The 53,888-nt window shown below is 68.6% G+C and carries 59 protein-coding genes and 1 riboswitch (2 of these 60 cut by a window edge); of the genes, 30 read left to right on the top strand and 29 right to left on the bottom strand.

The window, feature by feature from the left end:
• On the bottom strand, window positions 1-239 hold the beginning of the coding sequence (locus tag AB0F43_RS13540; protein ID WP_360474852.1) for a sugar phosphate isomerase/epimerase. Its footprint begins 607 nt before the window's first position; only the first 239 of its 846 coding nucleotides appear in the window; the start codon lies at window positions 237-239; its stop codon lies off the left edge, out of view.
• Between the two features lie 135 nt (window positions 240-374).
• Between AB0F43_RS13540 and AB0F43_RS13535 the strand changes: the two genes are divergently transcribed.
• The 4 genes from AB0F43_RS13535 to AB0F43_RS13520 are packed head-to-tail and all read left to right on the top strand — an operon-like array spanning window position 375 to window position 4,063.
• The gene (locus AB0F43_RS13535) at window positions 375-788 is read left to right on the top strand and encodes a DUF296 domain-containing protein (RefSeq protein ID WP_360474849.1); all 414 of its coding nucleotides are present in this window, start codon (window positions 375-377) and stop codon (window positions 786-788) included.
• Window positions 789-810: 22 nt separating this feature from the next.
• Complete coding sequence (locus tag AB0F43_RS13530; RefSeq protein WP_360474846.1) at window positions 811-1,323, top strand: quercetin 2,3-dioxygenase; 513 nt, start codon at window positions 811-813, stop codon at window positions 1,321-1,323.
• On the top strand, window positions 1,320-2,237 hold the full coding sequence (locus AB0F43_RS13525) for an aquaporin (protein WP_360474843.1): 918 nt from the start codon (window positions 1,320-1,322) through the stop codon (window positions 2,235-2,237). Before AB0F43_RS13530 ends, AB0F43_RS13525 begins: the two co-directional genes overlap by 4 nt.
• Before the next feature lie 17 nt (window positions 2,238-2,254).
• Window positions 2,255-4,063, top strand: coding sequence for a glycoside hydrolase family 15 protein (locus AB0F43_RS13520; protein WP_360474841.1), 1,809 nt, complete (start codon window positions 2,255-2,257; stop codon window positions 4,061-4,063).
• Between the two features lie 242 nt (window positions 4,064-4,305).
• Here AB0F43_RS13520 and AB0F43_RS13515 read toward each other — a convergent pair whose 3' ends face one another.
• On the bottom strand, window positions 4,306-5,892 hold the full coding sequence (locus AB0F43_RS13515) for an FAD-dependent monooxygenase (protein WP_360474838.1): 1,587 nt from the start codon (window positions 5,890-5,892) through the stop codon (window positions 4,306-4,308).
• A gap of 55 nt (window positions 5,893-5,947) precedes the next feature.
• Between AB0F43_RS13515 and AB0F43_RS13510 the strand changes: the two genes are divergently transcribed.
• The 6 genes from AB0F43_RS13510 to AB0F43_RS13485 all read left to right on the top strand — a co-directional run bounded on the left by AB0F43_RS13510 (window position 5,948) and on the right by AB0F43_RS13485 (window position 11,280).
• Window positions 5,948-6,652: a TetR/AcrR family transcriptional regulator C-terminal domain-containing protein gene (locus tag AB0F43_RS13510; RefSeq protein ID WP_360474835.1), complete on the top strand. Its 705-nt coding sequence runs from the start codon at window positions 5,948-5,950 to the stop codon at window positions 6,650-6,652.
• Window positions 6,653-7,251: 599 nt separating this feature from the next.
• Window positions 7,252-7,812 (top strand): GNAT family N-acetyltransferase, encoded by a 561-nt coding sequence (locus AB0F43_RS13505; protein ID WP_360474833.1) that lies wholly within the window; start codon window positions 7,252-7,254, stop codon window positions 7,810-7,812.
• A 57-nt stretch (window positions 7,813-7,869) separates the two neighbouring features.
• Window positions 7,870-8,967: a sensor histidine kinase gene (locus AB0F43_RS13500; protein WP_360474830.1), complete on the top strand. Its 1,098-nt coding sequence runs from the start codon at window positions 7,870-7,872 to the stop codon at window positions 8,965-8,967.
• 34 nt (window positions 8,968-9,001) lie between these two features.
• Complete coding sequence (locus AB0F43_RS13495) at window positions 9,002-9,670, top strand: response regulator transcription factor (RefSeq protein WP_360474827.1); 669 nt, start codon at window positions 9,002-9,004, stop codon at window positions 9,668-9,670.
• A 141-nt stretch (window positions 9,671-9,811) separates the two neighbouring features.
• Complete coding sequence (locus AB0F43_RS13490; protein WP_360474824.1) at window positions 9,812-10,531, top strand: ATP-binding cassette domain-containing protein; 720 nt, start codon at window positions 9,812-9,814, stop codon at window positions 10,529-10,531.
• Window positions 10,528-11,280 (top strand): hypothetical protein, encoded by a 753-nt coding sequence (locus AB0F43_RS13485; RefSeq protein WP_360474821.1) that lies wholly within the window; start codon window positions 10,528-10,530, stop codon window positions 11,278-11,280. The genes AB0F43_RS13490 and AB0F43_RS13485 overlap by 4 nt, the downstream gene beginning before the upstream one ends.
• A 272-nt stretch (window positions 11,281-11,552) precedes the next feature.
• On the opposite strand, the gene AB0F43_RS13480 is transcribed toward AB0F43_RS13485, so the two are convergent.
• The 5 genes from AB0F43_RS13480 to AB0F43_RS13460 form a co-directional block, all read right to left on the bottom strand.
• Window positions 11,553-11,834, bottom strand: a complete 282-nt coding sequence (locus tag AB0F43_RS13480) for an isoamylase early set domain-containing protein (RefSeq protein ID WP_360474819.1) — start codon at window positions 11,832-11,834, stop codon at window positions 11,553-11,555.
• Between the two features lie 268 nt (window positions 11,835-12,102).
• Entirely contained in the window at window positions 12,103-12,900 is a 798-nt protein-coding gene (locus AB0F43_RS13475) for an ABC transporter permease (RefSeq protein WP_360474816.1), read from the bottom strand.
• Window positions 12,897-13,793: an ATP-binding cassette domain-containing protein gene (locus tag AB0F43_RS13470; RefSeq protein WP_360474813.1), complete on the bottom strand. Its 897-nt coding sequence runs from the start codon at window positions 13,791-13,793 to the stop codon at window positions 12,897-12,899. Before AB0F43_RS13470 ends, AB0F43_RS13475 begins: the two co-directional genes overlap by 4 nt.
• Before the next feature lie 198 nt (window positions 13,794-13,991).
• A complete protein-coding gene (locus AB0F43_RS13465; RefSeq protein ID WP_360474810.1) occupies window positions 13,992-14,678 on the bottom strand; it encodes a response regulator transcription factor in 687 nt (228 codons plus the stop codon).
• Entirely contained in the window at window positions 14,675-15,844 is a 1,170-nt protein-coding gene (locus AB0F43_RS13460) for a sensor histidine kinase (protein ID WP_360474808.1), read from the bottom strand. Before AB0F43_RS13460 ends, AB0F43_RS13465 begins: the two co-directional genes overlap by 4 nt.
• Before the next feature lie 189 nt (window positions 15,845-16,033).
• On the opposite strand from AB0F43_RS13460, the gene AB0F43_RS13455 reads away from it, so the two are divergent.
• Together AB0F43_RS13455 and AB0F43_RS13450 are read left to right on the top strand one after the other, a co-directional pair.
• Window positions 16,034-16,207 carry a hypothetical protein gene (locus AB0F43_RS13455; protein WP_360474805.1) on the top strand — a complete coding sequence of 58 codons (174 nt, stop codon included), beginning with the start codon at window positions 16,034-16,036 and terminating at the stop codon, window positions 16,205-16,207.
• A 111-nt stretch (window positions 16,208-16,318) separates the two neighbouring features.
• Window positions 16,319-16,510, top strand: coding sequence for a hypothetical protein (locus tag AB0F43_RS13450; protein ID WP_360474802.1), 192 nt, complete (start codon window positions 16,319-16,321; stop codon window positions 16,508-16,510).
• Window positions 16,511-16,646: 136 nt separating this feature from the next.
• Here AB0F43_RS13450 and AB0F43_RS13445 read toward each other — a convergent pair whose 3' ends face one another.
• Window positions 16,647-17,417, bottom strand: coding sequence for a PRC and DUF2382 domain-containing protein (locus AB0F43_RS13445; RefSeq protein WP_360474799.1), 771 nt, complete (start codon window positions 17,415-17,417; stop codon window positions 16,647-16,649).
• 497 nt (window positions 17,418-17,914) lie between these two features.
• On the opposite strand from AB0F43_RS13445, the gene AB0F43_RS13440 reads away from it, so the two are divergent.
• Both AB0F43_RS13440 and AB0F43_RS13435 read left to right on the top strand, forming a co-directional pair.
• Window positions 17,915-18,238, top strand: coding sequence for a YciI family protein (locus AB0F43_RS13440; RefSeq protein WP_360474796.1), 324 nt, complete (start codon window positions 17,915-17,917; stop codon window positions 18,236-18,238).
• A complete protein-coding gene (locus tag AB0F43_RS13435) occupies window positions 18,235-19,458 on the top strand; it encodes an RNA polymerase sigma factor (protein ID WP_360474793.1) in 1,224 nt (407 codons plus the stop codon). The genes AB0F43_RS13440 and AB0F43_RS13435 overlap by 4 nt, the downstream gene beginning before the upstream one ends.
• 162 nt (window positions 19,459-19,620) lie before the next feature.
• Here AB0F43_RS13435 and dapA read toward each other — a convergent pair whose 3' ends face one another.
• Window positions 19,621-20,586, bottom strand: coding sequence for a 4-hydroxy-tetrahydrodipicolinate synthase (gene dapA / locus AB0F43_RS13430; protein ID WP_360474790.1), 966 nt, complete (start codon window positions 20,584-20,586; stop codon window positions 19,621-19,623).
• On the opposite strand from dapA, the gene AB0F43_RS13425 reads away from it, so the two are divergent.
• A complete protein-coding gene (locus tag AB0F43_RS13425) occupies window positions 20,585-21,478 on the top strand; it encodes a LysR family transcriptional regulator (RefSeq protein WP_360474787.1) in 894 nt (297 codons plus the stop codon). The genes dapA and AB0F43_RS13425 overlap by 2 nt on opposite strands.
• A 183-nt stretch (window positions 21,479-21,661) precedes the next feature.
• Here the strand turns inward: AB0F43_RS13425 and AB0F43_RS13420 are convergent, their stop codons facing one another.
• From AB0F43_RS13420 to AB0F43_RS13410, 3 genes are all read right to left on the bottom strand, one after another.
• On the bottom strand, window positions 21,662-22,009 hold the full coding sequence (locus tag AB0F43_RS13420; protein ID WP_360474784.1) for a DoxX family protein: 348 nt from the start codon (window positions 22,007-22,009) through the stop codon (window positions 21,662-21,664).
• A gap of 82 nt (window positions 22,010-22,091) precedes the next feature.
• Window positions 22,092-22,946 (bottom strand): RNA polymerase sigma-70 factor, encoded by an 855-nt coding sequence (locus AB0F43_RS13415; protein ID WP_360474781.1) that lies wholly within the window; start codon window positions 22,944-22,946, stop codon window positions 22,092-22,094.
• Window positions 22,943-23,629, bottom strand: coding sequence for a TetR/AcrR family transcriptional regulator (locus tag AB0F43_RS13410; RefSeq protein WP_360474779.1), 687 nt, complete (start codon window positions 23,627-23,629; stop codon window positions 22,943-22,945). The genes AB0F43_RS13415 and AB0F43_RS13410 overlap by 4 nt, the downstream gene beginning before the upstream one ends.
• A 136-nt stretch (window positions 23,630-23,765) precedes the next feature.
• On the opposite strand from AB0F43_RS13410, the gene AB0F43_RS13405 reads away from it, so the two are divergent.
• The 4 genes from AB0F43_RS13405 to AB0F43_RS13390 all read left to right on the top strand — a co-directional run bounded on the left by AB0F43_RS13405 (window position 23,766) and on the right by AB0F43_RS13390 (window position 26,776).
• Window positions 23,766-24,731, top strand: coding sequence for an NAD-dependent epimerase/dehydratase family protein (locus tag AB0F43_RS13405; RefSeq protein WP_360474776.1), 966 nt, complete (start codon window positions 23,766-23,768; stop codon window positions 24,729-24,731).
• Window positions 24,732-24,894: 163 nt separating this feature from the next.
• Window positions 24,895-25,590 (top strand): DUF2993 domain-containing protein, encoded by a 696-nt coding sequence (locus AB0F43_RS13400; RefSeq protein WP_360474773.1) that lies wholly within the window; start codon window positions 24,895-24,897, stop codon window positions 25,588-25,590.
• 86 nt (window positions 25,591-25,676) lie between these two features.
• Window positions 25,677-26,351, top strand: a complete 675-nt coding sequence (locus tag AB0F43_RS13395) for a PadR family transcriptional regulator (RefSeq protein ID WP_360474771.1) — start codon at window positions 25,677-25,679, stop codon at window positions 26,349-26,351.
• Entirely contained in the window at window positions 26,348-26,776 is a 429-nt protein-coding gene (locus tag AB0F43_RS13390; protein ID WP_360474768.1) for a DUF1707 domain-containing protein, read from the top strand. Before AB0F43_RS13395 ends, AB0F43_RS13390 begins: the two co-directional genes overlap by 4 nt.
• A gap of 4 nt (window positions 26,777-26,780) precedes the next feature.
• Here AB0F43_RS13390 and AB0F43_RS13385 read toward each other — a convergent pair whose 3' ends face one another.
• A complete protein-coding gene (locus tag AB0F43_RS13385) occupies window positions 26,781-27,167 on the bottom strand; it encodes a VOC family protein (RefSeq protein WP_360474765.1) in 387 nt (128 codons plus the stop codon).
• Between the two features lie 84 nt (window positions 27,168-27,251).
• Between AB0F43_RS13385 and AB0F43_RS13380 the strand changes: the two genes are divergently transcribed.
• The 3 genes from AB0F43_RS13380 (at window position 27,252) to AB0F43_RS13370 (ending at window position 29,137) form a co-directional block, all read left to right on the top strand.
• Window positions 27,252-27,617: a hypothetical protein gene (locus tag AB0F43_RS13380; protein ID WP_360474762.1), complete on the top strand. Its 366-nt coding sequence runs from the start codon at window positions 27,252-27,254 to the stop codon at window positions 27,615-27,617.
• Window positions 27,618-27,680: 63 nt separating this feature from the next.
• A complete protein-coding gene (locus AB0F43_RS13375) occupies window positions 27,681-28,310 on the top strand; it encodes a dihydrofolate reductase family protein (RefSeq protein ID WP_360474759.1) in 630 nt (209 codons plus the stop codon).
• A complete protein-coding gene (locus tag AB0F43_RS13370; protein ID WP_360474756.1) occupies window positions 28,307-29,137 on the top strand; it encodes a PhzF family phenazine biosynthesis isomerase in 831 nt (276 codons plus the stop codon). Before AB0F43_RS13375 ends, AB0F43_RS13370 begins: the two co-directional genes overlap by 4 nt.
• 82 nt (window positions 29,138-29,219) lie before the next feature.
• On the opposite strand, the gene AB0F43_RS13365 is transcribed toward AB0F43_RS13370, so the two are convergent.
• Window positions 29,220-30,284 carry a biotin/lipoate A/B protein ligase family protein gene (locus AB0F43_RS13365; protein WP_360474754.1) on the bottom strand — a complete coding sequence of 355 codons (1,065 nt, stop codon included), beginning with the start codon at window positions 30,282-30,284 and terminating at the stop codon, window positions 29,220-29,222.
• Between the two features lie 61 nt (window positions 30,285-30,345).
• Window positions 30,346-30,612, bottom strand: coding sequence for a DUF1905 domain-containing protein (locus AB0F43_RS13360; RefSeq protein WP_360474751.1), 267 nt, complete (start codon window positions 30,610-30,612; stop codon window positions 30,346-30,348).
• Between the two features lie 57 nt (window positions 30,613-30,669).
• Between AB0F43_RS13360 and AB0F43_RS13355 the strand changes: the two genes are divergently transcribed.
• Complete coding sequence (locus AB0F43_RS13355) at window positions 30,670-31,287, top strand: hemerythrin domain-containing protein (protein ID WP_360474748.1); 618 nt, start codon at window positions 30,670-30,672, stop codon at window positions 31,285-31,287.
• Window positions 31,288-31,342: 55 nt separating this feature from the next.
• On the opposite strand, the gene AB0F43_RS13350 is transcribed toward AB0F43_RS13355, so the two are convergent.
• Both AB0F43_RS13350 and AB0F43_RS13345 read right to left on the bottom strand, forming a co-directional pair.
• On the bottom strand, window positions 31,343-31,924 hold the full coding sequence (locus AB0F43_RS13350; protein WP_360474745.1) for an adenylate kinase: 582 nt from the start codon (window positions 31,922-31,924) through the stop codon (window positions 31,343-31,345).
• A gap of 94 nt (window positions 31,925-32,018) precedes the next feature.
• Entirely contained in the window at window positions 32,019-32,390 is a 372-nt protein-coding gene (locus tag AB0F43_RS13345; protein WP_360474742.1) for a YciI family protein, read from the bottom strand.
• Window positions 32,391-32,561: 171 nt separating this feature from the next.
• Between AB0F43_RS13345 and AB0F43_RS13340 the strand changes: the two genes are divergently transcribed.
• From AB0F43_RS13340 to AB0F43_RS13330, 3 genes are all read left to right on the top strand, one after another.
• Window positions 32,562-33,338: an NAD(P)H-binding protein gene (locus AB0F43_RS13340; protein WP_360476778.1), complete on the top strand. Its 777-nt coding sequence runs from the start codon at window positions 32,562-32,564 to the stop codon at window positions 33,336-33,338.
• A gap of 10 nt (window positions 33,339-33,348) precedes the next feature.
• Window positions 33,349-36,036, top strand: coding sequence for an AAA family ATPase (locus tag AB0F43_RS13335; protein ID WP_360474739.1), 2,688 nt, complete (start codon window positions 33,349-33,351; stop codon window positions 36,034-36,036).
• 85 nt (window positions 36,037-36,121) lie between these two features.
• A complete protein-coding gene (locus tag AB0F43_RS13330) occupies window positions 36,122-36,415 on the top strand; it encodes a hypothetical protein (RefSeq protein ID WP_360474737.1) in 294 nt (97 codons plus the stop codon).
• On the opposite strand, the gene AB0F43_RS13325 is transcribed toward AB0F43_RS13330, so the two are convergent.
• Both AB0F43_RS13325 and AB0F43_RS13320 read right to left on the bottom strand, forming a co-directional pair.
• Entirely contained in the window at window positions 36,391-37,326 is a 936-nt protein-coding gene (locus tag AB0F43_RS13325) for a DUF3800 domain-containing protein (protein ID WP_360474734.1), read from the bottom strand. The two genes, AB0F43_RS13330 and AB0F43_RS13325, sit on opposite strands and share 25 nt — an antisense overlap.
• A 156-nt stretch (window positions 37,327-37,482) precedes the next feature.
• Window positions 37,483-38,331 (bottom strand): SAM-dependent methyltransferase, encoded by an 849-nt coding sequence (locus tag AB0F43_RS13320; RefSeq protein WP_360474731.1) that lies wholly within the window; start codon window positions 38,329-38,331, stop codon window positions 37,483-37,485.
• Window positions 38,332-38,613: 282 nt separating this feature from the next.
• Here AB0F43_RS13320 and AB0F43_RS13315 point away from each other — a divergent pair, with 282 nt between their 5' ends.
• Window positions 38,614-39,162 (top strand): dihydrofolate reductase family protein, encoded by a 549-nt coding sequence (locus AB0F43_RS13315; protein ID WP_360474728.1) that lies wholly within the window; start codon window positions 38,614-38,616, stop codon window positions 39,160-39,162.
• Here AB0F43_RS13315 and AB0F43_RS13310 read toward each other — a convergent pair.
• From AB0F43_RS13310 to AB0F43_RS13300, 3 genes are all read right to left on the bottom strand, one after another.
• A complete protein-coding gene (locus AB0F43_RS13310) occupies window positions 39,159-39,455 on the bottom strand; it encodes a hypothetical protein (RefSeq protein WP_360474725.1) in 297 nt (98 codons plus the stop codon). The two genes, AB0F43_RS13315 and AB0F43_RS13310, sit on opposite strands and share 4 nt — an antisense overlap.
• A 191-nt stretch (window positions 39,456-39,646) precedes the next feature.
• Window positions 39,647-40,414 carry a class I SAM-dependent methyltransferase gene (locus AB0F43_RS13305; RefSeq protein ID WP_360474722.1) on the bottom strand — a complete coding sequence of 256 codons (768 nt, stop codon included), beginning with the start codon at window positions 40,412-40,414 and terminating at the stop codon, window positions 39,647-39,649.
• Between the two features lie 16 nt (window positions 40,415-40,430).
• Complete coding sequence (locus AB0F43_RS13300; protein ID WP_360474719.1) at window positions 40,431-41,375, bottom strand: SDR family oxidoreductase; 945 nt, start codon at window positions 41,373-41,375, stop codon at window positions 40,431-40,433.
• Between the two features lie 84 nt (window positions 41,376-41,459).
• Here AB0F43_RS13300 and AB0F43_RS13295 point away from each other — a divergent pair, with 84 nt between their 5' ends.
• Entirely contained in the window at window positions 41,460-42,122 is a 663-nt protein-coding gene (locus tag AB0F43_RS13295) for a TetR family transcriptional regulator (RefSeq protein WP_360474716.1), read from the top strand.
• Between the two features lie 201 nt (window positions 42,123-42,323).
• Here AB0F43_RS13295 and AB0F43_RS13290 read toward each other — a convergent pair whose 3' ends face one another.
• The 5 genes from AB0F43_RS13290 to AB0F43_RS13270 all read right to left on the bottom strand — a co-directional run bounded on the left by AB0F43_RS13290 (window position 42,324) and on the right by AB0F43_RS13270 (window position 50,668).
• Window positions 42,324-43,259 carry a sigma-70 family RNA polymerase sigma factor gene (locus tag AB0F43_RS13290; RefSeq protein ID WP_360474713.1) on the bottom strand — a complete coding sequence of 312 codons (936 nt, stop codon included), beginning with the start codon at window positions 43,257-43,259 and terminating at the stop codon, window positions 42,324-42,326.
• A 36-nt stretch (window positions 43,260-43,295) separates the two neighbouring features.
• A complete protein-coding gene (gene metH, locus AB0F43_RS13285) occupies window positions 43,296-46,913 on the bottom strand; it encodes a methionine synthase (protein WP_360474711.1) in 3,618 nt (1,205 codons plus the stop codon).
• Between the two features lie 20 nt (window positions 46,914-46,933).
• Window positions 46,934-47,013: riboswitch (S-adenosyl-L-homocysteine riboswitch) on the bottom strand.
• 50 nt (window positions 47,014-47,063) lie between these two features.
• On the bottom strand, window positions 47,064-48,317 hold the full coding sequence (locus tag AB0F43_RS13280; RefSeq protein ID WP_360474708.1) for an MFS transporter: 1,254 nt from the start codon (window positions 48,315-48,317) through the stop codon (window positions 47,064-47,066).
• A gap of 156 nt (window positions 48,318-48,473) precedes the next feature.
• Window positions 48,474-49,991 (bottom strand): trypsin-like peptidase domain-containing protein, encoded by a 1,518-nt coding sequence (locus tag AB0F43_RS13275; RefSeq protein WP_360474705.1) that lies wholly within the window; start codon window positions 49,989-49,991, stop codon window positions 48,474-48,476.
• A 119-nt stretch (window positions 49,992-50,110) separates the two neighbouring features.
• Window positions 50,111-50,668 (bottom strand): TetR family transcriptional regulator, encoded by a 558-nt coding sequence (locus AB0F43_RS13270; protein ID WP_360474702.1) that lies wholly within the window; start codon window positions 50,666-50,668, stop codon window positions 50,111-50,113.
• Window positions 50,669-50,763: 95 nt separating this feature from the next.
• On the opposite strand from AB0F43_RS13270, the gene AB0F43_RS13265 reads away from it, so the two are divergent.
• The gene (locus tag AB0F43_RS13265) at window positions 50,764-51,597 is read left to right on the top strand and encodes an oxidoreductase (RefSeq protein ID WP_360474699.1); all 834 of its coding nucleotides are present in this window, start codon (window positions 50,764-50,766) and stop codon (window positions 51,595-51,597) included.
• 36 nt (window positions 51,598-51,633) lie between these two features.
• Here AB0F43_RS13265 and AB0F43_RS13260 read toward each other — a convergent pair whose 3' ends face one another.
• Window positions 51,634-52,581, bottom strand: coding sequence for a WYL domain-containing protein (locus AB0F43_RS13260; protein WP_360474696.1), 948 nt, complete (start codon window positions 52,579-52,581; stop codon window positions 51,634-51,636).
• A 61-nt stretch (window positions 52,582-52,642) separates the two neighbouring features.
• Between AB0F43_RS13260 and AB0F43_RS13255 the strand changes: the two genes are divergently transcribed.
• Complete coding sequence (locus tag AB0F43_RS13255) at window positions 52,643-53,785, top strand: epoxide hydrolase family protein (protein ID WP_360474693.1); 1,143 nt, start codon at window positions 52,643-52,645, stop codon at window positions 53,783-53,785.
• Here the strand turns inward: AB0F43_RS13255 and AB0F43_RS13250 are convergent.
• A protein-coding gene (locus AB0F43_RS13250) for a TetR/AcrR family transcriptional regulator C-terminal domain-containing protein (RefSeq protein WP_360474690.1) crosses the window boundary here: on the bottom strand, window positions 53,748-53,888 show its 3' portion. It continues 507 nt past the right edge of the window; the window shows 141 of its 648 coding nt (coding positions 508-648); the start codon falls outside the window, past its right edge — the gene reads right to left on this strand; the stop codon is at window positions 53,748-53,750. The two genes, AB0F43_RS13255 and AB0F43_RS13250, sit on opposite strands and share 38 nt — an antisense overlap.

Here is a 53,888-nt window from a genome sequence, read left to right as displayed (position 1 = left end):
TGACGGACCGCGGGGTCGGGACTGACAGTGTCCTTGTCCGGGCCGACGTTGATGATCGTCGTACAAGCCATGCCCTCGTCGTCCAGGACCTGCCTGATCCGCCGGTAGTCGCTCGCGTTGCCGGAGCTCAGCGGGACCTCCACGCCGTCGTAGCCGAGCCGCTTCAGGTCGCCGATCAGGTGCAGGTGCTCGTCGGTCAAGTCGGTGGTCCACAGGTACAAGCAGATGCCGAACCGCATGGGTTCCTCCGGAGATTAGTTGACGCGGTAGCGTCTGCTGCTACTGTATGCGTACATCTCGCTACTCTTCGACAACGCCCCCCTGCTGCCGAATCGAGACCTTGCTGGACTCCACCGAGCAGAGGAGCACGTCCAATGCACAGCCGCATCCTCGATGGGCGCTCGGGTCCGCAGCGCACCCACCTGGTCTTCTTCGACCCCGGTGAGGAAGCCGTCAAGGGGCTCGCCGACTACGTCGCCGGCCAGAGCATCGACGCCGCGTCGTTCACCGCGATCGGTGGCTTCGAGCAGACTCGGCTGGGCTTCTTCAACCTCCGGACGCGGGGCTTCGACGAGATCGCCTTCCACGAGGAGCAGGTCGAGGTGCTGAGCCTGATGGGCGACATCCTCACGACCGACGACAAGGGCCTGAACGTCCACGGCCACGTCGTCGTCGGCCGGCGGAACGGCACGACCGCCGGCGGTCACCTGATGGAGGCCGTCATCGACCCCATCCTCATCGTCACCCTCGTCGAGCTCCAGTCGCACGAGCTCCACCCACACCACTGAACCGACCGGCATCGGAGTCACCATGAGCGTCGTCCCCGCACTCGAGCCCGCCAGGATCATCCACGTGCCGCCGGGCGGCGGCGAGGGACTGTGGGTGTTCGGCGACCTGGACACGATCAAGGCCGAGGCCAAGGACACCGAGGGCGGGCTGACGTTCGTCGAGACGCTGGTGCCGGCCAGGTCAGGGCCGCCCCTGCACATCCACGAGCGCGAGAGCGAGTCCATCTACGTGCTGGACGGCGAGGTGCGTGTAGTTGCCAACGGCAAGGACTTCACGCTTGGCCCGGGCGGCTTCGTGCACATGCCCAAGGGCAGCCTGCACAAGTTCGAGAACACGCTGGAGGAACCCAGCCGGATCCTGCTGATCTTCCTACCATCCGGGATCGAGGGCTACTTCCGGGAGCTGGGCACCCCCCGGGTGAACGACGAGCCGTCGCCGGGCCGGGTGATCGACCAGGAGCTGCTGGGGAGGGTCGCACCCAAGTACGGTCTCGAGATCTTCGACGAGTCCGACCCGTCGCCGGACACGAGGTGAGCCGCGACCTGAGCCACGACGCGAGCCACGACGCGACCGCGGCACCGCAGCCCGCCGTCGGTGGCCTCCACCTTGGCGAGTGGGCCGCCGAGTTCGTCGGCACCGCCGTCCTCGTGTTCGGCGCCCTGTCGAGCGTCGCGATCGTGTTCCACCCCGGATCGGCGTTCCACCAGTGGATCCCGTCCCTGTCGGTGCGCCTGCTCCTGCTCGGCCTCGTCTTCGGAGCCATCATCGTCGGAATCGCGACGAGCCCGATCGGCCGGCTCAGCGGTGCGCATCTCAACCCCGTGGTCACCCTGGCGTTCTGGATCACCGGACACGTCCACCCGCACGATCTGCTCGGATACTGGGCGGCCCAGCTCGCGGGTGGCCTCCTCGGAACGATCGCTCTTCGCGTCGTCTGGGGCAAACGCGCCGCAGGGGTGGAGTACGGCGCGATCACTCCCGAGGTGAGCACCGCTGCGGCGGTGGCCGTCGAGGCGCTGATGGTCGCCCTCCTGATCGGCGCGATGTTCCTGTTCCTGTCCGCCCGCACCTGGGTGCGGTGGACACCCGTGGCAGCCGGTCTGGTCGTGGCCGCCGACACCTGGCTCGGCTCCAAGCTGACCAACACGGGCCTGAACCCCGCGCGCACCCTAGGACCGAGCATCGTGTCCGGGCACTGGCAGCAGTGGTGGGTGTACTTCCTCGGCCCGGCCGTCGGCGCGGCCCTCGTCGCGGCGCTGTGGCTGCTGGTGCCGCGCGTCATCCTCACCGCCAAGCTCTTCCATGACCCCAGGTACCGCTCGGTCCTGCGCACGCACCTTCCGGCTGCGGCTCGGCACCCGAGCGCCGAACGGCCGGAACGTGCCGGGTCTCATAACGCAGCAAGCAGCAGTGCCGACGGGTCAACCGGGCTCGATCACGGTGACTGATAGAGGGGGAGAACTTCGTGGCGTACCAACCGCTCGAGAACTACGGCTTCATCGGTGATCTGCACACGGTCGCGCTGGTCGGTGTCGACGCGTCCGTCGACTACATGTGCTTCCCGCACTTCGACTCCCCCACCGTCTTCGCTGCGCTGCTGGACGACGAGAAGGGCGGACGGTTCAAGATCGCGCCGGCCGGGGATGGCTTCCGTCACAAGCAGATGTACCTGCCGGACACGAACGTGCTCCTGACCCGCTTCCTCAGCACCGACGGGCTCGTCGAGGTCACTGACTTCATGCCACTCGAGGACATGCGCCACACCCACATTCTCATCCGCCGGGTGAATGCGGTTCGGGGGCCGGTCGACCTTCGCCTCGAGTGTGCACCGCGCTTCGACTACGCGCGCGTAGACCACAAGGCCGAGGTGAGGGGCGCCGAGATCTGGTTCACCCCGGAAGGCGATGAGGTGAAGCCGCTGCGCCTGCGGTCCGCGGTCCCCGTGGAGATCGTCGAGGGCGACGTCATCGCGGACTTCACTCTCGCCTCGGGCGAGAGCGTCGACTTCATCCTGGAGACGGTCGACTCCGACACCCAGAGCGCCACCGAGGCCGCTGACTATGCCGAGCGCGCCTTCCAGCACAGCTTGACATTCTGGCGGGAGTGGAACGCGAAGATGTCCTATCGCGGACGCTGGCAGGAGATGATCAGCCGCTCCGCCTTGACGTTGAAGCTGCTCACCTCGCAGAAGTACGGCTCCATCGCCGCCGCCGGGACCTTCGGGCTCCCCGAGGAGATCGGAGGCGAGCGCAACTGGGACTACCGGTTCACCTGGGTCCGCGACGCGTCGTTCACCGTCGCGAGCCTCATCCAGCTCGGCTTCACCGAGGAGGCCAGCGCCTTCATGCGCTGGGTCGAGGCTCGCTTCGATGAGGCCACGGAGCCCGGAAAGCTGCAGATCATGTACGGGATCGACGGTCGACATGACCTGACTGAGCAGACGCTGGACCACCTGAGCGGCTACCGGGACTCGGCGCCGGTGCGTATCGGCAACGGCGCCTACGACCAGACCCAGCTCGACATCTACGGCGAGCTGCTCTACGCGGTCAACCTCTACGACGAGCGCGTCCAGCCGATCTCCTACGCCCTGTGGCAGGACTTGAGCGCGGCGACCGAATGGGTCTGCAAGCACTGGCGCGACACCGACGAGGGCATCTGGGAGGTGCGCGGCGGTCAGCGCGAGTTCATCTACTCACGGCTCACCGACTGGGTGGCGATGGACCGGGCGATCCGCATCGCGCAGCGACGCTCGCTTCCCGCCCCGCTGGCCCGCTGGGTCGAGGTACGCGACGACATCCACAACGAGATCTACAACGGCTTCTGGAGCAAGGAGAAGCAGGCGTTCGTTCAGTACAAAGGCGGGGACACGCTGGACGCGTCCGCGCTGATGATGCCGCTGGTCGGCTTCATCGCCTCGCACGACCCGCGCTGGCTGTCCACGCTCACCGCGATCGAGGAGGAGCTGGTCGACGATGCGCTCGTCTACCGCTACCGCCCGGAGGCTGCTGCGTCCGACGGGCTGGAGGGTGCCGAGGGGACGTTCGGCATCTGCTCGTTCTGGTTCGTCGAGTGCCTGGCCCGGTCGGGTCAGGTGGACAAGGCGCGACTGTTCTTCGAGAAGCTGCATGGGTACGCGAACCACCTGGGCCTGTACGCGGAGGAGCTCGACCCGGCGGGACGCTTCCTTGGCAATTACCCGCAGGCCTTCACCCACCTCGCCCTCATCAACAGTGCACTTTTCCTGGACGAGGCGCTCGACCGACAACAACGGTGACCCGCGCCGAGAAGTTGATGCCGCGTCCACGGCTGCCAGCTGTGCCCTGCAGCCGGACCTGCCCGTCGTCGCCGGTCGGCTCAGGTGCGAGCATCGGGGTCGACCAGCTCGTCCAGGCTCTGCAGCCCCATCCGCTTCATGAAGTGGTGCGGTAGAGCAGCGCCGCGTACTTCTCGAACTTCATGGTCAGCACGATCAAGCTCTAGCCGTGACGGGGGCGCCTCCGTCGAGGAGCCCGCCGGTCAGGTGCTCGGTACCGCGACCTGCCTGGCCAGCACTTGGTCCAGGACGTCGGCGAGGAACCGCGGCGGGTCCGGGACCGGTGCCGTGACCCGCATCGCGACGATCGCGTCCGGTCGCACGAGCAGGGCCCCGTCGTCGGACAGCCACGGTGCGGAGACCCGGTGTGCTGGTAGGCCGACGTCCGCCGCGGCGGCGAGCCACCGGTCGCCCGTGGCGCCCACCAGCAGGGTCCACCGGGACGCGACCAGGTCGAGCGTGGAGACCCCGTCGACCCACGCGTGGGGCACCCGTGAGCCCGGCGACCCGTCCAGCGCCACCGCCAGGTCCACCGTGGACGGGAGTTCCGGCCGCGGGTCGACGACGGCGGCGGAGTCGTACCGCTGGCCGAGGTGCACGACCGGCGCCGCCCACACCCCCGCCGCCGCCCTGGCGGCGTCGGCCTCGGGTCCACGCCCCCAGTGCAGTTCCGGGTCGGCGAGCCTGCGCATCGCCTGGTCCAGCGTCGCCGCAGCGACTGGCTCGCGCTCCTGCGCGTAGGTGTCGAGGAGGCCGGCGCCTGCCTCGCCGTGGTGGACGGCGGCCAGTTTCCACGCCAGGTTGTGGGCGTCGGCGACGCCGGTGTTGAGGCCGAACGCGCCCAGGGGTGACACGGTGTGCGCGGCGTCGCCGACGAGGAACACGCGGCCGACGGCGAAGCGGTCGGCCAGGGAGCTCCGGGGCCGCCACGGAAGCACGCTGCGCACCTCGACGTCGAGGTCGGGATCGCCGACCGCCGCGCGGACGACCGCGACGCAGCGCTCGTGCGTGAAGTCCTCGGGGCGCTCGCCTCCGTCGACGTCGCAGGCGACGTGGAAGACCCAGTTCGTCTCGCCGTCCACGGTCGCCAGCAGGCCGGGCGCCTCCGGCGTGGTGATCGTGCAGGTGGCGAAGGACATCCCCCGCAGGTGGGGTCGGAGATCGGCGCGGAAGAGGATGTTGATCATCGACTTGCCCAGGTCGCCCGCCCCGGAGGTGCCCACGCCGAGCGCGGTCCGTACGGCGCTGTGCGTGCCGTCCGCGGCGACCACGCGCGCGCAGCGCAGCGAGTAGCGGCCGTTGGGCCCCTCCAGTTCGACGTCGACCCCGCCGGCGTCCTGCGCGATGCCGACCAGGCGAGTCGACCAGCGCAGATCCGCTCCGCGGCGCGCCAGGTCGGCCGCAACCACGGCGTCGAGGCGGTCCTGCGCGCAGACACCGCGCAGCTTGAACGGCGTCGTGTCCAGTTCAGCGGCGGACGGGGTCGGCATGGGCACGGTCACGACGTCGCCCGCGCCCATCTCGACGACGGTCCGTGCCACCGCCTTGCCCGCGGCGCCCCGGAGGTCGACCGCGACGGCGTCGACGGCGGTGTCGAGACCGAGCTCGCGGAGGACCTCGACGGTGCGCGCCCCGATGCCGGTGGCGCGCGGGTGGACCGACGGCCCGGACCGGCGTTCGACGAGCACCGCGGGGACGCCGTGGTGGTCGAGCAGCGCCGCGGTGAGCAGCCCGACGCTGCCGCCTCCGACCACGAGCACCGGCACTTCTGGATACGCTGTTTCCGTCATGGATACACCGTAGCCAGAAGGTAGGATGCCGGTCAACGAGGAAAGGAACCACCCGATGACCGAACCCGCTCCCTCGTCGGTGTGGACCAGGCCGCGCCCCGAACCGCGCCGGCGCGCGCCGGGGGTGGACCAGTACGTGGCCGCCGCGCTGGCCGTCGCCGACGCGGAGGGCTTGGCCGCGGTGTCGATGCGCCGGGTCGCCGGCGACCTCGGTTCCGGGACGGCCACCCTCTACCGCTACATCACCAACCGCGACGAGCTGGTGGAACTGATGGTCGACGCGGCACAGGGCGAGGACCCGCTCCCCGAGCCCGCGGGGGACTGGCGCGCCGACCTGGCCGCGGTCGCCCACGCGCTGCGCGCGACCCTGCTGCGGCACCCGTGGTTGGCGGGCGAACTGGCGGGCAGGCCCTCGCTCGGCCCCAACTCGTTGCGGCGGTCCGAATCCGCGCTGCGCGCCGCCGTCGCACTCACGCCTGACATCACGCTGGCCTCGCAGGCGCTCGGCGCCGTGCGCGCGTACGTGCTGGGCTCGGTGGCCACCCAGCAGGCCGTTCGGCTGGCCGAGCAGCGCACCGGCCTGACCGAGGAGCAGTGGCAGCGCAGCGTCGGCCCCTACATCAGCGAGGTCCTCGCGGCGGGCGAGCACCCGATGCTCGCCCGCCGCGTCCTCGAAGCCGAGGAACTCGACCCCGACGTCGAGTTCGCGTTCGGCCTGGAGTGCGTGCTCGACGGTCTCGCGGCCCGATTGGGTCGCTGACCGGTCAGTACGCGGACCGGTTTGCTCACTGGTCGTGGGTCGTTGACGGCTGTTCAGGGGCATCCGGGCGACTCTTGGGGGCCTTGCGTCCACGCGCCGTCGCGCGGGTGTTGGCCAGGCCGCTAACACGTTTCGTGCCGTCTGGATGCGCTCGCGCCCAAGATCGCTTCTGGAGCACCATCCATCGAACACGTTCGTCGGGGTCGTCACCACCGCGGAGCAGATGCCAGGCGCCACCCGCTCCAGTCCATCCGCGTAAGTGCACACGTGCGCCCAGCCGGGCGTGCTGATACTTCAGTAGGCCAGCCAGCCCGTAGTCCCCGTGACCAGAGATGGTGGCACCGCTGTGCTGATCGTTCCGGCACTCGGCGCACTGCTCCCAGAGCCTGCGCCGGGCTCTCGGTTGGGATCCGCCGCAGCCGGTCACCAAGACGACCACGCTGACGAGCGGGCCAAGTGGTCGTGACACCGATCTCGTGGGGACGACACCCCCAACCAAGTGGATGCTCCGCGTGATGTCGGCAAGCTGGGAACAGAGGGGGGTTGATTCGGATCACCCTGGAGTCAAGATCGTGCCGGTGAGGTCGTACGATCGACCGGTGGTGCGACCGGCCTATCCCTTGGTGACTGCGCGACTGGAGCTGCGGCCCTTCGCGGCCGCCGACTTCGAGGACCTGTACGCGATCAACTCGCGGCCGGACGTGAACCGCTACCTGTACTCGGAGCCGGGTGATGCTGCGCAGGCGCGGACAGTTCTCGATCAGAAGATCGGCGAGTCGATGCTCGACGAGGCCGGGCAGCGCCTCTCGCTCGCCGTGGTCCTGCCGGAGCTCGACCGGGTGATCGGCGAGGTCCACCTGGAGTGGTTGAGCCGGGAGCATCGACAAGGCGAGATCGGGTTCGTGTTCCACCCCAACCATCACGGCAAGGGGTTCGCCACCGAAGCAGCTGCGGTGGTGCTCCAGCTCGGCTTCGCCGATCTCGGGCTGCACCGGATCATCGGCCGACTCGACGCCCGAAACCTCGGTTCGGCCCGGGTGTTGGAGAAACTCGGCATGCGACAGGAGGCGCACTTCGTGCATGACGAGTTCTTCAAGGGCGAATGGGCCGATCAGCTCGTCTACGCGATCCTCGACGAGGAATGGGCGGCGCGGCGCTGAATCCCTGCCCCACTGCGGGCAACACACGGCGGCCACCTTTCTGGCAGGCTGCATTCTGTGGGTGCCGCAGAGCGTGGGCGCAACGTCCGGGATTGGGCTGTGGCGCTCGGTGCCGCCGTCGTCCTGTCGGTCCGGGTGTCCGTGGGTCCCGAAGCCGACGTGTCCTCGATGGGCCAGGCTCCGACGTCCCTCGCGGCTGTCGTTGTCGGCGGAGCGCTGCTCTGGCGGCGGAAACGGCCCTGGGTGGTCGCCGCTGTCGCGGTCATCGCTTCCTTGGTGCTTGCGCTGATCGCCGGTCCGGTTGTGCCGGACGCTGGCTGGCTGGCGGTCGTCGTACTTGCTCGGCATGTCCCCGATCTCAGGATCGCCGTGCGTGGCGCGGTCGCTGCCGCGCTTGGAGTGGTTCTTGGTAGCGCGATCGGTGCTCTCGTACACGGCCGAACGTCGTCGCTGCCGCTGGTGGTGTCCCTGACGGTCGTTGTGCTGTTGGCCGCGGTCCTGGTTCGGCTGCAGTCAGCTCGAGTTCAGACACAACGCAGCCAGCGGGAAGCCGAGCGTAAGGAGGCGATCGCCGACGAGCGCCTGCGTATCGCACGGGACATGCACGATCTGGTGGGCCACGGGCTGAGCATGATCGCCGTACAGTCCGGCGCAGCGCGTCTGGCGCTGGACGCCGGTGACCCGGCGACCGCGCGACGGGCCCTCGATGCGGTGGAGCAGGCCAGCCGCGGAGCGCTGACCGAGATGCGGCAACTGCTCGGTGTGCTGCGCCCGGGCGAAGCCGATGCGGCGCCGACACCGGGTTTGGACCGGCTCGACACGCTGGTTCAAGACGCCCGAGCCGCCGGCCATCGGGTCACGGTGGACCGGAGCGGGCCACTGGATGCAGTGCCCGCGGTAGCTGGACTGACCGCGTACCGAGTGCTGCAGGAAGCCCTCACCAATGCCATCCGCCACGCAGCGGGCGCCCCGATCGCGATCATTCTGCGGGCGAGTGACGACCTGACGATCGAGGTCAGCGACAGCGGGACTGGTGGCGGGGCGCAGAGCGATCGCCCCAGTTACGGCCTGCTCGGATTGCAGGAGCGCATAGCCGCAGCAGGCGGCACCCTTGAGGCAGGCCCGCGCGACGATGTGCAGGGGTGGCGAGAGTGATTGCCCGGCTGCCACTGCGAAAGGGGTCGACACGATGACGATCCGAGTCGGCATCGCCGATGATCAGTCGCTGGTCCGCGATGGGCTACGAGTGCAACTCGGGTACGCCGAAGGCGTCACGGTGATTGGTGAGGCGGCCAACGGCGATCAGGCGGTGACGCTGGCCCGCCTGCAGCGCCCCGACGTACTGCTGATGGACGTCCGGATGCCCGTGCTGGACGGCATCGAGGCCACCCGCCGCATCCGCGCCGAGCCGGACCTGGCAGCTGTACGGATACTGATCCTGACCACGTTCGACCTTGACGAGCACGTGTTCGGAGCACTGACCGCGGGCGCCAGCGGCTTCCTGCTCAAGGACGCCGCACCGGAGGAGATCGTCCACGCGGTGCGGGTGGTCGCTGCCGGCGAGTCCCTGCTCGCGCCGGCGGTCACCACCCGGCTGATCCGCGAGTTCGCCACCCGCCCGACCGTCGGGCGGCCGCAGCCGGAAACTCTCGACAGCCTCACAGACCGCGAACGCGAGGTTCTTGTGCTCGTCGCGCAGGGGTTGTCGAACGTGGAGGTCGCCGGCCGGCTGCTGGTGAGCCCGCTGACGGCCAAGACCCACGTGAGTCGCATCCTGACCAAGCTGGGCCTGCGTGACCGGACGCAACTGGTCGTCGCCGCATACGAGGCCGGCCTGGTAGTGCCGGGTGGCAGCTGAGCCGTACTCCGCGCGGAGTACGGGCCATGCCTGCGATGTACGACGAGGTGCGTCCTCGCGGCCGACGCCGCGGGGTTCAGACATCCCTAGCTTCGAAGTTGACCCGCGAGAGCCGCGGGCAACAACGACCAGGGAGCCATCATGGAAGGCATCGCGGTCCACTCGCTGACCAAGCGCTACGGGCGAGTCACCGCCGTGGACGACCTCACCTTCACGCTCGAACCGGGCCGGGTGACAGGATTCGTCGGCCGCAACGGAGCGGGCAAGTCGACAACGCTGCGGATCTTGCTCGGCCTGACCACCGCCACCTCAGGCATCGCGACGGTTGGCGGTCGGCGGTACGCCGAGCTGCACGACCCGCTGCGCCACGTCGGTGCGCTGATCGACCCGAACTGCTTTCATCCAGGGCGTACCGGCCGCAACGCCTTACGCGCGGTCGCTCGGCTCGGCCGGATTCCCAGCGCTCGAGTCGATGAGGTCCTGGGCCTGGTCGACCTCACCGACGCCGCGGGTCGCCGGGTCGGTGGCTACTCCTTGGGCATGCGGCAGCGCCTCGCGCTGGCCGCAGCCCTGCTCGGCGACCCGGGCATCCTGGTGCTGGATGAACCAGCCAACGGTCTTGACCCCGATGGCGTGCGCTGGCTCCGCTCCCTCATCCGCGGTCTGGGCGACCAGGGCCGGTCGGTGCTGGTCTCCAGCCATCTGCTGGCCGAGCTGGCCCAGACGGTCGACGACGTCATCGTCATCCAGCAAGGCCGTCTCGTCGCCCACGACCGGATCGCCGCACTCGCCGGCACCGGCGCCGAATCCCTCGAAGACCTCTTCCTGCGCCTCACCGCCACGCCCAAGGAGCCATCATGAACACCGTCATCTCCACCGAGCTGTTCAAGCTACGCACTACCCGCACCCCTTGGGCGATCGCAATCGCCCTAGTCACGCTGGCAGCAGCCATACTCGCTCTCAACGCAGCCCTGCTGGGCAGGCCGGGGCAACCCGCCCTCGAGCCCTCAGTGCTGGGCGATCTCGCGCGGGCCCCCGGCAGGTGGGTAGGCGCGGCCGCGCTGCTGCTCGGCCTGCTGCTCAGCACCTCGGAACATCGGCACCGCACCGTGCTGAATACTCGGTTAGGGCATCCTCGGATACCTGGCCTGGTGCTGGGAAAGGCCGCTGCAGCCGCCTTCTGCGGCGTAGCCCTTGCCGTCGTCGTAGAGCTGGTGTTGGTGGCTGGAGGCGCTGTTGTACTCGCCAGCCGCGGCATCGCCGTCGAGCCGTCGGAGCACGGGGTTGCGGCTGCGGTGACCAGCATCGCCTTGGTCACCGCGTTGTACGCCGTCGCCGGCGTGGGGATCGGGGAACTCCTTCGTAACCCGGCCCTCGCCGTAGGCGTGGTCTTCGGGGCGTTCCTGGTCGACGGCGTGCTGCCGGTCGTGCTGCGGGAACCCGGCCTCGCCCAGTGGCTGCCCAACGGTCTCACCAACTCCGCGCTGACCCTGGGGTGGACCCATGACACTGCGCTGTCAGAACCGTGGGCTGCACTGCTGAGGCTCGCGGCCTATGCCATCGGGCTGCTACTCGCCGGTCTCGGCCGCTCACAGCTCACCGATCCCTGAGCAGGGCAACGAGGGAAAGCACCGTCGGGGTCGGGCCGCATCAGGTGCCCGACCCCGACACCAGCCCAATCGCAAGGAGTCGCGCTCGGCCCACGCCGCTGTCGACGCTCGTGAGGCTGAGGGAGTGTCTTCGCAGCTGGCCCGGGAGAACCGCGAACTCAAGCGCAAGACGCCGAGCTCGAACGTACGATCGAGATCCTGAAGGCGGCGACGAGTTTCTTCGTGCGGGAGAGCGCCCGCGACAGCGCTGATCTGCCGGCGCACGAGCGAACCTAGACGCGGACGAGACCGCCCTCATCGTCGAGCCAGTCGGCGTCCGGGTCGTCGAACCACCGTCCGCCGTCGCCGAGGTACCGGAACCGCGCCTCCGTGCCGGCCGGCAACGACACAACCGCCGACCGGGTGCCGTTGCTGCGCTTGACGAGCGCGTGTGCGCCTGGTGTCCAACCGTTGAAGTCCCCCACCACGGAGACCGGGCCGTCGTGCGCGTCGAGAGGAATGGCGAAGGTCAGACGAACATCGGTGGAGCGCTTGTCCCGGGTACGACGGATCACAGTCCCCTCCTTGTACAAATCGCTGTCAACCCCACAGTGACGGAACGAGCCCGCAGCGAGAAGAAGCCACGCCGTCCGGCCGTCGATGCTCGGGTCAGGCCCGTCGCGCGCTTGCCTTGCCGGCGAGGGACCGGACGTGCTGCAAGTTGCCGTCAGCAACGGCATCGGCGGGCGCCGGCCAGGCCAGAGGCCCTGTCGCTCGGTCGAGCAACAGGGCCTCTGAGCCGGTGACACCGCCGGGGGTCGCGGTGCGAACATCGCCGGGCGTCTACTTGACCTCTGACTTCATGACCAGCCGGAGTCCGAGGATGGCGGGCAGGACGAGCCACGTTGACGCTGTGACCGCGACGTTGGCCCACTGCTCAGCGGTGAGGGTGCCTTCGAACAGGGCGGCCTGGGCGTAGTTGAGATCTACCCATGGCCGCAGGTCGCGGAACCACTCCTGGCTGGAGGCCAGGATGCCGGAGACGGTGGGCAGCAGGAGCGAGTAGACGAAGTACGCCGCCAGTGCCGCCGCCGAGCTGCGGATCAACATGCCCAGCATGGTGCCGGTCAGCAGACAGAGCAGGCTGCCCAGCACGATGTTCACGCCCTCGGCGAGGGACACGTCCCACACCAGGTCTGTCCCGGCGATCGCGGTTCCGACCAGGTTGCCGATCGCTCCGATCACGAAGGCGAACAGCATCGATGCGATGGCCACGGCAACCGACGAGACTGCCTTGGCAGCGATGACCCGGCTTCGGTGCGGGACCAGCGTGAACGTTGTCAGGCCGCTGCGTTGGCTCCACTCGCCGGTGATCGACAAGGTGGCGATGATCGGCAGGACGACCGTCATCGGGAACCCGATCGCCTTGGCGAAGGTGTAATAGGTGAGGTCCGCGTCGGGGGCGAACGCGACTGTCCCGACAGTGGTCAGGATGGCGGTGATGACGATGCTCGCCATCAGCCAGAAGCCGGAACGGGTGTCGAACATCTTGCGGAGTTCGACGTTGACCACTCGCGAGAGGGGCACCGGATAGACGTCGGCGCGCTGCTCACGGACGGGGTCGATGACGATGGCGGTCATGCGGCTTTCCTTTCTCGTTGAGTGTCGGCGGTGAGCTGAAGGAACATCTCCTCCAGTCCGCCGTCGGCGGTGCGCAACTCGATGAGAGCTACGCCTGCCTCGTGCGCCACACGACCGACCCGCGTCGGGTCCGCGTCGGCGCGCAGCGCCCCGTCATCGGAGACGGTGGTGTGAAGACCGGACGTGTCGAGTGCCCGCTTGAGGGCGTACACGTCCGCGGCACGGGCGACAGTGCCCGCGGACTGCAGGAGCTCCGTCTTGGCGCCCTGGCAGACGATCCTGCCGTTGCCGATCATCACGATGTCATCGGCGATGATCTCGATCTCGCGCAGCAGGTGCGAGGACAGCAAGACGGTTCCTCCCTGGTCCGCGTACTCGCGGAGCAGGTCCCTCATCCAGCGGATGCCGGCCGGATCGAGCCCGTTGGCTGGTTCGTCGAGGATCAGTACGGCCGGGTCGCCGATCAGGGCGGTGGCGATGCCGAGTCGCTGACGCATCCCGAGCGAGTACTTGCCCACCCGACGATTCGCCTCGGTTCCGGTGAGGCCGACCAGCTCAATCATCTCGTCGACCCGACGGCCGGGTAGCCCCATCATCCGCTGCGCGATGGTGAGGATCTCGCGGCCGGTACGGCCGGCATGCTGGGCGGAGGCGTCAAGCATCACGCCGACCTCGCGGCCTGGGTTGGGAAGGTCCGCGAACCTGCGACCGGAGATGGTGGCACTTCCCGAGGTGGGTGCGGTGAGACCCACCATCATGCGCATCGAGGTGGACTTGCCGGCCCCGTTCGGACCCAGGAAGCCGGTCACCCGGCCCGCTGGCGCAACGAAACTGACGTCGTCGACGACGGTGCTGGCGCCGTACCTCTTGGACAGTGAATCGATGGTGATCATGGACGTGTGCTCCCTTGTGTCCTTACCCGTTCTTGGTGGTTCATGGCGCTGCTCCTCGAGTGGCTGACTGCATGCCTCAACGCTAGGAACGCGGACGCGCCGTCGCGTCGTCATGAGGTCGCGCGTGAGTGCGACCAGCCGATGAGTTGTGAGTCCTACTCAGGTAGGACCCAGCGCCTAAGGAGCCGGCGGAGCAGCTCAGCGTGAGCCGTCGGGTCGCTCCTGGGGCCGCGTCTCGGACGCGTCGAACAGGCCGGTCTGGTAGGCGAGGACGATCGCCTGTGCGCGGTCGCGCAGGTCGAGCTTCTGCAGCAGGCGGGTGACGTGCGTCTTGACCGTCGTGTCGCTGATGAAGAGCTCCTGCCCGATCTCGGCGTTGGACAGACCCCGCGTGATCAGGCGGAACACGTCCAACTCCCGGGTGGTCAAGGTGTCCACCGCCTTCGGCGGAGCCTGCCGGTGGAGGCGGGTGAAGTGCTGGATCACGCGTTTGGTGATGGCGGGCGACAGAAGGGCGTCTCCGCCGGCAACGGTTCGCACGGCGGCGATCAGTTGCTCGGGAGGGTCGTCCTTGAGGACGAAGCCGCTCGCGCCGGCTCGCAGCGCTTGGTAGACGTAGTCGTCGAGATCGAAGGTGGTGAGGATCAGGATCCGCGCAGACGCGTCCGCGGCCAGGATCCGTCGGGTCGCCTCGAGCCCGTCGAGCTCCGGCATCCGGATGTCCATCAGGATGACGTTCGGGTGGAAGCGGGCTGCCTGGGCCACCGCCTCGCGGCCGTTGCTCGCCTCCGCCACGACCTCCAGGTCGGGTTCGTCGGCGAGCAGCAGCCGGAACCCCGCTCGCACCATCGACTGGTCGTCCACCACGAGGACGCGGATGGTCATCTGGCACCGCCCTCCAACGGAAGCCGCGCGCGGAGCACGAAGCCGCCGGTGCGGGAGGCCCCCGCGGTCATGTCCCCGCCGAAGATCTTGACGCGCTCGCGGATGCCGACCAGCCCGTGACCGAGACCGGCGTCGGTCGAAGGGCCGCCGGGTCCGTCGTCACGTACTTCGAGTCGAAGCTCTGTGGCGGAGTACTGCACGTCCACCTCCGCCTGGCTCGCACGGGCGTGCTTGAGGGCGTTGGTGAGTCCCTCCTGCAAGATGCGGTAGGCAGAGAGGTCGAGGCCTGGCGGCAGCGCGAACGGCTCACCGCGGATCTGGAGCCGCACCGGCAGCCCCGCAGCCCGTACGTCGTCCACGAGTGAGTCGAGGTTGTCGAGTCCCGGGTGCGGCAGGAGCTCGAGCTCCTCGCCGTCCTGTCGCATCGCGTTGAGAAGGCGGCGCATCTCCGCCAGTGCCATCCGTCCGGCCTGCTCGACGTTCTCGAGCGTCTCCCGATCCTCCGTGTCGGTCGCCGGCATCCGGTGGCGCACAGCTCCGACCTGGAGGACCATCACGCTGACGGCGTGCGCGACGACATCATGGAGCTCTCGCGCGATCCGTCCGCGCTCCTCGGCCACGGCAACGCGAGCCGCCGCCTCCCGCTCTCTCTCGGCCCGAGTCGCGCGCTCCTCGGCAGCCTCGATCCGCTCGGTTCGCTCCCGTAGCGCGAAGCCGACGAGCCAGCCGATCGCGAACAGCACCGGAGTGAAGATGAGCTCGCCTGTCGCGTGATCCGAATCGTTGTAGACGATGATGGCTGCGCCGCTGAGTACGATCGCCAGGCCGACCCGTGCCTGCGTGTCGCGGCGGAGGTTCCCGAGCAGCACGGCAGCACCCATTCCGGCGACGAAGAGCCCGGCTTTGTCGACGATCAGGGCGCCGTCCGCGAAGGAAAGCGCTGGACTGACCAGCCAGGTGCCCGCCGGCGCGATGAAGGGAAAGCGGCGTCGCGCGAGCAGGGCGAGAATCACGGCGGCGACCGCGAACACTTCGAACCACAACACCGGGCCGGTCGGGTGACCCGGGTCGTCACGCAACGCCGTACTGATCGCGCTCTCGACCGCCGCAATCACAATCAGGAGGTCGAGACCGTACTTCGAGAAGAACAGCCGCGTTCGACTCACCTGGTCAACGTACGTCAAGTCGCTCGTGGCCTGCGTCCTACCAAAGTAGTACGGCCGCTCATCGCTTGGGGCCAGCGCGAACAAGGCCTTCCGACGACGCGCTCGGGGGGTGCGCGCCCATAGCGTCGTGAACACCACAAGGACCGCTGAGGACCAGCCTCAGCCCTCGAACTGAAGGTGGTGGACGACATGGCGACAGCGTTGATCCTCGAAGAGGACTCGGGGACCTGGACCGGTGGGATCCACCCGCACAACGGCTACTACGCCGGTGACTTCAGCGACAGTCCACCGTCCACGCAGAGCCAGTTCGACGCGCTGATCACCGTCTGCCGTGATCTGGCACAGCCGCAGCCCCACCACTGACCCGGCGAGCAGCCCCGGCAGACACCGGACCCCGGACCGGCGCGCCGCCTGCTTCCTGACCGAACGAGCGTGGTGTCGGCCTTCACGGCATCAACCACACAGGAGGAACTCATGAACTCGATGATCGCCGACCCGGAACTTGCCACCTGGATCGCCAAGCAGCAGATCGACGAGCGGGTCCGTGACGCCGCGGAGCGTCGTACCGCTCGCGAGATCCGACGCGCGGCTCGCGCCCAGTCGTCCAGGTCGCAGTCCCGCCGTACCTGGCGGATCAGGGCTGTCCGTCGCGCCTTCGCCCGCTGATCACACCGGAACGCAGAAGGCCCATGGCTCTCCACAAGCACTCGCCATCAACGTCCGGTACCCCGTGCAGGTGGGGCCGACGAACGCGCCAGAACACCGCGGCGCCGCGGTGTTCTGGACTCGCCGGGCACCTCGCCTACCTGTGGTCGATGTCGCCCTCGGCTTCGATGCGCTCCTTGCGCACCTCACCGGACACGGCCTCCTCGTCGGTGCGCTGTTCCTTGCCCAGTCGGACCCGCTCGACCGGCTCGACGTGAGTTCCAACCACCGGCTTCTCCTCGTGCAGGACGACCTCGTGCTCTTCCTCCGAGATCTCCGGTCCCGACGTGGCCGCGTCGATGTTGTCGTCGGTGATCGGTTCACGCTCTACCACCGCCCGCTCGCGCTGCACCGGCACGGTGGTCTGTACCTGCTCGGTCTCCACGTACTTGCGCAACCGGACCCGGCCGCTCTCCTGCCGCTGGGTACCGACATCGAGCCGCTCCTCCGAGCGCGTCATCGCCTCGTCCGTGGTCGGACCCGAAATATCACGGCCCACAGCACCGTCACCCACGTCACCGGTGTCACCGCGGTGCCGCCCGGCCGACGCGTCATAGCCCAGGCCGTAGTACTCGAACAGCATCTGTTCGTCTTCCTCCGACAGGTGCCCACGGTCAGGGCTGACGTTCGGTGCGCCCTTGACCCGGTCCTTGGTGAACGGCACCGACAACCCCGCATCGGTCACTGTCGCCTCGGCCAGCGGAACAAAGCTTTCACTCATCCCGAACAGTCCCGTGTTCACCGTCGCGAAGTCCGGCCGGCCCGTCTGGTCGTCGAGAAACACCTGGCCCACCCGGCCGATCTTGTCGCCGTCGCTGCCGTAGGCATCACGACCGATCACCCTCTGCACCTGATCCTGGTCAATCATGAACTGCTCCTCCCCTATGGATTGGGTGCGTGAGGTACCCCCCAACTTCCTGTGTATTCCCATTGCATGAGTTCGCGGGGCCGCCGACGAAGGGCGTCCCCCATCGAACGACGACATACTCAGCGAGAAGGGAAGGGCGACCATGAAACTGACGACTGTTACGAACCTCTCTGTCGACGGAGTGATGCAGGGGGCACGCGGCTGTTCCCCGCCACCGGCCCGGACGCAGCACTTGAACTGGTCGACGCGCGAGCCACCCCGGAGGCGATAACGATCCAGGTCTACCGGCCCAACGGGCGCCCGCAGTACGCGACCGCCTGAAGCATGCGCCGGACCACCGGACGGGATACTGTCGCTGCCCCATCGCTACAGTCGCGCGTCCCGGAAGTTCTTGAAAGAAGTTCGGGTGGCGGTGTCGGATCGGGGCAGCGGTGTTCGTAGCAGGGGTGAGCGGCCTCCCCGGTGGGACGCCCCAGACCGACAGGAGATGATTCGAAATGCAGTACCTGGTTTCCGTGATCGACGACAAGAGCAATCCCGGCAGCACGGACAGGCAGCCTGCCATCAGCGCGTTCAACGAACGACTGATCGCCGAGGGCTACTGGGTTTTCGCGGGCGGACTCGCAGACACCACCGCGGCCACGGTGATCGACAACCGGGGCGAGCAGGCGGTGTTCAGCGACGGGCCGTTCGTGGAGTCGAAGGAGTACCTTGCCGGCGTCTGGGTGTGGGAGGCCCCCGATCTGGATGTGGCGCTCAAGCTCGCCACCGAGGCGTCGAAGATCTGCGATCGGAAGATCGAACTGCGGCCATTCCAGTGAGCGACGTCGAGGAGGCGATCACCCGGGTGCACCACGAGGAGTGGGCCCGGGTGGTCGCCGCCCTGACCAGACGTTTCGGTGACCTCGACATCGCCGAGGAGGCGGCGGCCGAGGCGTTCGCGACCGCCGTCGCGCGCTGGCCGGCCGACGGCGTACCTCCCAACCCCGGCGCCTGGCTGACCACCACCGCCAACCGCAAGGCAATCGACAGGATCCGGCGCGAGAGCAAGCGCGACGACAAGCACAGGGAGGCTCAGATGGTGTACGACGACCCGCCCGAGCCGCTCGGGGTGATCGACGACGAGCGGCTCCGGCTGATCTTCACCTGCTGTCACCCGGCGCTTTCGATGGAGACTCGCGTGGCGCTGACGCTGCGCATGGTCGGCGGTCTGACCGTGCCAGAGATCGCCCGTGCCTTCCTGGTGCAGGAGACCGCGATGGGGCAGCGGATCACCCGCGCGAAGGCCAAGATCAAGGCGGCTCGCATCCCTTACCGGGTGCCGTCCGCGGAGGATCTCCCGGCCCGCGTCTCCGGCGTACTCGCCGTCCTCTTCCTCGTCTTCAACGAGGGCTACCTGGCGACCGGCCCCGACACCGATCCCGTCCGTCATGACCTGACCGCGGAGGCGATCCGGCTCACTCGCCTGATCCGTGCCCTCATGCCGGACGACGGTGAGGTGGCCGGGCTGCTGGCGCTGATGCTCCTCACCGAGGCCCGCCGTACCGCCCGGGTTTCGGCCAGCGGCGAACTGGTCCCCATCGACCAGCAGGACCGTGGCGCCTGGGACGCGGCGCTGATCGCCGAGGGTCATCGGCTGATGCGCGAGCGCCTGGCCTCTCGCGTGGCTCCGGGTCGCTACCAGATCCTCGCAGCGATCAACGCCGTACACACCTCCGCCCGCGACGTACGCGACACCGACTGGTCGCAGATCGTTGCCCTCTACAACCAACTCGTCCGCGTCGACCCCTCGCCCATCGTCGCCCTCAACCGGGCCATCGCGGTCGCCGAGCTCGACGGTCCGGAGGTGGCCCTGGCGGCCGTCGACCGTCTCGACGACAAGTTGGCCGGCTACCACGCCTACCACGCGACCCGCGCCGAGTTGCTGCGCCGGCTGGGCCGCAGTCAGCAGTCGCGGGCGGCGTACGACAAAGCCATCGAGCTGACAGGCAACACCGCCGAAACCGCCTACCTGACCCGCCGCCGCGACCAGCTGGGGTAGCGCCCGTTGAGACCCCGCGCAGAGCGGCGCCCCGCCCCGACGGCCTGAATACCTCCGAAGAACTTTGGGCGACAAGTTGCCCAGCGCAACAGTGCCACTGGAGAAGGCGTCACGGTCTCACTCATCAGCTCCAGCGTCGGCGCGCCGGCCGATGATGCCGGGCTAGGCGGGTACGGCGATGGTCGCCAAGGCGGATGTCAGGCGTTCGTGGTGGGCCGGCGTTGGCTCGAGGAGGGGGAGGCGGACGGTGGCGTCGGGGATGATGCCGAGTTCGGCCAGGGCGGCTTTGGCCATGATGGCGCCTTGGGAGGTGTGCATGATGGCGTCCACCAAGGGGATCAGCGCAGTCTGGATCGCTCGGGCGGTGGCGAGGTCGCCGGTGCGGATCGCTTGGATGAGGTTGGCGTTGTGGTCGGCGGCGATGTTGCCGGCCACGCTGACTACGCCGGTGGCGCCGCAGGCGAGGTAGGGCAGGTTGAGTTCGTCGATGCCGCAGTAGTAGGCCAGCGACGTACGGGACAGGACGGACATCGCTTCGAACAAGTCGCCCTTGGCGTCCTTGACCGCCCGGATCCGGGGGTGGCCGGCGAGTTCGATCAGCGTGGACTCCTCGAAGGGGATGCCTGCGCGTGCGGGTACGTCGTACAGCATCACGGGCAGCGCGGTGGCATCGGCGACCGCGACGCAATGGGCGATCACGCCGGCTTGAGTCGGCTTGGAGTAGTAGGGGCAGACCAGGAGCAGCGCATCCGCGCCGGCAGCTTCGGCTTCTTGGGCACGTTCGACGCTGGCGGCTGTGTTGTAGGTGCCGACACCGGCGATCACCTTTGCCCGGTTGCCCGTCTGGTCCGCCACGGTACGAACGAGCCGGGCTGTCTCGGCCTCGGTCAGGGTGGGCGACTCGCCAGTGGTCCCGGCGACCACGATGCCGTCGCATCCCGTGGTGAGCAGGTGATCGACGAGGCTGGCCACCCCGGATTCGCTGATGGTGCCATCGGGGTGCATCGGGGTCACCATCGCAACGAGGTTGGCGCCGAAGAGTTGGTCAGTCATGATGCGATCCTGCCGCTGCCCGATTGACGTGGTCCAGCGATGCTCTTTTGCCCATATTGCGTAGTCTCGCTTCATGATTGATGTCGGAGCTCTACGGGCGTTGCGATCGGTTGCTGCTCTCGGGACGCTGGCCCGGGCGGCCGATGAGCTGGGGTTTACAGCCTCGGCGGTGTCGCAGCAGATCAAGCGGCTGGAACGCCAGGTCGGTGTACCGGTGCTCGCTCCGGCTGGGCGTGGCGTCGTACTCACTCCGGCCGGACAGGCCATCGTCGACTCAGCGGCCGAGGTATTCCAGGCCCTGGAGCGCTGCGCCGAGGCGGCCCAGTCAGTGGCGGAGGGCGCGCCGCGCGGAATCCTCCGCGTGGTTGGGTTCTCGACGGCTATCCGGGGGTTGCTCGCGCCCATCCTCCGCCAACTGTCGGCGCGCTGCCCGGACCTGCACGTCCACGTGACCGAGCAGGACCCTGACCAAGCCCTGCACAGTGTCGATGCCGGTGCAGCCGATCTTGCTCTCGTTCACGACGCCGATGGATTGCCGGTCCCGTTGCCCTCGACCCTGACCCAGCGCCTTCTACACACCGACGTCGGCGACGTGGTCATGCACCGGGCGCATCCGCTCGCCGGGCTCGACTCACCACTCGTGGGCACCGACCTTGCCGGCTACGCATGGGTCACGAGCCCGCCTGGCACGGTGTGTCACCAGTGGTTCCGGCGCCTGTTCGCGGACGTGCCGGAGGACCCCGACGTACGCCATCTGGTGGATGACTTCGCCACCCAGCTGTCACTGGTGGCTTCAGGCGACGTCATCGCCCTGATCCCTCGCCTTGCCCGCCCGCCGTTGGGCTCCGAGCTCGTCTCTCGGCCCCTGCGGCGTCAACCGAAGCGTGAGGTACACGCGGCCTGGCGGCGCAGCGCCGACGCCAGCCCAGCGATCCAAGCTCTCCTCGCCGAACTAGCCGTCACCTAGGACGTTTCGAGGCCCGCCCCTAGCCGGTTGGTTGTGGGGCCTGCGGGCACCCGGCCGCCGGTGAGCACGTCTTCGTGGGCACGCACGAACCGCCGAAGGACTGGGAGTACGCCCGTCGCAGATCGTCCAGGGCGATCGCGTGACCCACCTCGTCTACGACGTCGCGAAGAGCTGCCCCGGCACTCAGTGGTACGCCAGGTTGGTGGTGAAGGCAGCCAGGGCCGCGCCGAAGAACAGACTCCAGGCGGCGAGGCTGTGGTCGCCCACTCGGAGGTGGGCGGCCAGGGCCGCCAGGAAGTAGAGGACGAGACCGGCGCTTGCGAGCGTGCCTAGCGCCGGAATGAAGAGGCCGGCAAGGAGGCCCAGGGCGGCTGCGGCCAGGAGAGTTCCCAACGGGAGCATCCAGGTGCGAGGGATCTCGAGCTTGTCCGCCTGGGACTTGGGGTAGTGGTGGCCGATGAAGTTCGCGATGGCGGCTGACGCGGTGAGGCCGGCGGCCAGGAGGGTGGCTGTCAGGTAGGCGACGTACATGAGGCGCTCCGATCCGTGGGGGTGGGCGCCTCACGGACGAGACAGGTAGCTGGAGCGTGACAGTGGGCTGGGGTGAGTCAGGTCACGGTGCGACGCCGGTGAGCTTTGCCGGGTTGCTGACGACGTGAATGGATTCGATGGCGCCGTTGACGAGATGCAGCGTGGCTGCGATCACCGGTGTGGTGCCCGAGTAGATGACCAGGCCTGGAGCGCCGTTGAGGTGCCGCAGTACGACGTGTGAGTCGGCGGGGCGGCGTTGCGAGAGCAGGATGATGGCCTGAGCGACGTACTGCGGGCTGTGAATGGGTTTGCGCGGTGCGCCGGTCAGGCCGCCACCGTCGCTGATCATCGTGACGTCCGGTGCGAGGACTTCCATCAGCGCCTTCAGGTCTCCACCCAGGCAGGCTTCGAGGAAGCGCTCGGCGACCCGCTGCTGCGTGTCTTGATCGGTGTCGTACTTGCGGCGTCGGTCGGCGACCGCTGTGCGAGCACGGCGGGCAAGTTGGCGTACGTCTGCGTCCTGTCGGCCGAGGATGCGCGCGATTTCGGCGAGGCTGTAGCCGAAGGCCTCGTTGAGTACGAACACCGCACGTTCCGTGGGCGACAGGGCCTCCAGGACGAGCAGCATCGCCGTCGAGATGGAGTCGGCACGGACGACGTCATCGGCTGCGTCAGGGCTGGTGAGCATCGGCTCTGGTAGCCATGGGCCGATGTAGGACTCACGTCGTACCGCGGCACTGCGGAGGCGGTCGATCGCCAAGCGGGTGGTGACTTTGACCAGGTAGGCCTCTGGGTCCTCGACTGTTGCCGTGTCCACGCGGCTCCAGCGCAGCCAGGTGTCTTGTACGACGTCCTCCGCGTCGGCGACGCTGCCGAGCAGGCGGTAGGCGACGGCGTACAGGAGACCGCGGTGCTCGGTGAACTCGGCGACGGTCACCGAGGTAGGCCGGTGAGGTCGGCCATCAGGGCCATGTGGTGGTCGAAGTTCTCGGCGCGGGCTTCGATCATCTCGTCGAGGCGGCCGAAGACTTCGAAGTTGAGCACGCCGAAGAGGTGAGTCCAGGCGACCAGGACGCGGTCGAGTCGCTCCTCCAGCAGGTCGCTGTGGCGTTGCTCGATGAGGCGGCGAAGGTCGGCGCGCAGCGGCGTGGTGAGTGGCGAGGCCTTGAGAGGTTGGAGGCGGCCGAGGCCGTCGACGACGATGTCGACGAGCAACAGGATGACCTTGGAGGCCGGCTCGACGGTGTCTTGCGGGGCGGCGTAGCCGGGGACGGGTGCGCCGTAGATGAGGCCGTACTCCGCGGGGTGGGCGAGCGCCCAGGTCCGTACGGCGCGGCAGACGGCCAGCCAACGGCCGCGGAGATCGTCACGCGGTACGGCGGCGTCCGCCTCGGTCGCCGCGGTGGCGAGAGCGTCGTACGCGTCGATGATCAGGGCGGTGAGCAGGGCGTCGCGACTCGGGAAGTAGCGGTAGAGGGCCGAGGCGACGATGTCCAGGTCGCGGGCGACGGCGCGCAGGGAGAGGTTGGCGCCGTCCGTGGCGAGGTGCCGGCGGGCGACGTCCTTGATCTCCTGGCTCATCTCCGAGCGGACTCGGGCGCGGAGTGACGGTGCGGACATGGGACCAGTCTCGCACAGGTCAGAGAACAGTGGAACGGCCCGAGAACGGTGTTCTTGACGCGGATCGGCGATCTGCATACAGTGAACTTATTCGAGAACACTGTTCTCACTCCAGGCCTCAGAAGGGTTACCCGCCATGTCCCTGCACGTCGTCGTCGGAGCCGGCCCGGTCGGATCAGCCACCGCCCGCCTGCTCGCCGCCCAAGGCGAGCAGGTCCGCCTCGTCACCCGCTCCGGCAGCAGCCCCCAGCCAGTCCCGAGCCAGAGCCAAAGCCAGAGTGAGACGGGTGCGATCGAGTGCATCGCGGCGGATGCGGCCAACGGGGAGGAGTTGACGCGACTCTGCTCGGGCGCTGCCGCCTTGTACTCGTGCGCAGGGCCGGCGTACCACCGATGGCCGACCGACTGGCCGCCGCTGGGAGCCGCGTTGATGCGGGCCGCCGAGGTCAGCGGAGCCGTGCTCGTGACCACCGGCAACCTCTATGGGTACGGCGAAGTGGACGGCCCGATGACCGAGGAGACGCCCCTCCGGCCGAACTCGGTGAAGGGCGAGGTGCGCGCCAAGCTGTGGACCGAAGCGTTGGCCGCACACGAAGCCGGCCGGATCCGCACCGCCGAAGTCCGCGGATCGGACTACCTGGGCGCGCATACCGTCTCGCCATTCAGCGTCATGGTGCTGCCCAAAGTGATCGCCGGCGGTCGCGGCACCGCGCCGGCGGACCTGGATGCGCCGCACAGTTGGACGTACGTCGGCGATGTCGCCCGTACCCTGATCGCGGTCGCGGGCGACGAGACGGCGTGGGGGCGACCGTGGCACGTTCCCACTCCCCCGCCACTGTCGATGCGTGAACTGGCCGCCCGCGCCGCTGAGCTCGCGGGAGCGCCGGCCGCTCGGATCGCCAAGATGCCGGGGTTCGCGCTGCGACTCGCCGGACTCTTCAACCCTGCCGCCCGCGAGATGGTCGAGACGCAGTACCAGTGGCAACGCCCCTTCGTCGTCGACTCGACCCCCGCAATCGTTGCCTTCGGCCTCAAACCCACTTCGGCCGATGAAGCCCTCCAGGAAACCATCGACGCCCTCCGCGCACCCGCACACACATGAGCACCGACGACAGCTGCTGCTCTGCCGGCGGCGGCCACTGAAGGCTTGCGGTAAGGGTTTTGGCAGGCTGCCCTAGGCTGTCCGGATCGACGGGGAGCCGGGACCTTCTGGTCCGCCGATGCCGGGAAGGGCTGGAATGAGTTCGAGGAGACCGCGCCGCTGGTTGCGGCGCTTGATTGTCACCGTCGTGATCCTGGGCTGTCTCGCGGTGGGTGCCGATCGAGCGGCCGCCTGGGTTGCCGAGGATCGGCTGGCAACCATGGCTGCGGATGAGGCGGCGCAGTACGACGTACACGCCGCGAAGACGGACGTGGAAATCGGGGGGTTCGGGTTCCTGCCGCAGGTGGTGAAGGAAGAGTTCTCCTCGGTCACGCTCACCATGCAGCAGCCGACGTTCTCGTCCGTCCCGGCCGAGGACCTCACCGTGACGATGACCGGGGTGCACGTGCCGCGCGCCTTGCTGACGGGCGGTTCCGGTGCCACGGTCACCATCGACTCGACGGATATGCGACTCCGGTTGTCCCCGGCCGAGCTGACCAAACTCGCCGCGCGGGCGACCGGAGTGGACGACCTGACCCTGCGCGTCGTGGAGGGCAAGCTGCACGCGCGGCTACCGGTGCGCGGTACCGACGTCGACGCCACGATCAGCCCGAAGGTGGAGAAGGGACGCATCGTCCTGGCGGTCGACGAACTCTCCGACTCGGTCCCGTCGGCGCTCCGCAACGCCGTGCGTTCCCTGCTCGCTCAAGGCATCACCCTGCCCAAGCTCCCGTTCGGCGCCTCCCTCACCCAAGTAGCCGTCGAAGGCAGCTCCGTCGTGCTGGTGGCAACCGCCGACGACCTCCAGTTCGCCGGCTGAAACGACGTCGAAAGCACCCTTGGGTTGCGATGGTTCGCGATATATCGTCGACGTATCGCATTCTCTCCTGAGGGACGGTGGTCGGGATGACCGGATCGACGTACACCGCGGGGTGGCCCTGGCAGCACATCGCGCGGCACTGTTCAGCCTTCGAAGACATCAAGGACGAGTTGCGCGCCGCGATGACCGGCCGCAAGACCCACCACGGGCATCACCCGTTCGGGGCCCAGTGGGGAATGTTCGGCGGGCAGATGTTCGGGCCGCCGTGGGGGCCGCCGCCGCGCTGGCGCGGACCGAAGGCCCGGCGTGGTGACGTCCGCGCCGCGATCCTCGCCGTACTGGCCGAGCAGCCGATGAACGGCTACCAGATCATCCAGGAGATCGCCGAGCGCAGCGGCGGGGTGTGGAAGCCAAGCCCCGGCTCGATCTACCCGACCCTGCAGCAACTCGAGGACGAGGGCCTCGTCACCGCCGACGCCGCGGTCGGCCGCCGTACCTTCACGCTGACCGACGAGGGACGCGCGTACGTCGCCGCGCACGCCGACGAGGTGCGATCGCCCTGGGAGGCGATGAGCGCACCGGCCGATGACGACGAGAACGGGCTGAAACCGCTGCTCGGGCAGGTCGCGACGGCGATGTGGCAGATTCTCGCGACCGGTACGCCGGAGCAGCAGGCGCGGGCGAAGGACGCACTGGCGGAGCTGCGGCGCAAGCTGTACGGCATCCTGGCCGACGACGACGAGCGGCAGGACCGGTCATGAGCTCGTCGGTTCCCCAGCGCCACGGCCCGGTCCGGGTCGGCGATGCCGAACGCGATCAGGCCGTGGCCCTGCTCAGCGACCACTTCGTCGCCGGCCGGCTGACCCAGGACGAGTTCGAGGAGCGCAGCGAGCAGGCGACCCGGGCCCGGTACGTCGACGACCTGGCGCCGCTGTTCGACGACCTCCCGGATCCGGCCGAGCTGCAACTCGCTCAAGGTCCGTGGTCGCCGCGTCCGGTCCGGGCCCGGCGACGCCAAGGTCCGCCGCCGTTCATGATGCTGGCACCGGTGCTGATGATCAGTCTCGTCATCACGTCGATCGCGCTGACCGCGCCCTGGCTGCTGTGGGGCTTGTTCTGGATCGCCCTGTTCAGCGGAGCTCACCGCCACCGCTGGCAGCACCAGCACTACAACCGGCACCGCTGAGGTCTCATAGACGACGCCCGCGCTGCCGCGGGATCTCCTGGGCGAACTCGACAACGAATCCATCGGGATCCGCGACATGCACCGTCCGGTGTCCCCACGGACGGTCCGCCGGTCCGCTGAGCACTGCCACGCCGAGAGCCGTGAGGCGCTCGGCGCAGGCGTCCACGTCCTCGACGATCAACACGATCTCCGCGGCCGGACCCGGCGTGACCGTCCGCCCGGTCAACCACTCCGCCCGCCGGCGCTCGTACAACGCGAACCGCGTCCCGTCCGTGCCGAACTCGGCATACCCCGCGTCGGTGAACTTGTACGGCAGCCCGATCACGTCGCGGTAGAACTCCACCGAGGCGTCGAGGTCCTCGACGTACAAGATCACATACCCGAGCTCCACGGACCCACAGTAAGCGTCGATCCGTGGATCGAGGCCAAGTGTCGGCGCCGCGTTCTAGCCTCGGGCGTGACGAGAGGAGACCGGGTGTACGAGGGTGTTGTGATCCTGGAGAGCCTGAAGATCGGGACGGAGTTGTCGCGGATCCCGATCGTGGTGCGGAAGATCAGCCGGTACGACGTGAGCACGGCGACCACCGACCAGCCGCCGGTGTGGTCGGTGCTGGAGTTCGAGGTGGAGGACTCGCAGGCCGAGGCGCTGGCGCAGGAGTTGTCGGGAGCGCTGGACTCGCCGGGGTGGTACGCAGACTTCCACGACGACAAGGAGATCTTTGTCGTGTTCCCGGGACGGGTGTTCCGGTACCCGCGCGGTGACGCCGCGGCCCGGGCGGAAGCGCAGGCGTTCGGGCGTGAGCTGAGCATTCCCGAACCGCAGCTGGATTGGACGGCCTAACCGTGTCAAGACCCGAGGGACGGCTCCGACCATGGGTCGAAGGCACAACCTGAGGAGACTGTCATGGCCAAGGTTCGGGTCCACAACTTCACCATCACGCTGGACGGGTTCAGCGCCGGGGTGAACCAGCGGCTGGAGGCGCCGTTCGGGGACGGCGTGGACGGGCTGCACGACTGGATGTTCGCCGCCCAGGAGGACAAGGCGGCCGGCCGGCCCGGTATCGACGCCGACCGGGTCGGCCGCTGGGAGGAGGGGGTCGGCGCGACGATCATGGGCCGGAACATGTTCGGCCCGGTCCGCGGTCCGTGGCAGGACGATTCCTGGACGGGCTGGTGGGGCGACAACCCGCCGTACCACCACGACGTGTTCGTCCGCACGCATCACCCGCGAGCGTCGCTCCCGATGGAGGGCGGTACGACGTTCCACTTCACCGACGAGCCGGTCGAGGTCGTGCTCGAGCGGGCGATGAGCGCGGCCAACGGCCGAGACGTGGTGATCGCGGGCGGCGCCTCGACGGTCCAGCAGTATCTGCGGGCCGGCCTGATCGACGAGCTCTGTATCGTGGTCGCCCCACTCCTCGCCGGTGCCGGCGAACGCCTCTTCGACAACGTCGCCGATGCCCTGGGCAACTACCAGGTCACCGAGATGGTCAGCTCCCCCGCCGTCACCCACATCACTGTGAGCCGCCGATGACCGAGATCCTCCGCTACGCCGCCTTCACCACCGACCCGTCGGGCGGAAATCCGGCGGGCGTCGTACTCGACGCCAGCGGGCTGGACGACGCCGCGATGCAGACGATCGCCATCGAGGTCGGCTACTCCGAGACGGCCTTCGTGACCGGCGAATCGGACGGCGTACATCAGGTCAGGTACTTCTCACCCAAGGCGGAAGTCCCGTTCTGTGGTCACGCGACTGTGGCCACCGCGGTGGCGCTGGCGGAGCGGATCGGCCGGGGCGAGCTGGTGTTCTCGACTCCGGCCGGGATCGTGCCTGTCGCGGTGGACGACGAGCTGCGGGCGACGCTGACGAGCGTCGAGCCGTACGTCGAGAGGGTCGGCGACGTCAGCGAGGTGCTGGACATCCTCGGCTGGCACGCTGAGCAGCTCGATCCGGCCTTACCGGCGGCCATCGCGTACGCCGGAGCACGCCATCTGGTCGTGAGTACGGCGACCCGGCAACGACTCGCCGAGCTCGACTACGACTTCCACCGGCTGCTGGCATACATGCTCCATCGCGACCTGACCACCCTGCAGCTCGTCTGGCGCGAGTCCGCGACCACGTTCCATGTCCGCGACCCGTTCCCGGTCGGCGGAGTGGTCGAGGATCCGGCCACCGGAGCGGCCGCCGCCGCGTTCGGGGCGTATCTGCGTGAGCTCGGCATCGTCCAGGCGCCGGTCACACTGACGCTCCACCAGGGCTACGACCTGGGCCGGCCGAGCCTGATCCAGGTAGAGCTACGAGCCGGCGACAACAGGATCCGAGTGAGCGGCAACGCCGTACCGATCACTGAGCCTGGGTGAGCGGCAACGCCGTACCGATCACGGAGCCCGGGTGAGCGGCAACACCGTACCGATCACACGCAGCCCGGGTGAAGCTGTCCGATCACGGAACTCGGGTGAGCCAGTCCTCGGTGGCGAACTTGGTCTGCACGCGGTCCTCGGCCAGCTCGACGGTCGCGGGGTCGATGGTGCCGGGTTTGAGGCCGTAGCGGTTGGCGAAGGAGGCGATCATCCGGTCGATCACCTCGGTGCGGTCGAGGCCGGTCTGGCTGCGCAGCGGGTCGACGCGTTTGTTGGCGCTGGTGGTGCCCTTGTCGGACAGCTTCTCCCGGCCGATCCGCAGCACCTCGAGCATCTTCGCGGCGTCCATGTCGTAGGCCATCGTGACGTGATGCAGTACGGCGCCGCCGGCCAGCCGTTTCTGGGCGGCGCCCGCGATCTTGCCGGCCGGTGAGGTGATGTCGTTGATCGGCTGGTAGGTCGCCGCGATGCCGAGTTCGTTCAGCGCCCCGATCACCCAGTCGTCCAGGAACGCGTACGACTCGACGAACGACAGCCCGGACACCAGCGACTCGGGAACGTACAGCGAGTACGTGATCGTGTTCCCCGGCTCGACGAACATGGCTCCGCCGCCGCTGATCCGGCGTACCACTGTCACGTCGTGCTTGGCGGCTCCGGCCAGGTCGACCTCGTTGCTCAGCGATTGGAAGCTGCCGATGATGACCGCGTTCGACGCCCATTCCCAGACGCGGAGGGTGGGCGGCCGCTCACCGGAACCGACCTGTTCGGTCAGCACCTCGTCGAGCGCCATCTGGAGCGCGGGCTCCCGCGGTACGTCGTGCACGAACTCCCACTGGTGATCGTGCCAGCCGGTCGCGCCACTCAGCGCACGCCGTACGGCGACCGCCACGGCCTCCGGTGAGAACCCGACCATCTCGACGCCGTCCCCCAGTACGCCGCGCACCCGGGCAGCCACTTGAGCCGCCGGAGTCGTGACGGGCAATCCGGAGAGTGCTCCGTTGATCCGCTCCAGCGCGTCGTCGGGCTCCAGAAAGAAGTCGCCGCTGATCTGCGCTCGCCGCACCTGCTCGTCGAAGACCTCGAGATCCGCGACAACCAGCTTCCCGCCAGGAACCTTGTATTCACCATGCACGCTCTGCTCAACCACGCGCGCGCACCGGATGTTCCCACTGCCCGGCTCCGGTCGCCTGTTGCAACCAGGTGCTGGATCAGGGCTGCAGGACGACCTCGACCTCGTCACCGACCGCGGCCTCCGCGGATTTCAGCGCGGTTTTGCTGACGCCGACACAGAATCCGCCGCCGGCCACCAGCATGGTGCTCGCGGTGAAATCCGCGCCGTTCAGCGTCCCGCTCACCCGTCGCTGCTTGCGTCCGCCCAGTTCCGCTACGAATTCGGCCGGTACGTCGACAACCGCCAGCCCGCCCGGTTTGTCGTCACGCCATCGGCGCACGGTGCCATGAAATTCGACGGCCATGTTCTCTCCGAATTGTCGGAATTCAGCCTACACTCCGGATTTATGGTGGAAATGAGCATGAACAAAGCGATTCACGCAGCGTTCCGCCGGGATCTGCGGCGGTTCGTCGATGCCTTGGGCGCGTTCCCCGCGGGGGATCGGCAGCGGGCCGAGCAACTCGGGACGGCCTGGGACAACTTCGACACGCAACTGACGCGTCACCACGAGGGTGAGCACGACATCGCCTGGCCGGCGTTGGAGTCGGTCGGCGTGAGCCACGAACTGCTGACCCAGATGGACTCCGAGCACGACACGATGGCGGCCGCTTTGTCCGCGGCCCGCAGCACGATGGCGTCCTTGCGCCGTACGGCGAGCGCCGAGGACGCGGCGGCCGCACTGGCGGCGATGCAGGAGCTGCAACGGGTGACCGTGCAGCACATGGATCACGAGGAGGCCGAGATCGAGCCGGTGTACCTGGAGAACAAGGACTCGGCCTCGATGAAGGCGATGGGCAGGCAGTTCGCCAAGGTCGGCCCGTCGGAGGGCGGCACGTTCTTCGCCTGGGTCACCGACGGCGCCGGCCCGGACGAAATGGCCGCCATCACCAGCGGCATCCCCAAGCCGGTCTTCACCGTGATCACCGGCATCTTCGGCCGCAACTACCGCAAATCTGTCGCACCCGTCTGGCACAACTGACACCGGCCCACTGGACCTTCCCGGCAGTACGCCGCGATGTCATCCGGGCCAGAGATCACTCAGCCGGAGTCAAAGCGCAGGCGACGTGAAGGACCCGTTCACGAACCTCGGAGATCTCGCCGTTGCCGTCGACCTCGCGCAGCAGGCCGCGGCCGCCGTACAGGCTGATCAGCGGGACGGTCTGCTCGGCGTACACCTCCAGCCGGCGCCGGATCACCTCCTCGGTGTCGTCCGAGCGGTGTTCGATCTCGGCCCGGCGGAGCAGGCGCTGTACCAGGGCTTCCTGATCCACCTGCAGGACGACGACCGCGACGAGACTGCGGGCCTGTGCCGCCAAGACCTCGTCCAGTACGGCGGCCTGGTCGAGCGTGCGTGGATAGCCGTCGAGCAGGAAGCCTGGACGGCAGTCACCGGCATCCAGGCGCTCACGGACCATCGCGTTGGTGACCTCGTCCGGGACGTACTCACCAGCGTCCAGGTACCGCTGCGCGGTCCGGCCCAGGTCGGTCCCCGCGGCGACCTGGGCACGGAAGATGTCGCCGGTCGAGATGACGGGTACGCCGAGACGCCCGGCGAGCAGCTCGGCATGGGTTCCCTTGCCGGCCCCCGGCGGTCCCATCAGGACGACGGTCGTCACAGTCGGTGCTCCTGACTCTCGGTAAGTTGCTTCAGAGTAGGAGAAGTTCCGCACCGGCGGTACGGCGTACATCACGTCAACTGAGGGGCGACAGTCACATCACTGAGCGTAACTCCACCACGTCACCGGGACCCGCGAACTTGGCCGCGATCTCCTCGGCCCGCTCGCGGCTCGCGAAGTCGAAAAGGAAGAACCCCGCCAGGTGTTCCTTCGCCTCGGCATAGGGACCGTCCGTGCTGACCGGCCGCTTCCCCTCCCACCGGTACACGGTCGACGAGGCCGGGTCCCCGAGCGCTTCCGCGGTCACGAACTCCCCCGACGCCTTGAGCTCGGCCAGCAAGGCGTCGAACTCCGCGTACATCCGCTTTCGCTCCTCGTCCGGAATCCCCCGCCCCACCTCGGTGTAGTCCACGGTCGGATGTCCCCACGGCTGCGGATTGGAGTGGATCAGAATCACGTACTTCACAAGAACCTCCAGAGCTTGAGTCACTACGCAGGAGACGTCGGACCCACCCCATTCGACTCGACATTTCTCCAGAGTGCACCGAGTGGGTCACACTGCCCGGCTGGGGTTCGTCAGGAGGGTGAGGGCCCGGGAGTTGGGTCTTCCTGACGAATGGAGGCTGCTGTGGGGACGATGTTGGTGACCGGTGGGACCGGGACGTTGGGGCGGCAGGTCGTGCCATTGGTCCAGGCTGCGGGATGGAAGGTGCGGGTGCTGAGCCGGCACGCGCGGGCGCAAGCTGACGGGATCGAGTACGTCGCTGCGGACCTGCTGCAGGGTGACGGGATCGACGCTGCGTTGGCGGGTGTCGACGTGGTCGTGCATCTGGCGGGCGGGCCCAAGGGCGACGAAATCGGGACGCGGAATCTGGTGCAAGCGGCCGAGCGGGCCGGAGTGAAGCATCTGGTGCACATCTCGGTGACCGCGGTGGATCAGCTGCCGTTGACGTACTTCAGGTCGAAGCTCGGCGCCGAGCAGGCCGTACGGGAGTCCTCGGTGCCGTGGACCGTCCTGAGGGCGGCGCAGTTCCACGACCTCGCGTTGAAGACTGTGCGAGCGATGGCGAAGTTGCCGGTGCTGCCCGTTCCCGGCGGGCTCCGGTTTCAGCCGGTGGACGCACGGGATGTGGCCGAGCGGCTGGTCGAGTTGGCGCTGGGCGAGCCGGCCGGGCTCGTACCTGATCTGGTCGGCCCGAAGGTCTACACCCTGGGCGAGCTCGCTCAGGACTACCTGAATGCGACCGGCAAGCGGCGACTGTCGATCCCGATCCGCGTGCCGGGCGAGGCCGGCAAGGTGTACCGCGCCGGCGGCAACCTCACGCTCAGCGGCGCGGACGTCGGCACCCGCGGCTGGGAGGATTTCCTGGCCGGCCAGACAGACGGGGCTTTCGCCAGACCGTCCGGCGGGTGATGCTTGGCCCATGGCGATGGTGGGGCGCCGGGGGGAACTGCAGGCGCTGCAGGGTTGGGTGGAGGATGCTCGCGCGGGTCGCGGGCGACTGGTGCTGTGCGCCGGTGAGGCGGGGATCGGCAAGACGCGGCTGGCACAGGAAGTCGCCGGCCTGGCCCTCGCCCAGGGAGCCGCCGTCGCCTGGGGCAGATGCGTCGAGACCGAAGGCGCGCCCGCGTACTGGCCCTGGCGGCAGGTACTGCGATCCCTCGACGTGGACGCGAACCAGGTGCTCACCGGCGACGACCGCTTCACGCTCTTCGAGGAAGTCACCGACCAGGTACGACGGGCAGCCGGCGACCATGGTCTGGTCATCATCCTTGACGACATCCATCGCGGTGACGAACCGTCCCTGCTCGTACTGCGACACCTTGCCGGCCAACTCGCCAACCTGGCGGTACTGATCCTCGCCACCGCCCGCGACACCACCGGGCTCGGTGAACTCTCCACAGCCGAGCGCCTCGACCTACAGCCCCTCGCCGTGACCGAGGTCGCCGAACAGTTGTCGACGGCAACCACCGATCGTGCGCTGGGGGCAACGGTCCACCAGGTCACCGGCGGCAACCCGTTGTTCGTCCGAGAGCTCGCTCGAGCGATCGCCGACGGTTCCTGGCGTCCCAGCCAGCCACCGCCACGCTCGGTGCGGGAGATCGTCAGCACCCGGCTCGACCGTGCCTCGGAGGACTGCCGCCGCTTCGTGCAGGCCGCCGCCATCGTCGGCCGAGACTTCCGGCTCCGGACAGTTGCCGCGATACTGCAGCGATCGGTCGACGACTGCCTGTCTTTGGTGGACGAGGCAACGAAACTGGGTTTCGTGGACCGCGTCGAGGACTTCCGGTTCGTCCACGCGCTCACCCGGGACGCCGTCGAGGCGTCCCTGTCGGCCACCGAGCGCCTGACACTCCATCGAGCCGTCGCCGCGGCGCTGGAGAACGATCCCGAGGAGCAGCCGGCCACAATCGCCAGTCATCACGCGGTCCTCGCCCAGTACGGCGACGGCAAAACCGCCCGGAGGTGGATGGTCCGCGCGGCCGAGGACGCCGTACGTCGGCTGGCTTATGAAGAGGGTGTGCGGCTTTATCGGCAGGCACTGACGACCCGGCCGCTCGACGCAGCGGAGTGCTGTGACATTTCCATTGCCCTGGGCAAGGCGGCGTACCTGGCTGGGGACCTGCGAGCGTGTTGCAGCGCGGCGGTGCACGCGGCCACGGCGGCGCAGACTCCGGAGCAGGCAGCCGAGGCAGCACTGGTGCTCGAAGCAGTGCCCGATCCGGCGATCAACGCGACCGCGAAGCGATTGTGTGAAGAGGCGCTGGCCCGCGACGTCGATCCCGCGCTGCGCGCACGACTGCTGGCCCTGCGCAGCCATCTCGCGTTCTACGACGGCGAACAGTCGCGGCTCGACGTGATCAGCTCGGAGGCCCTCGACCTGGCTCGGTCCTCGAAGGACGACCGGGCGCTTGCGGACGCGCTGCGCGCTCGGCAGGAGGCCTGCCCTGGTCCCGAGGGTCGCGCCGAGCGGCTCGAACTCGCGGCCGAGATGCTCGAACTCGCCCAGCGCACCAGCAACCCGCGGGCCGAGATGTGGGGCGAGATCTGGCGGCTCGACGCCCTGATCGAGAGCGGTCGCCTCGCCGCCGCGGCCGAGCAGCTCCCCCGCCTCCGGGTCGCCGTCGACCGGCTCGGCGGCCCGGTCGCCGCTTGGCATCACGACCGCATCGCCGCCTGTATCGCCCAAGCTCGGGGCCGCTACGCCGAAGCAGCCGTGATCGCCCGGCGCGGGTTCGACCGGATGCGGCCGATCGAGCCGGCTCCGGCCACCGGCGCGTACGTCGCGCTGCAGATCGCCCTGGCCGGACACGTCGGCGTCACCGAGGAGATGCGGCAGTTCGTCGAGCGACCGTTCGAACCTCCGCCGCGGTTCGTCACGATGTCGCTGCTGTCGCGTGCGCGTCTGTTGCTCTGTGCCAACTCGCCCGAGCAGGCCGCGGCGACATACCGGCAGGCGGGTCCGATCGAGTCGTGGTCGTTGCCCGCGTTCTTCGTGCTGCCGGCGTACGTGTACGCGACCCTGGCCTGCTGCGAGCTTGGCCGCTACGACGATCTCGCCGAGCTGCTGAACCGGCTGCAACCGTTCCGCGGAGAGCATGCCGTGGGCAACGGTGTGGCGTACATGGGACCGGCTGAGCTGGCGATCGGCCGGGCCGCGGCGGCGCTCGGCCGATTGGATGCCGCAGTCAACGATCTGTCCACGGCGGTCGAGCTGGCCGAGACCGCCGGCGCGGCAGGATTCGTTGCCGAAGCGCAGTATCACCTGGCCTGGACCCTGTTCACCCGGGACCGCCCGGGCGACCGCGATCGGGCCCGGCCGGTGGCCACCGAGGCGGCACGCTTGGTCGACGCGCTCGGCATGGCGGCGTACTCGGAGCTGGCCGCCGTCCTCGTCGCCCGGTTGAACGGCTCCGAGGAGCACGGCCTGAGCCCCCGCGAGCTCGAGGTCGCGGCGCTGGTCGCCGAAGGCCTGACGAACCGGCAGATCGCCGAGCGGCTGGTGCTCTCGGAGCGGACCGCGCAGAACCACGTCCAGCACATCCTGACCAAGCTCGGTTTCACCACCCGCAGCCAGATCGCCGCCTGGTCGAGTCGCCGGTCGCGATGAGTACCCCGAATGAGTGATCTGGCGGATTCCAGGCAGCCTGCGGATCCCTAGCGTGACGAGTGGAAGCACTCATCGAGGAGGAATCATGCAGTGGATCGCAGTTGCCACCCCACCGTTCGCGACGATCGAGCAGTTCGACCAGGTCCTGGACCAGCTCGGCGAGGAGCAGGTCGAGGGCCTGGAGGCCCGGCACGTCGGCACCACGGCCGACGGACTCCGCGTGGTCACGCTCTGGGAGTCCAAGGAGCACGCCGACCGCTTCTTCGCCGACCGCCTCGGCCCGGCTCTGGCCAAGGTCCTCGGTCCTGAACCGGCCGGCCGCCCCGAGATCCTCGGCATCGACGTGGCCCGCACCTACACCCGCCAGCCGGTCGGCTGATCCAGCGTGGTGGGCGGGTAGAGCCCGCCCACCAGGTACGGCTGGAGCAGCCGGCCCGGACGCTCGTGCATCCGACGAGCAATACCGGCCAGCAGATCGGCAACCTGGACGCGAGGATCGCGGCGGGAGTCGACTTGGCTCACGGTCAGCAACGGCGGCGGAGCCGGGAACACGGCCCCAGCCAGGTAGGTGCGCAACCGGGCGACGCGCCACCGGGTCAACGCGCTCTGCTCGTCGTGCACCACCGCGACCGACCGGCGACCGCCGCTCCAGAGGAGTGCCGTCTCCGCCAGCGCTGGGACCAAGGGCTCCAGCGGCGGCGGAATCGCCGGATCGTCCTCGATCAGCCGCAGTACGACGTCCTCGACATGCGCGCGCGTCAACTCCCGCAGCGCCGGTACGCCGGATGGCATCGTGGCGAAGAACCGGTCGATCAACGCATGATCGACCAGCCGGAGCCGCTTGGTCCGCGTCATCCGGATGAACGCGTCCAGGAACTCGGCCCGGCCCGCTGCCCGGTAGATGGTGAGCGCGGCCTCGTCGTGATCGCGGGCCAGGCTCGTGCCCGCGCCGTACGACGGTTCGGCGACGAGCAGCTCGATCACCCGGCGGGCGACGTACCAGGTCTTGTCGATGACGTGGACGGACGCCCGCCCGCGCAAGGCGGTGAGGAACCACTCGAGGGCGGCTGCCTGCTCGGGCCGGAGCAGCAGGTTGGACTTGTACTCGGTGGATCCGCGGCGAGGAAACGACGACCGCAGTACGGCGACCAACTCGGCGGCCTCCGGTACGGCGAGATCCACGCCGGCGTGGGTGATCACCGGCGACTCGGGATCCAGGAGGTTGCTCCCGGAGAATCCCGATTCGTCACACGCGATCTCGACCCACGCCGACGACGGCGAGGTGTGCATCAGTGGTGGACTCCAAGGTAGAAAAGCTGCACGCTGAAGGGCCCGTGGGCGACGGGCGTGATCCTGCGCGGTACCGCGCGATCAGTGAGCGGCAGCGTCCTTCGGAGTCATGCAGCCATCATCGGCCACCGGGGGCCGGTCCACCAATGATTTGGGTCAGGGCTTGCGGCCGACGGCGACCTGCAGCAGCAACGCCATACCGGTGTTGAGGTTCTCCGCGTCCGGCCACCAGGTGGCGAGATCGACCAGGCCCGGTTCGACCAGGTCGAGACCGTCGACGAGTCCGGCGAGCTCGTCGGCGGTGCGGAAGCGGACGTCCGGGAAGGCTTCCCGCAGTTTGTTCTCGAGCGAGCCGGCGAACTCGGCCAGCGGGCTGCCGTCGCGGGGGTTCAGCGGATGGCTCATCGCCAGCCACGAGCCGGACGGTACGACGGCCAGGTAGTCGTCGATGATCCGCCGTACCTCAGCCGTGTCAGCGATCGTGTACAGCACGAGCCCGAGGATGATCCCGACCGGGCGGTCCAGATCGAGCGCACCGGAGACGACCGGGTGGCGGAACACGGCTGCCGGGTCGGTCAGGTCGGCGTCGGCGAAGTAGGCGTGCTGGTCGTCCGCGAGCAGCGCTTGACCGTGCGAAGCCGCGGTCAGGTCGTTGTCGACGTACACCACCTTCGCCGCCGGGTCCGACTCCAGGGCGATCTCGTGGAGGTTCGGTGCGGTCGGCAGGCCGGCGCCCAGGTCGAGAAACTGGTCGACGCCGCCGTCGCGGATCATCAGGCCGACCGCCTCAGCCAGCCAGCGCCGGTTCTCGACCGCGAACCGCGGCGCCTCGGGGGCGATGTCCAGCAGTTCCTGGTAGAGGTGACGGTCCGCCTCGAAGCTGTCCTTCCCACCGAGGAACAGGTCGTAGAGCCGGGCCTCGGACGGCCGATTGACGTCAATACTCGCCACCTCGGCGGCCCGCTGATAAGACGTAGACCGCCCCGTGTCGCCCCCGTCCGCCATACCCGCACCCCCGCCATCCGCACACTCGCCGTCCGAAATTCCGAAACCCAATTGTCTGAAGGCTACGGTCCCACCCCCTACCCTGGCTACACCGCGCAACCAAATGCGTACTTTGCGCGACCCGCTGCGGACCGCAGAGCCCCACCACGACACCCCAGGAGCAACCGCAGGTACTCACCGCCACGCGCGCGCCGCACCCGCAACCGCATCCCCTCCCCCGATGAGTTTCCGCTGGCTCGCTCGTCTCAACGTGGGTACGGGTAAGCGAGCTGGAGGTTGGAGATGGCGAAGGTGTTGTACTCGGTCACGTTGTCGGTAGACGGCTTTATCGCCGGTCCGGGTGGCGATATGCAGTGGATGCGGCAGTACCTCGGTCCGAACCCGGAGGTCGAGGAGCTGATCCCGCGGATCGGGTCGCTGCTGATCGGCCGGCGGTCGCACGACGGGGACGATCCGCACAAGGGGGAAGCCGGCGAGGGCGAGGCGTTCGGCGGCGGCTGGGACGGGCCGATGTACGTCGTCACGCACCGCCCACCGGCCAGTCCCGAGCCAGGGGTCACGTACGTCGACGAGTTCGCCGAGGCACTCGCGAGGGCGAAGGACGCGGCCGGTGACAAGTACGTCAACGTGATCGGCGCGAACATCGCCAAGCAGTGCATCGAGGCGGGTGAACTCGACGAGGTCCTGCTGTGCTTCGCGCCGGTCATGCTCGGCGACGGCACCCGGCTCTTCGAGTATCCCGGCGGCCGAACCGTTCGCCTGAGCCGCCTGAGCCTGACGGAGAACCCGTCGGCCTCCAACCTCTGGTTCGCCGTCGACAAAGACGGTTAGAAGTCGGCCGCGGTCGAGTGCATGACCGCGCGGATCTCCACCGAGCGTCCGGCCGTGTGCGTGTCAGGGAGGAGGTGAGCGAGCTCGACCGCGCGGGCCGGCGTCTCCACGTCGATCAGGTAGTAGGCGTCCATCGGGGTGGCGCGGGCTCGGTCCGGGAGAGTGACTGCCAGCTGCGGATCGGCCAGCAGTTCACCGCCGACCAGTTCGCCGGCCTCGCGGGCGACGTACTCGAACTCGTCGCGACACAGATCCCCACCGGTGTCGCCCCGCAGGATCAGTAGGAATTTCATCGGCCCACTCCTCTCACTGATACGACGGAGTCGAGGCCGTGGTTTTGACATCATGGTGGGATGTTCGTGCGAACCGAGCGGTTGAGCCTGCGGCGGTTCACCACCGCTGACGCGGAGGCGTTCGCGGCGTACCGGTCGGTGCCGGAGGTCGCCCGCTATTCTGCTGTTCGGCTTGCTCCGCAGCGACTACCTCAGCTGACCGCCTTGGCGGCCCACGCTCTGGCCGTCAACCGGATCGAGCCATCCGCCTCGATCGGCAGACGCGAGCGCACCGCCTCCCGCAGCACGTCCTGATCCGGCACAGCCAAGCTGCGCAAGTACGCCGGTGCGACGCCCTGCCCGCCGAGGAACGGACTCCAGTAGTCGTCGAATGACGCGAACTCCGTCGGTACGACGATTTCGCGCGTACCGACCGTGGTGAACCCGGCCTCGGTGAAGAGTCCCTCGAGGCCGTCTGCCGTACAGAACGGGAAGCGCAGACCCTCGTCGTGGTCGCGGTCCTGGGGTCGCACCTCGAGCATCGCGTCCCAGAAGTGCTTCATCAGTTGCATGCCGTCGGCGTAGTCCCAGACGTAGACCGCGACCGTCGAGCCGATCTCGCGCATCCGGCGCAGCGCCTCGACCCGGTCGGGGATGAAGTTGAGCACCAGGCCCGCGACGACGGCGTCGTACGCGCCGTCCGGGAGCTCGGCCGCGGACCTGACCTCGAAGCTCGCCCGCTCGTCGTCGATCGTCCGCCGTGCGTATCCGATGAACCCGTCCGACGGGTCGACGCCGAGCACCGACGCGGGATCCGCCGTACACAGGACCGTGCTGGTCAGAGCGCCCGTACCGCAGCCGACATCCAGCCAGCGCAGGCCGGCGGGCTGATCCAGCCAGCCGACGAACTCCGTCGCGACCAGCCGGCTCCACCGGCCTACGTACGACTCATAGATGTCGCCACTTGACCACTCACTCATTCCGGCAGCGTAGGCCCTAGCTGATGTGTGCCGGGAGGGAGACGCCGGTGAGCCGTTCGGACTCGGACCAGAGCCGGGCGTTGGCGGCCGGGTCGAGGGCGCGGCCGGTCGGCTTGACGAGCTTGGTCGGGCCAACCAGGCCGCCGAAGCCCGCTGGGCCGTAGTACTCGCCGGACTTGACGCTGGGATCTGTTGCCGCGAACAACAACGGCTCGGTGCCGGTCTCCACCCCCTGGGTCGGGAGCGGGTTGAACCGGTAGCCGAGCCGGCTGACCAGCGACGGCTTGTCCCGGCCGAGGGAGGCGCCGGCGGTCTGCAGGTTGGTCCGGGTGAAGCCGGGATGAGCGCCGACACTGAGGAGATTCCAGCCGCGATCGGCGGCCACCTGCGCCAGGTGAGTGCTGAAGATCAGGTTCGCGAGCTTGGACTGCGCGTAGGTACCGACCGCCCGGTACCGCCGCCGCTCCCACTGGAGGTCGTCGAACTGGATCCGGCCGACGTTCGCCGCACCACTGCTCATCGTGGCGATTCGCGGCGCAGGGGCGGCCAGGACCAGCGGCAGCAGCCGGAGGGTCAGCGCGAACGGGCCGAGGTAGTTGGAGCCGAACTGTAGCTCGAAGCCGTCCACCGTGGTCATCCGCCGCGGCGGCATCATCACGCCGGCGTTGTTGACCAGCAGATCCAGGTGCGGCTCGTCCGCGATCAGGCCGTCGGAGAATTCGTGGACCGAGGCGAGGTCGGCGAGGTCGATCCGCCGTACCTCGAGCTGGGCGTCGGGGTACTCGGCGAGGATCTCGGCCCGGGCCGCCTCGCCCTTCGCGACGGTGCGGACGGCCATCACCACGCGCGCGCCGGCAGCGGCCAGCCGTTTGGTGGCTTCCTTGCCGGTGCCGCTGTTGGCGCCGGTGACGACGGCGAGCTTGCCGGTCTGGGCAGGTACGACGTACATGATGATCTCCATAAAAGACTGGTGGTCTGTTATGGCTACGACAGTAACAGACCATCGGTCCGTTAACAACAGACCGGTGGTCTGTAGACTGTCAGGGTGACGACATTCCAGCGGGCTCGGAGTGCGGAGCAGCGCGAGCTCAGGCGGCGGGCCATCCTCGACACGGCTGCTGCGATGCTGACCGAGATGCCGGTCGCGGAGTTGAGCCTGAACGAGCTGAGCCGCCGCGTCGGCCTGGCCAAGTCCAACGTGCTCAAGTACTTCGAGTCTCGCGAGGCCGTCCTGCTCGAGTTGTGGGGCATCGAGTTCAACGCGTGGATCGACGATCTGCAGCCAGCTCTGCGAGACGTCGAGGCGGCGGCCGCGGCCCAGCGCGGCGAACAGCTGGTGGAGGCAGTGGTACGGACGCTGGCGGCTCGGCCCGTGTTCTGCGACCTGCTCAGCGCACAGGCGTCGGTCTTGGAGCGGAACATCTCGGCCGAGGTGGCGCTCACCTTCAAACGCGCCGCCCTGGCCGGCTACGAGCGGATGCTGACCGCGCTCGTCGCTTCCCTTCCACAGCTCGGCGTCGAGGGTGCCGCCCGCTTGATCGCCTCCACAGGCATGCTGGCCGGCGCGATCTGGACCCACACACACCCGACCGCCGCCATCCTGGCCGCGTACGAGGCCGAGCCCGCCCTCGCGCCCCTCCGGCAGGAGTTCGAGCCGGCCCTCCGCGAGGCCCTCACGAGTCTCCTCTACGGCCTCCTCCCCCGCTGAGGTGACGCTGGGAGCCCGCGTCGTGCCTCGCCCCCTGCGTCATCGACTGTGAGCACCGTGCTGCCGGCAATCGATTACCGGCGGCAATCTCCCTACAGTCGACGACACGACGGCACTCCACGGGCCGCGACTGAAGCCACCGTGCCGCTGCATGGCTGGTTGGCGTACCACGCGGTGAACCTCGAGCTACCGGGGTGAACGTCAGTCCACCTCCACGTGTGTGAGTTTGTCCGGGTTGGTGATTGCGTAGATACCTGTCACCTGATCGTCTTCGACGTCCAGCACGATCACGGCGAAGGGGGTGTCGCCCGACAGGAGCAGCGCCGCCGGGTCGCCGTTGACGACTCGATAGCGGATGTCGAGTCCCGGGACTGGGCCGCGTCGGCGATCGCCGATGATCAGCGGGGCGATCCGGTCGCGCCCCAGCAGCGGGTGCAGGCCGGCCGCCCGGGCCTTGCCGCCACCGTCGGCCCACAAGGTGACGTCGGGCGCGAGGACCTCGGTCAGCGCGTTGAGATCCGCATCGACGACGGCGTCGACGAACCGCTGCGTCACCTCGTGCTGCACCTGCGGATCCGCGGGGAACCGAGGCCGCCGCGCCTGCACGTGCTCCCGCGCCCGGTGCGCCAACTGCCGAACCCCAGCGGGCGTCCGGCCCACGATCTCGGCGATCTCCGGGGGCGCGCACCCGAACACCTCATGCAGCACGAACACCGCCCGCTCCAACGGCGTCAACGTCTCCAGTACGACGAGCACCGCCAGCGAAACGGCCTCGACCCGCTCGGCGTCCCCGGCAGGCTCGCCCTGCTCGGCACCCTCGGCACGCTCGGCCTGTTCAACCTGCTCGATGAGGTCGACCGGATCCACCGGTTTGACCACCGGCTCTGGCAGCCAAGGACCGACGTACTGCTCCTTGCGCCGGTTGATCGTCGTACGCCGGGCCAGCGCGGAGTTCACCGCGGCGCGCACCAGGTACGCCCGCGGATTCTCCGTCCCTGAGCGGGTGGACCACGCCAGCCAGGTTTCCTGCAGCACGTCCTCGGTGTCGGCGATCGAACCGAGGATGTTGTAGACGACCGCGAACAACAACTCCCGGTGCGCCCGAAAGACGCCGGTCAGCTCATCCTGTGCATTCACACTCCTTAGGAGCCCGCGGGCACCCGAAATGTGACATCAGTCCGGGTCGTACGCCAGGTTCGGCCGGAGCCAGCGCTCCACCTCGTCGACGGGAAGTCCACGGCGTACGGCGTAGTCCTCGATCTGGTCGCGGCCGAGGCGGCCGACGCTGAAGTAGCGGGACGCCGGGTGCTGGAAGATCAGGCCACTGACCGCGGCGGCGGGGGTCATCGCGAACGACTCGGTCAGCCCGAGGCCGATCTTGTCCGCCTCCAGCAGCTCGAACAGTTCCTTCTTCTCGCTGTGATCCGGGCTTGCCGGGTACCCGAGCGCCGGCCGGATACCGCGGAACCGCTCGGCGTGCAGATCCGCCAGCACCGGCTCCGCGTCCGGCTCGAACCAGGCCCGCCGCGCCTCCAGGTGGATCCACTCCGCGAAGGCCTCGGCCAGCCGGTCGGCCAGTGCCTTGACCATGATCGCGCGGTAGTCGTCGTTCCGGGCCTCGTACGACGCCGCCAGCGCCTCGGCACCGTGGATCGCGACGCCGAAACCGCCGAGGTGGTCACCGGCCGGCGCGACGTAGTCCGCCAGGCACCGGTTGTGCCGCCCGGCCGGCTTCTCGGTCTGCTGCCGCAGCATCGGGAAGGACACGTCCTGACCGTCCAGGATGATGTCGTCGCCCTCGCTGTGCGCCGGCCAGAACCCGTACGCGCCCTTGGCGGTGAAGGAGCCGTCGGCAATGATCTCGTCGAGCAGCGTGTTCGCGTCGTCGAACAGCTCGCGGGCGACCGGCTGGTCGAGGATCGCCGGATACTTGCCCTTCAGCTCCCAGGCCAGGAACAGGAACTGCCAGTCGATCATCGCGCGCAGAGTCTCGATCGACGGCGACATCTGGCGCAGGCCGGTGAAGGCCGGCACCGGCAGGTCGTCGTACGAGACGGGCTCGGCATTGGCACGCGCCGCGGCGACGGTGAGCAGCGGGCTACGCTGTTTGTTGGCGTGCTGCTGCCGGAGCCGCTCCTGCTCGATGCTGTTGCTCCGGGCAAGTTCTTCGGCGCGCTCGTCGTCGAGCAGGTCCGACACGACCCCGACCACCCGCGACGCGTCCAGCACGTGCACGGTCGTGTGGTCGTAGGCCGGCGCGATCCGTACGGCGGTGTGCTGCTTCGAGGTCGTGGCGCCGCCGATCAGCAACGGGAGCTTGAGGCCGCGGCGCTGCATCTCGGTGGCGACGGCAACCATCTCGTCGAGCGACGGCGTGATCAGGCCGGACAGCCCGATCGCATCGGCGCCCTCGGCAACGGCCGTGTCCAGGATCTTTGCCGCCGGCACCATCACGCCGAGGTCGACCACCTCGTAGTTGTTGCAGCCGAGCACCACGCCGACGATGTTCTTGCCGATGTCGTGGACGTCACCCTTGACCGTGGCCATCACGATCTTGCCCTGGCCGCGGACCGCTTCCGCGCGTCCCTCCAGCCGGGCCTGCTCCTTCTCCGCCTCCATGAACGGCTCGAGGTAGGCGACCGAGCGCTTCATCACCCGGGCGCTCTTCACCACCTGCGGCAGGAACATCTTGCCGGCGCCGAACAGGTCGCCGACGATCTTCATCCCGTCCATCAGCGGGCCTTCGATCACCTCGAGCGGCCGCGGCAGCTGCTGCCGGGCCTCCTCGGTGTCGGCCTCGATGTAGTCGACGATGCCGTGGACGAGCGCGTGCGAGAGGCGCTCCTCGACGGTGCCCTCGCGCCAGGACAGGTCGAGCTCGCGCTGAGTGCCCTTACCCTTCACGTTCTCGGCGAAGCTGACCAGGCGGTCGGTGGCGTCGTCGCGCCGGTCGAAGATCACGTCCTCGACGAGCTCCAGCAGGTCCGCCGGGATGTCCTGGTAGACCGCGAGCTGGCCGGCGTTGACGATTCCCATGTCCAGGCCGACCTTGCCCGCGTGGTACAGGAAAGCCGAGTGCATCGCCTCGCGGACGATGTCGTTGCCGCGGAACGAGAACGACAGGTTCGAGATGCCGCCGCTGATGTGGACGCCCGGACAGCGCTGTTTGATCAGCGGTAGCGCCTCGATGAAGTTCTTGGCGTAGCCGTTGTGCTCGGCCATGCCGGTGGCGACGGCCAGCACGTTCGGGTCGAAGATGATGTCCTCGGGCGGGAAGCCGATCTTCTGCGTGAGCAGGTCGTACGCCCGGCCGCAGATCGCCACCTTCCGCTCGACCGTGTCGGCCTGGCCCTGCTCGTCGAAGGCCATCACCACGGCGCCGGCGCCGTAGTCGCGGATCCGCCGGGCGCGCTCGAGGAACTCCTCCTCGCCCTCTTTCAGGCTGATCGAGTTGACCACGCCCTTGCCCTGCACGCACTTCAGCCCGGCCTCCAGCACCGACCACTTCGAGCTGTCGATCATGATCGGGATCCGGGCCACCTCGGGCTCGGTCGCGATCAGGTTCAGGAACGTGGTCATCGCCTGCTCGCTCTCGAGCAGGTCGGCGTCCATGTTCACGTCCAGCAGGTTTGCGCCGCCACGGACCTGCTCCAGCGCCACGTCCACCGCGGCCTGGTAGTCGCCGGACTCGACCAGCCGGCGGAACCGCGCCGACCCGGTCACGTTGGTCCGCTCGCCGATCATCACGAACCCGGTGTCCGGACCGATCTTGAACGGCTCGAGTCCGGAGAACCGAGTGGTGTCATTCGCCGGTACGACGGTCCGCGGCTCAAGACCGGCCACATTCCGCGCGATCTGCTCGATGTGAGCGGGCGTCGTACCGCAGCAGCCGCCGACGATGTTGACCAGGCCGGACTCGGCGAACTCTCGCAGCATCCCGGCGGTCTGTTCCGGCGTCTCGTCGTACCCGCCGAAGGCGTTCGGCAGGCCGGCGTTCGGGTGCGAGGCGACGTACGTGTCGGCGAACTGGGCCAGGTCGACCACGTGCGGGCGCAGCTCGGCCGCACCGAGTGAGCAGTTGACGCCGACGATCAGCGGCTTGGCGTGCTCGACCGAGGCCCAGAACGCCTCGACCGTCTGGCCGGACAGGGTCCGGCCGCTCAGGTCGACGATCGTCACCGAGATCCACAGCGGCAGGTGCGGTGCGACCTCGCGGGCCGCCATGATCGCGGCCTTCACGTTCAGGGTGTCGAAGATGGTCTCGATCAGCAGCAGGTCCACGCCGCCCTCGGCCAGCGCCGCGATCTGCTCGGCGTACGCGGCCCGCACCTGCTCGAACGTCACCGCCCGGTACGACGGATCCTCCACCCGCGGCGACAGCGACAGCGTCACGTTGAGCGGGCCGATCGAACCGGCCACGAAGCGACCACTGGACCGATTGCCGAACTCGTCCGCCGCCTGCCGGGCCAGCCGCGCACCGGCGACGTTCATCTCGCGGACGTAATCCTGCAGACCGTAGTCGGCCTGGCCGATGCTGGTCGCGGTGAACGTGTTCGTGGTGGTGATGTCCGCACCGGCCGCCAGGTACTGCCGGTGCACGTCGAGGATGACGTCCGGACGGGTGAGATTGAGCAGGTCGGGATCGCCGGTGACGTCATGCGTGTGGTCGCGGAAGCGATCGCCCTGGTAGTCGGCCGGGCTCAGCTTCGCGGACTGCAGCATCGTGCCCCAGGCACCGTCGAGGACCGCGACCCGCTGATCCAGCAGCTCCCGTAGAGCGATTTCGCTCATCTGCCGTCACCTCCAGAAAATCTCCGGAGGCGCCCTTGCATCAGTCCCCCGGGTCGAGCGTGGCGGACCAGAGCGGTCCGTTGCAGCGCCTCTCGACCTGGTCGCCCCATGTTAACGGCGTCACACCTCGAGAACAGATGGGATGTCCACTTAGTGAGACCGCTGTTCAGTCAGTGGACGCGCTGACTTGCGGGTGACCAACAGGAGGCAGGCGACGGCGCCCAGGATCATGGTGGCGAGCCCTGAGGTGGCGAGGGTTGCGCGTGACCCAACGGCTGTGACGAGCGGGCCACCCAAAGCGGTGCCCAGTGGGGACGCAGTGAGGAGGACGGAGCTGCGGGCGGCGAGAACGGCGGCCAGGTGCTGGGGCGGGGACTTCGCCTGGACGAGGGTCACCGAGAGGGGGACGAACGGGCCGTAGATCGCGCCGCCGAGCATGAAGCAGACGACGGTGACCGCGATCGGGACGTCGAAGCCGAACGGCAGGAGCAGCGCTCCCCAGAGGACGACGATGGCCAGCGTCACCGGCCAGAGCGGGAGCTGCCGGAGCGCACCGATGGTGAGACCACCGAGAACCGCGCCGATGCCGAAGAGCATCCAGTACAGGCCGAGCAGTGTGCCCGGTGCCTGCAGGTCGTTGGTCACGTGGAGCGGCAGGGCGACCTCGACCGGACCGTACAGGAAGTTGAAGAACCAGGTGAGCGCCAGCAGACCCAGCAGTTCGGGATGCGAACGCAGGAACGCGAACCCACCACGCGCGGCCGGCTCGTCCATGACAGCGACAGGTCGCGAGTCCGGGAGCCGGGTACTCACGACGATCAGCGCGAGGAACACATAGGTGAGCGCATCCAAACCGATCACCAGCGCGGAGCTGACGTACGTCACCAGCACGCCGGCGATGGCCGGCCCGGCAATCGTGGCAGCGAAGTTGAGCGAGCTGACGAGAGTATTGGCGGCCAACCGCTGCTCCTCGGGCAACAACTCGGCCATCAACGTGTACATGCCCGCACTCCCCCACGCGTGCAACAACGACGACACCGCGAGCAGTACGACGTACAGCGGAGGCGTGAGCGCCCCGGCAAACCAGGCAAGCGGTACGACGCCCAGGAATACGCCACGCACGATGTTGTCGGCCAGCAGGATCCGCTTGGGTGGAAGCTTGCGCAGACGGCGACCGAACACCAACGCGCCGACGACACCAGGCAAGGTGTACGCCGCCACCGCGCCGCCGACCCACAAACCGGCGGTCGCCTCCGGCGCGAGCTCGATCGCCAGCCACGCCACCGCGACGAAGCTCATCCCGTCCCCGAGGTACGAGACTGCAAAGCCGAGGATCAGCCGTCGGAGCACCCGGTTGGCCAGGACCGGCCGGTAGGCGGTGGGAACGAGGCGTCGAATCACCATGGCACTCACGCTAGGTGCGGCGTACCAGCTGAGGCTTCTCTATTCCTGACTGGTCCCGGCACAACACAGCGATCGGACCCGGGCGCCCCGTGGGGGGAGGTAGAAGGCGCCGGGCCCGATCGGTTCGGTCCGCTTCAGCGGGGGGGAGCGCTGGTGTCAGCGGACCGGGCCTGTGATGAGTTCGATGGTTGCCTTGTGCTGCTGTCCGGCCTGGTCGACCCAGCCGACCTCGACCTTGTCGCCGGGGTGGTGCTGGTTCAGCAGCTCGGACAGGGTGTCGGGCGACTCGACCGCCTTACCGGCGAAGGTGGTGATGACGTCACCGGCCTCGATCCCGGCCTCGTCCGCCGTGCCGTTCGCGAGGACGTCGCCGACCAAGGCGCCGGTGGTGTCCGCGTTCGACAGGACCGAGACCCCGAGCATCGCCGATGCGCCGATGTGAACGGTGTCCGACGCGTTCCCGGCCTCGATCTGGTCGGCGATCTCCATCGCCTCCTTGATCGGGATCGCATACCCCTGCGTCGTGGTCTGCCCCTGCCCGTTGCCCTGGCCGTCGCCTGATCCGCTGCCCGACCCATCTCCGGTGCCCGATCCGTCGCCGAAGGGTCCGTATCCGGGGCCGCCGTACCCGGGCCCGTCGGCCGTCGTGGTCGCCGTGCCGCCCGCAGCCGCGAGTGTTGCGGTCGCCGCGGTGGCCGTGCTCGCGGCTGTCTGCCTCGGCCGGCCCATGCCGCCGTTGTTGCCGCCCGAGCCGGCCGTGTCGACGCCGATGACCTCGCCGGCCGTGTTCGCCAGCGGACCGCCCGAGTCGCCGGCCTGGATGTTGGCGTTGGTCTGGATCAGGCCGGTCAAGTTCTCCGGGTCCTGCCCGTTCTCGTCGGTCGCGGTGATCGCCTGGTTCAGCCCGGTCACCTCGCCGGGCGCGTAGCTCGGCGTACCGCCGACGCCTCCCGCGTTGCCGATCCCGACCACCTGGTCGCCGACCGCGACCTTGTCCGAGTCGCCGATCTGGGCCGTCTGCAGCCCGGACGCGTCCTTCAGTTTCAGTTCGGCGATGTCGTGGTCCTCGTCGTATCCGACCACACTCGCGGTGTACGTCTTTCCGTTGCCGATGTCGGTCACCGAGATCGACGTCGCACCCTCGATCACGTGGTGGTTCGTCAGCACCTCACCGTCGGAGCTCAGCACGATCCCGGTCCCGGCGGCCCGTGCGTTCTCGTACCCGAGCACGGTGTTCACGTCGACGAGTCCCGGTGAGACCTTGGCCGCGACGGCCGCCGGATCCAGTTGCTGGTGCGAGAGCTGCGAGGAGCTGGCCGCGTGCTGATCGATGCCCCAGGCAACCGAACCGGCAACCAGCGCGACCGCCAGGCCGAGCGCTCCGGCCCCGAACAACCGCCGCCCTCGCTTCCGCGGCGGCCGCTGCTGCGGTACGCCGTAATAGCCCGGATACTGCGGATAAGGCATCCCCGCATACGGCCCACCTTGGTAGGGCCCACCTTGGTACGGCCCACCTTGGTACGGACCACCCTGCTGCGGACTGACCTGCTGCGGCCCACCCTGGTGCGGGACGGATCGTTGCGGACCGGCGTGCTGCCAGTAGCCCGGCTGCTGCTGCCACCCGCCGCCGCCCTGCCCTTGTCCTGCTCCTTGCCGTCCCGCGCTGTCGTTCATGTCCCGGTGCCCTCCTCGGCCAGTTCCTTCTGCCTTCGAGTAGAGCGCGCGAGACTGAGAACTCCTTCGGGCCAACCAATGAGTTGGCTGAGAATCCACCGTGGCCTGCGCCACACCGCTCAGGACGCCAGCAACCGCCGTACCGCTTCGACGACGGCCCGGCGCCGCGCGGCTCGATCGGGGGCCGAGGCGCCGTACTCGGGATTCATCGAGTTCCAGCTGGTCGCCACGGCCTGCACCAGCGCGAGCAGCTCGGCAGGGCGGAAATCGGCCGGTACGACGCCGGAACGCTGGGCTTGGTCGAGGTCGCCGAGGCGGCTCTTGTTGACGGCGACGATCGCCTCCAGCGCGGAACCTTCGGGGCGCTCGAGGCGGTACCAGATGTTCAGCCGCTGGTGTTCGGGATGCGCCTCGAAGTAGTCGAAGACTCGCCCGGCGTACCCCGGAAGATCGGCAGTGTCGAACCCGACCTCGGCCAGGTAGGTGTCAACGGCCGCCGTGTAGACCGCGTCGAACAACCCGTCCTTGCTGCCGAAGTACGCGTACAGCATCGCCTTGTTGCAGCCGGCCACCTCGGCGATCCGGTTCACCCGCGCTCCCGCGATCCCCCGGGCGGCGAACTCCTCGGTGGCGGCCGCCAGGATCCGCGTCCTGGTCCGGTCGGCGTTCCGCTGCATGCACATTAGCTTAGCAACCATCCGGTTGGTTGATTTGCGCGGCTGTGTGCGCTTATCTGGGAATACATCCAACCAGTTGGTTAGTTAGGACGATCATGAGCAGAGTTTGGCTGATCACAGGCAGTTCCCGCGGTCTCGGCCGCGCCCTCACCGAGGCGGTACTGGCCGCCGGCGAGCGAGTCATCGCGACCGCCCGTAAACCGGAGCAACTCGACGACCTGGTCGAGCAGTACGGCGACCAGGTCCGCGCGATCGCGTTGGACGTGACCGACGCGGCCGCGGCGCACTCCGCCGTACAAGCAGCACTCGAGGAGTTCGGCAGCCTCGATGTGGTCGCGAACAACGCGGGTTACGCGAACAGCGCCGCGATCGAGCAGACCACCGACGCGGACTTCCGGGCCCAGGTCGAGACGAACCTGTTCGGTCTCGTCAACGTCACCAAGGCCGCGCTACCGATCTTCCGGCGGCAGCGGAGCGGGCACTTCCTGCAGTTCTCGTCGATCGGTGGCCGCGCCGGCGGTACGCCGGGCATGGGCGCGTACCAGACCGCGAAGTACGCCGTCGAAGGGTTCTCGCAGGTGCTGAGCAACGAGGTCGCGCCGTTCGGCGTCAAGGTCACGATCATCGAGCCCGGCGCGTTCCGGACCGACTGGGGCGGTACGTCGATGACACTGGCGCCGGTCGATCCCGACTACGACGCCACCGTCGGCGCGATGAACCGCTATCGGCTCGAGACCGACGGCAAACAGCCCGGCGATCCGGTCAGGGCCGCCCGCGCCATCCTCGACATCGTTGCCCTCGACAACCCACCACTCCGTCTGCTGCTCGGCAAGGACGCCCTCACCCACGCGGACCAGGCCTCCCGCTCCCGCGCCGATGAAGCCGCCACCTGGGCCCACATCACCACCTCCACCGACTACGACGACTGACCCCCAGACCCCCACACAGGCTGCCCGACCAGCACGTCATTTGGTGCTGGGCAGGGCGGCGGTCAGGGTTGCGGCCAGAGAGGCGGCGCGGCTTATCAGTTCTGGAGGTGAATGGACTTCGAAGCGGTGGCCGAGGAGGGCGATGTAGAGGATGAGTTCGTCGAGGGAGTTGGCGCCGGTGTCGACCTGGGTCGTGTCGGCGGTCAGCGGAGTCACGGTGGCGGTGGTCGGGGACAGACGGTCGGCGAGTTGCTCGGCAGGGGCGTGGACGAGGAAGCGGGCCTGGTAGCGGTAGCCGCCAGCGGCGACCCCGCGGGCGGTGCTGTCGGGGTCGGGGACCTCGCGAGGAGTGAAGCGCGGTCCGGTCGGGATGCGCGGCTCGAGCCGGTCGAGGCGGAACGTCCGCCAGTCCGCGCGTTCGACATCCCACGCGACCAGGTACCACCGCCGACCGGTGTGGACCAGCCGATGCGGCTCCGTCGTACGCACGCTCGCCGTACCGTCGTGACTGCGGTAGTCGAAGCGCAACCGCTGCCGATCGCGTGCGGCCGCAGCCACGGCGAGCAGTACGTCGGGCTGCACAACGGCTGCGCCTGAAGGCGTGACATCGACCGCCTGCAGCAAGTTGATCCGGTGGCGGAGCCGGGACGGCAGGACCTGTTCGAGCTTGGTGAGCGCACGGACCGACGACTCCTCGATCCCTGCCACGTTCCCGGTCGCCGCCGCTCGCAGCCCGATCGCGACCGCAACCGCCTCGTCGTCGTCCAAGAGCAGTGGCGGCAGCGCCGCACCCGAGCCCAAGCGGTAGCCGGCCACCCCGGGTACAGCGTCCACCGGGTACCCGAGGTTGCGCAGCTTGTCGACGTCGCGGCGGACGGTCCGCGCTCCGACCCCGAGCTCCGCCGCGAGAGCAGCCCCACTCCACTCGCGAGGCAACTGCAGCAGAGACAGCAACTTGAGCAATCGAGCGGAAGTTTCGAGCATGTCGCAAGTCTGTCAGCCAGCTAGGACCGAAGCTGTCCTAACCGGCTGAAACAGTGGAAACATGATCAAGCCATTCAGCATCGACATCCCGCAGAGCACGCTCGACGACCTGGCGACCCGGTTGGCGAACAGCCGGCTTCCGGCCCCGCTCCCCGGTGACGACTGGGACACCGGCGTACCCGTCTCCTGGCTGGCCGAGTTGGTCGACTACTGGCGCACGCAGTACGACTGGCGCAAGGCCGAGGCGGAGCTGAACGCGTACCCGCAGTTCACCACCACGATCGACGGTCAGCAGATCCACTTCCTGCACGTGAAGTCGGCCGAGCCCGACGCCCTCCCGCTCGTCCTGACCCACGGCTGGCCGGGATCGATCGTGGAGTTCCTCGACCTGATCGGCCCGCTCACCGACCCGGTCGCGTACGGCGGTGACGCCGCCGACGCGTTCCACCTGGTCATCCCCTCCCTGCCCGGCTTCGGTTTCTCCGGCCCGGTCTCCGAAGGCGGCTGGACGAGAGCCCGGATCGGGCGGACCTGGGCCGAACTGATGGCGCGCCTCGGCTACGACAGGTACGGCGTACAAGGCGGCGACATCGGCGGAGCGGTGTCACCCGAGGTGGCCCGGGCAGCGAAGGACAAGGTGGTCGGCGTCCACACCAACGGCGGACCCAGCCTGCCGCCGTACCCCTTGGACGATGAGGAGCTCAAGAGCCTCACTCCGCTCGAGCAGGACCGGATCGGCCGGATCGGGACCTTCATGCAGGAGGAGTTCGGCTACATCGCCATCCAGTCGACCCGGCCGCAGGCGCTCGCCTACGGACTGACCGACTCACCGGTCGGGCAGCTCGCCTGGATCATGGACAAGTTCCGCGCCTGGACCCACCCGGCCACGACCTTGCCCGAGGAGATCATCAGCCGGGACCGGCTGCTCACCAACGTGATGCTCTACTGGCTCACGGGTACGGCGGGATCGTCGGCGTACGTCGGTTACGCGCAAGACCGGGCGTGGGGCGCGCCCCAGGAGAACTCGGGCGTCCCGACGGCCGTGCTGGTGCTCGCCCACGACGTCGCGATCCGCCGGTACGCCGAGCGGGAGCACACCATCACCCGGTGGACCGACGTCGACCACGGCGGCCACTTCGCCGCCCTCGAAGTCCCCGACCTCCTGATCAGCGACGTGCGCGAGTTCTTCCGGACGCTGCGCTGAAGCCGTCGAGCATGGCGGTCAGACCCAGCTGGAAATGCTCGCCCGGGGCCGCGCCGTCGGCGGCCTCGGCGAGCAGGTTGTAGGTGGGGTCGTCCGGCGCCGG

Origin of the sequence: Kribbella sp. NPDC023972 (assembly GCF_040639075.1) — a bacterium.
In the GTDB taxonomy this organism is placed as follows: domain Bacteria; phylum Actinomycetota; class Actinomycetes; order Propionibacteriales; family Kribbellaceae; genus Kribbella.
The sequence above is the reverse complement of the archived record's forward strand: the minus strand, read 5'-3'. Positions and strand labels throughout refer to the sequence as shown.

What these genes read in the sequence shown, in the direction of transcription:
- AB0F43_RS13260 (WP_360474696.1), bottom strand. Translation starts at nt 52,581, where the DNA reads ATGCTCGAAACTTCCGCTCGATTGCTCAAGTTGCTGTCTCTGCTGCAG.
- AB0F43_RS13255 (WP_360474693.1), top strand. Translation starts at nt 52,643, where the DNA reads ATGATCAAGCCATTCAGCATCGACATCCCGCAGAGCACGCTCGACGAC.
- AB0F43_RS13360 (WP_360474751.1), bottom strand. Translation starts at nt 30,612, where the DNA reads ATGGCCGTCGAATTTCATGGCACCGTGCGCCGATGGCGTGACGACAAA.
- AB0F43_RS13405 (WP_360474776.1), top strand. Translation starts at nt 23,766, where the DNA reads ATGTCCCTGCACGTCGTCGTCGGAGCCGGCCCGGTCGGATCAGCCACC.
- AB0F43_RS13370 (WP_360474756.1), top strand. Translation starts at nt 28,307, where the DNA reads ATGACCGAGATCCTCCGCTACGCCGCCTTCACCACCGACCCGTCGGGC.
- AB0F43_RS13425 (WP_360474787.1), top strand. Translation starts at nt 20,585, where the DNA reads ATGATTGATGTCGGAGCTCTACGGGCGTTGCGATCGGTTGCTGCTCTC.
- AB0F43_RS13310 (WP_360474725.1), bottom strand. Translation starts at nt 39,455, where the DNA reads ATGAAATTCCTACTGATCCTGCGGGGCGACACCGGTGGGGATCTGTGT.
- AB0F43_RS13390 (WP_360474768.1), top strand. Translation starts at nt 26,348, where the DNA reads ATGAGCTCGTCGGTTCCCCAGCGCCACGGCCCGGTCCGGGTCGGCGAT.
- AB0F43_RS13315 (WP_360474728.1), top strand. Translation starts at nt 38,614, where the DNA reads ATGGCGAAGGTGTTGTACTCGGTCACGTTGTCGGTAGACGGCTTTATC.
- metH (WP_360474711.1), bottom strand. Translation starts at nt 46,913, where the DNA reads ATGAGCGAAATCGCTCTACGGGAGCTGCTGGATCAGCGGGTCGCGGTC.
- AB0F43_RS13375 (WP_360474759.1), top strand. Translation starts at nt 27,681, where the DNA reads ATGGCCAAGGTTCGGGTCCACAACTTCACCATCACGCTGGACGGGTTC.
- AB0F43_RS13445 (WP_360474799.1), bottom strand. Translation starts at nt 17,417, where the DNA reads ATGATTGACCAGGATCAGGTGCAGAGGGTGATCGGTCGTGATGCCTAC.
- AB0F43_RS13420 (WP_360474784.1), bottom strand. Translation starts at nt 22,009, where the DNA reads ATGTACGTCGCCTACCTGACAGCCACCCTCCTGGCCGCCGGCCTCACC.
- AB0F43_RS13530 (WP_360474846.1), top strand. Translation starts at nt 811, where the DNA reads ATGAGCGTCGTCCCCGCACTCGAGCCCGCCAGGATCATCCACGTGCCG.
- AB0F43_RS13495 (WP_360474827.1), top strand. Translation starts at nt 9,002, where the DNA reads ATGACGATCCGAGTCGGCATCGCCGATGATCAGTCGCTGGTCCGCGAT.
- AB0F43_RS13325 (WP_360474734.1), bottom strand. Translation starts at nt 37,326, where the DNA reads ATGCACACCTCGCCGTCGTCGGCGTGGGTCGAGATCGCGTGTGACGAA.
- AB0F43_RS13320 (WP_360474731.1), bottom strand. Translation starts at nt 38,331, where the DNA reads ATGGCGGACGGGGGCGACACGGGGCGGTCTACGTCTTATCAGCGGGCC.
- AB0F43_RS13465 (WP_360474810.1), bottom strand. Translation starts at nt 14,678, where the DNA reads ATGACCATCCGCGTCCTCGTGGTGGACGACCAGTCGATGGTGCGAGCG.
- AB0F43_RS13450 (WP_360474802.1), top strand. Translation starts at nt 16,319, where the DNA reads ATGAACTCGATGATCGCCGACCCGGAACTTGCCACCTGGATCGCCAAG.
- AB0F43_RS13515 (WP_360474838.1), bottom strand. Translation starts at nt 5,892, where the DNA reads ATGACGGAAACAGCGTATCCAGAAGTGCCGGTGCTCGTGGTCGGAGGC.
- AB0F43_RS13340 (WP_360476778.1), top strand. Translation starts at nt 32,562, where the DNA reads ATGTTGGTGACCGGTGGGACCGGGACGTTGGGGCGGCAGGTCGTGCCA.
- AB0F43_RS13275 (WP_360474705.1), bottom strand. Translation starts at nt 49,991, where the DNA reads ATGAACGACAGCGCGGGACGGCAAGGAGCAGGACAAGGGCAGGGCGGC.
- AB0F43_RS13440 (WP_360474796.1), top strand. Translation starts at nt 17,915, where the DNA reads ATGCAGTACCTGGTTTCCGTGATCGACGACAAGAGCAATCCCGGCAGC.
- AB0F43_RS13305 (WP_360474722.1), bottom strand. Translation starts at nt 40,414, where the DNA reads ATGAGTGAGTGGTCAAGTGGCGACATCTATGAGTCGTACGTAGGCCGG.
- AB0F43_RS13475 (WP_360474816.1), bottom strand. Translation starts at nt 12,900, where the DNA reads ATGACCGCCATCGTCATCGACCCCGTCCGTGAGCAGCGCGCCGACGTC.
- AB0F43_RS13410 (WP_360474779.1), bottom strand. Translation starts at nt 23,629, where the DNA reads ATGTCCGCACCGTCACTCCGCGCCCGAGTCCGCTCGGAGATGAGCCAG.
- AB0F43_RS13395 (WP_360474771.1), top strand. Translation starts at nt 25,677, where the DNA reads ATGACCGGATCGACGTACACCGCGGGGTGGCCCTGGCAGCACATCGCG.
- AB0F43_RS13265 (WP_360474699.1), top strand. Translation starts at nt 50,764, where the DNA reads ATGAGCAGAGTTTGGCTGATCACAGGCAGTTCCCGCGGTCTCGGCCGC.
- AB0F43_RS13470 (WP_360474813.1), bottom strand. Translation starts at nt 13,793, where the DNA reads ATGATCACCATCGATTCACTGTCCAAGAGGTACGGCGCCAGCACCGTC.
- AB0F43_RS13485 (WP_360474821.1), top strand. Translation starts at nt 10,528, where the DNA reads ATGAACACCGTCATCTCCACCGAGCTGTTCAAGCTACGCACTACCCGC.
- AB0F43_RS13270 (WP_360474702.1), bottom strand. Translation starts at nt 50,668, where the DNA reads ATGCAGCGGAACGCCGACCGGACCAGGACGCGGATCCTGGCGGCCGCC.
- dapA (WP_360474790.1), bottom strand. Translation starts at nt 20,586, where the DNA reads ATGAAGCGAGACTACGCAATATGGGCAAAAGAGCATCGCTGGACCACG.
- AB0F43_RS13335 (WP_360474739.1), top strand. Translation starts at nt 33,349, where the DNA reads ATGGCGATGGTGGGGCGCCGGGGGGAACTGCAGGCGCTGCAGGGTTGG.
- AB0F43_RS13280 (WP_360474708.1), bottom strand. Translation starts at nt 48,317, where the DNA reads ATGGTGATTCGACGCCTCGTTCCCACCGCCTACCGGCCGGTCCTGGCC.
- AB0F43_RS13330 (WP_360474737.1), top strand. Translation starts at nt 36,122, where the DNA reads ATGCAGTGGATCGCAGTTGCCACCCCACCGTTCGCGACGATCGAGCAG.
- AB0F43_RS13490 (WP_360474824.1), top strand. Translation starts at nt 9,812, where the DNA reads ATGGAAGGCATCGCGGTCCACTCGCTGACCAAGCGCTACGGGCGAGTC.
- AB0F43_RS13355 (WP_360474748.1), top strand. Translation starts at nt 30,670, where the DNA reads ATGAACAAAGCGATTCACGCAGCGTTCCGCCGGGATCTGCGGCGGTTC.
- AB0F43_RS13510 (WP_360474835.1), top strand. Translation starts at nt 5,948, where the DNA reads ATGACCGAACCCGCTCCCTCGTCGGTGTGGACCAGGCCGCGCCCCGAA.
- AB0F43_RS13535 (WP_360474849.1), top strand. Translation starts at nt 375, where the DNA reads ATGCACAGCCGCATCCTCGATGGGCGCTCGGGTCCGCAGCGCACCCAC.
- AB0F43_RS13300 (WP_360474719.1), bottom strand. Translation starts at nt 41,375, where the DNA reads ATGGAGATCATCATGTACGTCGTACCTGCCCAGACCGGCAAGCTCGCC.
- AB0F43_RS13455 (WP_360474805.1), top strand. Translation starts at nt 16,034, where the DNA reads ATGGCGACAGCGTTGATCCTCGAAGAGGACTCGGGGACCTGGACCGGT.